Annotated in this window: 49 protein-coding genes and 3 pseudogenes (2 of these 52 cut by a window edge); 5 read left to right on the forward strand and 47 right to left on the reverse strand. The window is 36.9% G+C overall.

Annotated elements, in window-relative coordinates; all coding sequences use genetic code 11:
• A protein-coding gene (locus AC3WOM_RS00295; RefSeq protein WP_427538617.1) for a Cof-type HAD-IIB family hydrolase crosses the window boundary here: on the forward strand, positions 1 to 155 show its end. Its footprint begins 655 nt before the window's first position; 155 of the gene's 810 nt are visible here — the last part of the coding sequence; its start codon lies beyond the left edge, outside the window; its stop codon occupies positions 153 to 155.
• A 135-nt stretch (positions 156 to 290) separates the two neighbouring features.
• On the forward strand, positions 291 to 1,148 hold the full coding sequence (locus AC3WOM_RS00300; protein WP_492444427.1) for a DegV family protein: 858 nt from the start codon (positions 291 to 293) through the stop codon (positions 1,146 to 1,148).
• Between the two features lie 50 nt (positions 1,149 to 1,198).
• Here the strand turns inward: AC3WOM_RS00300 and AC3WOM_RS00305 are convergent, their stop codons facing one another.
• The 11 genes and pseudogenes from AC3WOM_RS00305 to AC3WOM_RS00355 all read right to left on the reverse strand — a co-directional run bounded on the left by AC3WOM_RS00305 (position 1,199) and on the right by AC3WOM_RS00355 (position 17,305).
• Complete coding sequence (locus tag AC3WOM_RS00305) at positions 1,199 to 2,671, reverse strand: alpha-amylase family glycosyl hydrolase (protein WP_492444429.1); 1,473 nt, start codon at positions 2,669 to 2,671, stop codon at positions 1,199 to 1,201.
• Between the two features lie 370 nt (positions 2,672 to 3,041).
• Positions 3,042 to 3,407, reverse strand: a complete 366-nt coding sequence (locus AC3WOM_RS00310) for a YisL family protein (RefSeq protein ID WP_427538623.1) — start codon at positions 3,405 to 3,407, stop codon at positions 3,042 to 3,044.
• Positions 3,408 to 3,543: 136 nt separating this feature from the next.
• Entirely contained in the window at positions 3,544 to 4,446 is a 903-nt protein-coding gene (locus AC3WOM_RS00315) for a fumarylacetoacetate hydrolase family protein (RefSeq protein WP_427538626.1), read from the reverse strand.
• A 125-nt stretch (positions 4,447 to 4,571) separates the two neighbouring features.
• On the reverse strand, positions 4,572 to 5,738 hold the full coding sequence (locus AC3WOM_RS00320) for a DUF418 domain-containing protein (protein ID WP_427538629.1): 1,167 nt from the start codon (positions 5,736 to 5,738) through the stop codon (positions 4,572 to 4,574).
• A gap of 85 nt (positions 5,739 to 5,823) precedes the next feature.
• Positions 5,824 to 8,283, reverse strand: a pseudogene (gene addA, locus AC3WOM_RS00325) (helicase-exonuclease AddAB subunit AddA); the annotation flags it as partial.
• A gap of 100 nt (positions 8,284 to 8,383) precedes the next feature.
• A pseudogene (locus AC3WOM_RS00330) lies at positions 8,384 to 9,892 on the reverse strand (reverse transcriptase domain-containing protein).
• Positions 9,893 to 10,675: 783 nt separating this feature from the next.
• A pseudogene (locus AC3WOM_RS00335) lies at positions 10,676 to 11,938 on the reverse strand (UvrD-helicase domain-containing protein); the annotation flags it as partial.
• 1 nt (position 11,939) lies between these two features.
• Positions 11,940 to 15,449, reverse strand: coding sequence for a helicase-exonuclease AddAB subunit AddB (addB, locus tag AC3WOM_RS00340; RefSeq protein WP_492444226.1), 3,510 nt, complete (start codon positions 15,447 to 15,449; stop codon positions 11,940 to 11,942).
• Positions 15,450 to 15,507: 58 nt separating this feature from the next.
• Positions 15,508 to 15,816 carry a hypothetical protein gene (locus AC3WOM_RS00345; RefSeq protein WP_492444228.1) on the reverse strand — a complete coding sequence of 103 codons (309 nt, stop codon included), beginning with the start codon at positions 15,814 to 15,816 and terminating at the stop codon, positions 15,508 to 15,510.
• A 302-nt stretch (positions 15,817 to 16,118) separates the two neighbouring features.
• Entirely contained in the window at positions 16,119 to 16,742 is a 624-nt protein-coding gene (locus AC3WOM_RS00350; RefSeq protein ID WP_427538641.1) for a TVP38/TMEM64 family protein, read from the reverse strand.
• An 11-nt stretch (positions 16,743 to 16,753) separates the two neighbouring features.
• Entirely contained in the window at positions 16,754 to 17,305 is a 552-nt protein-coding gene (locus AC3WOM_RS00355; RefSeq protein ID WP_492444230.1) for a helix-turn-helix domain-containing protein, read from the reverse strand.
• A gap of 124 nt (positions 17,306 to 17,429) precedes the next feature.
• Between AC3WOM_RS00355 and AC3WOM_RS00360 the strand changes: the two genes are divergently transcribed.
• Positions 17,430 to 18,161, forward strand: a complete 732-nt coding sequence (locus tag AC3WOM_RS00360; protein WP_427538647.1) for an AzlC family ABC transporter permease — start codon at positions 17,430 to 17,432, stop codon at positions 18,159 to 18,161.
• Positions 18,158 to 18,484, forward strand: a complete 327-nt coding sequence (locus tag AC3WOM_RS00365) for an AzlD domain-containing protein (protein WP_427538650.1) — start codon at positions 18,158 to 18,160, stop codon at positions 18,482 to 18,484. The genes AC3WOM_RS00360 and AC3WOM_RS00365 overlap by 4 nt, the downstream gene beginning before the upstream one ends.
• A 55-nt stretch (positions 18,485 to 18,539) precedes the next feature.
• Here AC3WOM_RS00365 and AC3WOM_RS00370 read toward each other — a convergent pair whose 3' ends face one another.
• The 12 genes from AC3WOM_RS00370 to AC3WOM_RS00425 all read right to left on the reverse strand — a co-directional run bounded on the left by AC3WOM_RS00370 (position 18,540) and on the right by AC3WOM_RS00425 (position 33,758).
• Positions 18,540 to 18,776 (reverse strand): DUF2198 family protein, encoded by a 237-nt coding sequence (locus AC3WOM_RS00370; protein WP_427538653.1) that lies wholly within the window; start codon positions 18,774 to 18,776, stop codon positions 18,540 to 18,542.
• The gene (locus AC3WOM_RS00375) at positions 18,776 to 19,957 is read right to left on the reverse strand and encodes a PDZ domain-containing protein (RefSeq protein WP_492444234.1); all 1,182 of its coding nucleotides are present in this window, start codon (positions 19,955 to 19,957) and stop codon (positions 18,776 to 18,778) included. The genes AC3WOM_RS00370 and AC3WOM_RS00375 overlap by 1 nt, the downstream gene beginning before the upstream one ends.
• Positions 19,958 to 20,099: 142 nt before the next feature.
• On the reverse strand, positions 20,100 to 21,551 hold the full coding sequence (locus AC3WOM_RS00380) for a S41 family peptidase (protein ID WP_492444236.1): 1,452 nt from the start codon (positions 21,549 to 21,551) through the stop codon (positions 20,100 to 20,102).
• A 307-nt stretch (positions 21,552 to 21,858) separates the two neighbouring features.
• Entirely contained in the window at positions 21,859 to 22,449 is a 591-nt protein-coding gene (locus AC3WOM_RS00385) for a redoxin domain-containing protein (RefSeq protein ID WP_492444237.1), read from the reverse strand.
• A gap of 26 nt (positions 22,450 to 22,475) precedes the next feature.
• Positions 22,476 to 23,114 carry a hypothetical protein gene (locus tag AC3WOM_RS00390; protein WP_492444238.1) on the reverse strand — a complete coding sequence of 213 codons (639 nt, stop codon included), beginning with the start codon at positions 23,112 to 23,114 and terminating at the stop codon, positions 22,476 to 22,478.
• A gap of 260 nt (positions 23,115 to 23,374) precedes the next feature.
• Positions 23,375 to 24,676, reverse strand: a complete 1,302-nt coding sequence (locus tag AC3WOM_RS00395; RefSeq protein WP_492444240.1) for a murein hydrolase activator EnvC family protein — start codon at positions 24,674 to 24,676, stop codon at positions 23,375 to 23,377.
• 82 nt (positions 24,677 to 24,758) lie between these two features.
• On the reverse strand, positions 24,759 to 25,643 hold the full coding sequence (gene ftsX, locus AC3WOM_RS00400) for a permease-like cell division protein FtsX (RefSeq protein WP_427538670.1): 885 nt from the start codon (positions 25,641 to 25,643) through the stop codon (positions 24,759 to 24,761).
• Positions 25,633 to 26,319 (reverse strand): cell division ATP-binding protein FtsE, encoded by a 687-nt coding sequence (gene ftsE / locus AC3WOM_RS00405; protein WP_427538673.1) that lies wholly within the window; start codon positions 26,317 to 26,319, stop codon positions 25,633 to 25,635. The genes ftsX and ftsE overlap by 11 nt, the downstream gene beginning before the upstream one ends.
• A 260-nt stretch (positions 26,320 to 26,579) precedes the next feature.
• Complete coding sequence (locus AC3WOM_RS00410; protein WP_427538676.1) at positions 26,580 to 27,767, reverse strand: DUF4097 family beta strand repeat-containing protein; 1,188 nt, start codon at positions 27,765 to 27,767, stop codon at positions 26,580 to 26,582.
• A 400-nt stretch (positions 27,768 to 28,167) separates the two neighbouring features.
• Positions 28,168 to 31,032 (reverse strand): excinuclease ABC subunit UvrA, encoded by a 2,865-nt coding sequence (uvrA, locus tag AC3WOM_RS00415; RefSeq protein ID WP_492444242.1) that lies wholly within the window; start codon positions 31,030 to 31,032, stop codon positions 28,168 to 28,170.
• A 7-nt stretch (positions 31,033 to 31,039) separates the two neighbouring features.
• A complete protein-coding gene (uvrB, locus tag AC3WOM_RS00420; RefSeq protein WP_427538682.1) occupies positions 31,040 to 33,019 on the reverse strand; it encodes an excinuclease ABC subunit UvrB in 1,980 nt (659 codons plus the stop codon).
• Positions 33,020 to 33,515: 496 nt separating this feature from the next.
• On the reverse strand, positions 33,516 to 33,758 hold the full coding sequence (locus AC3WOM_RS00425) for an IDEAL domain-containing protein (protein WP_427538685.1): 243 nt from the start codon (positions 33,756 to 33,758) through the stop codon (positions 33,516 to 33,518).
• Positions 33,759 to 33,985: 227 nt separating this feature from the next.
• Between AC3WOM_RS00425 and AC3WOM_RS00430 the strand changes: the two genes are divergently transcribed.
• On the forward strand, positions 33,986 to 34,495 hold the full coding sequence (locus AC3WOM_RS00430; protein WP_427538688.1) for a competence protein ComK: 510 nt from the start codon (positions 33,986 to 33,988) through the stop codon (positions 34,493 to 34,495).
• Positions 34,496 to 34,558: 63 nt separating this feature from the next.
• On the opposite strand, the gene prfB is transcribed toward AC3WOM_RS00430, so the two are convergent.
• The 24 genes from prfB to AC3WOM_RS00550 all read right to left on the reverse strand — a co-directional run.
• Positions 34,559 to 35,663 (reverse strand): peptide chain release factor 2 gene (gene prfB / locus AC3WOM_RS00435; protein ID WP_427538691.1). Its coding sequence is split into 2 segments (ribosomal slippage): positions 34,559 to 35,587 and positions 35,589 to 35,663, totalling 1,104 coding nucleotides; the frame shifts between segments, so codons are not numbered across the junction.
• A 147-nt stretch (positions 35,664 to 35,810) separates the two neighbouring features.
• Positions 35,811 to 36,359, reverse strand: a complete 549-nt coding sequence (locus AC3WOM_RS00440) for a competence protein ComK (RefSeq protein ID WP_427538694.1) — start codon at positions 36,357 to 36,359, stop codon at positions 35,811 to 35,813.
• Between the two features lie 463 nt (positions 36,360 to 36,822).
• Positions 36,823 to 39,333 carry a preprotein translocase subunit SecA gene (secA, locus tag AC3WOM_RS00445; protein WP_492444246.1) on the reverse strand — a complete coding sequence of 837 codons (2,511 nt, stop codon included), beginning with the start codon at positions 39,331 to 39,333 and terminating at the stop codon, positions 36,823 to 36,825.
• A gap of 150 nt (positions 39,334 to 39,483) precedes the next feature.
• Positions 39,484 to 40,035 carry a ribosome hibernation-promoting factor, HPF/YfiA family gene (hpf, locus tag AC3WOM_RS00450; protein ID WP_054770145.1) on the reverse strand — a complete coding sequence of 184 codons (552 nt, stop codon included), beginning with the start codon at positions 40,033 to 40,035 and terminating at the stop codon, positions 39,484 to 39,486.
• Between the two features lie 89 nt (positions 40,036 to 40,124).
• Positions 40,125 to 40,505, reverse strand: coding sequence for a PilZ domain-containing protein (locus AC3WOM_RS00455; protein WP_427538701.1), 381 nt, complete (start codon positions 40,503 to 40,505; stop codon positions 40,125 to 40,127).
• Positions 40,506 to 40,718: 213 nt separating this feature from the next.
• The gene (fliS, locus tag AC3WOM_RS00460) at positions 40,719 to 41,129 is read right to left on the reverse strand and encodes a flagellar export chaperone FliS (protein WP_492444249.1); all 411 of its coding nucleotides are present in this window, start codon (positions 41,127 to 41,129) and stop codon (positions 40,719 to 40,721) included.
• A 76-nt stretch (positions 41,130 to 41,205) separates the two neighbouring features.
• Positions 41,206 to 41,565, reverse strand: a complete 360-nt coding sequence (fliT, locus tag AC3WOM_RS00465) for a flagellar protein FliT (RefSeq protein ID WP_492444250.1) — start codon at positions 41,563 to 41,565, stop codon at positions 41,206 to 41,208.
• A 19-nt stretch (positions 41,566 to 41,584) separates the two neighbouring features.
• The gene (gene fliD / locus AC3WOM_RS00470) at positions 41,585 to 43,939 is read right to left on the reverse strand and encodes a flagellar filament capping protein FliD (RefSeq protein WP_492444253.1); all 2,355 of its coding nucleotides are present in this window, start codon (positions 43,937 to 43,939) and stop codon (positions 41,585 to 41,587) included.
• Between the two features lie 22 nt (positions 43,940 to 43,961).
• Positions 43,962 to 44,348, reverse strand: coding sequence for a flagellar protein FlaG (locus AC3WOM_RS00475; protein ID WP_492444256.1), 387 nt, complete (start codon positions 44,346 to 44,348; stop codon positions 43,962 to 43,964).
• Between the two features lie 169 nt (positions 44,349 to 44,517).
• The gene (gene pseC, locus AC3WOM_RS00480) at positions 44,518 to 45,660 is read right to left on the reverse strand and encodes a UDP-4-amino-4,6-dideoxy-N-acetyl-beta-L-altrosamine transaminase (RefSeq protein ID WP_492444258.1); all 1,143 of its coding nucleotides are present in this window, start codon (positions 45,658 to 45,660) and stop codon (positions 44,518 to 44,520) included.
• Between the two features lie 2 nt (positions 45,661 to 45,662).
• A complete protein-coding gene (locus tag AC3WOM_RS00485) occupies positions 45,663 to 46,469 on the reverse strand; it encodes a formyltransferase family protein (protein WP_492444259.1) in 807 nt (268 codons plus the stop codon).
• A 2-nt stretch (positions 46,470 to 46,471) separates the two neighbouring features.
• Positions 46,472 to 47,812 carry a DUF4910 domain-containing protein gene (locus AC3WOM_RS00490; protein WP_492444261.1) on the reverse strand — a complete coding sequence of 447 codons (1,341 nt, stop codon included), beginning with the start codon at positions 47,810 to 47,812 and terminating at the stop codon, positions 46,472 to 46,474.
• Positions 47,809 to 49,482, reverse strand: a complete 1,674-nt coding sequence (locus tag AC3WOM_RS00495) for an aminoglycoside phosphotransferase family protein (RefSeq protein WP_492444263.1) — start codon at positions 49,480 to 49,482, stop codon at positions 47,809 to 47,811. The genes AC3WOM_RS00490 and AC3WOM_RS00495 overlap by 4 nt, the downstream gene beginning before the upstream one ends.
• On the reverse strand, positions 49,482 to 50,192 hold the full coding sequence (locus AC3WOM_RS00500; RefSeq protein WP_492444264.1) for a glycosyltransferase family protein: 711 nt from the start codon (positions 50,190 to 50,192) through the stop codon (positions 49,482 to 49,484). The genes AC3WOM_RS00495 and AC3WOM_RS00500 overlap by 1 nt, the downstream gene beginning before the upstream one ends.
• Positions 50,189 to 50,584, reverse strand: coding sequence for an HAD family hydrolase (locus AC3WOM_RS00505; RefSeq protein ID WP_492444266.1), 396 nt, complete (start codon positions 50,582 to 50,584; stop codon positions 50,189 to 50,191). The genes AC3WOM_RS00500 and AC3WOM_RS00505 overlap by 4 nt, the downstream gene beginning before the upstream one ends.
• Position 50,585: 1 nt before the next feature.
• Positions 50,586 to 51,791 (reverse strand): glycosyltransferase family protein, encoded by a 1,206-nt coding sequence (locus AC3WOM_RS00510; protein ID WP_492444269.1) that lies wholly within the window; start codon positions 51,789 to 51,791, stop codon positions 50,586 to 50,588.
• A 21-nt stretch (positions 51,792 to 51,812) separates the two neighbouring features.
• On the reverse strand, positions 51,813 to 52,859 hold the full coding sequence (gene pseI / locus AC3WOM_RS00515; protein WP_492444271.1) for a pseudaminic acid synthase: 1,047 nt from the start codon (positions 52,857 to 52,859) through the stop codon (positions 51,813 to 51,815).
• On the reverse strand, positions 52,856 to 53,812 hold the full coding sequence (pseG, locus tag AC3WOM_RS00520; RefSeq protein WP_492444273.1) for a UDP-2,4-diacetamido-2,4,6-trideoxy-beta-L-altropyranose hydrolase: 957 nt from the start codon (positions 53,810 to 53,812) through the stop codon (positions 52,856 to 52,858). The genes pseI and pseG overlap by 4 nt, the downstream gene beginning before the upstream one ends.
• Complete coding sequence (locus AC3WOM_RS00525; protein ID WP_492444275.1) at positions 53,813 to 54,535, reverse strand: cytidylyltransferase domain-containing protein; 723 nt, start codon at positions 54,533 to 54,535, stop codon at positions 53,813 to 53,815.
• A 39-nt stretch (positions 54,536 to 54,574) separates the two neighbouring features.
• Positions 54,575 to 55,300: an SDR family NAD(P)-dependent oxidoreductase gene (locus tag AC3WOM_RS00530; protein WP_492444276.1), complete on the reverse strand. Its 726-nt coding sequence runs from the start codon at positions 55,298 to 55,300 to the stop codon at positions 54,575 to 54,577.
• Positions 55,297 to 56,538 carry an AMP-binding protein gene (locus AC3WOM_RS00535; RefSeq protein WP_492444277.1) on the reverse strand — a complete coding sequence of 414 codons (1,242 nt, stop codon included), beginning with the start codon at positions 56,536 to 56,538 and terminating at the stop codon, positions 55,297 to 55,299. Before AC3WOM_RS00535 ends, AC3WOM_RS00530 begins: the two co-directional genes overlap by 4 nt.
• 2 nt (positions 56,539 to 56,540) lie before the next feature.
• Positions 56,541 to 56,765, reverse strand: a complete 225-nt coding sequence (locus tag AC3WOM_RS00540) for a phosphopantetheine-binding protein (RefSeq protein WP_492444278.1) — start codon at positions 56,763 to 56,765, stop codon at positions 56,541 to 56,543.
• Positions 56,766 to 56,787: 22 nt separating this feature from the next.
• On the reverse strand, positions 56,788 to 57,324 hold the full coding sequence (gene pseH, locus AC3WOM_RS00545) for a UDP-4-amino-4,6-dideoxy-N-acetyl-beta-L-altrosamine N-acetyltransferase (RefSeq protein ID WP_492444280.1): 537 nt from the start codon (positions 57,322 to 57,324) through the stop codon (positions 56,788 to 56,790).
• Positions 57,325 to 57,560: 236 nt separating this feature from the next.
• Positions 57,561 to 57,671, reverse strand: the 3' portion of a protein-coding gene (locus AC3WOM_RS00550) for a glycosyltransferase (RefSeq protein ID WP_492444282.1). 1,041 nt of this gene lie beyond the right edge of the window; 111 of the gene's 1,152 nt are visible here — the last part of the coding sequence; the start codon falls outside the window, past its right edge; the stop codon is at positions 57,561 to 57,563.

Below are 57,671 nucleotides of genomic sequence, written 5' to 3' on the forward strand. Positions count from 1 at the left end.
AAGATAATGATCTAGAAATGATTGAGTATGCTGGGCTTGGTGTAGCAATGGGTAATGGGATTGCGACTTTAAAAAATATTGCCAATGAAATTACAACATCCAATAATGATGACGGTATTGCTAAAATACTCATTGAACGCTTAAAATTATCATAGTTAGTAAGTTTTAAATTTTTTTCAGGGAATTTTTCACACAAACATGTACTCTATAGACCTCAATGTTAGTCTATTTATTAAAATACTAGGGTAACTCAAATTAAAGTGAAAAAATGAATGTAGGGGGACAAAATGATGAAGATATTTACTGATAGCGGATGTGATCTGCCAAAGTCTTACTACGAAGAGAATGAAATCGTTCTTTTGCCATTACGAGTGCATTTGAACAACAATGAATATGATGATGTCGTGTCAATTGATTCAAAAGAGATTTACAATGCTATTCGTCAAGGCGCCCGCCCAAAAACATCACAAGTATCACCAGAGCTTTTTCTTAAGCACTTTGAAAGTCTAGCAAAAAATGAGGAGTCAGGAATTTATATCGCCTTTTCATCAGAATTATCTGGCACCTATAGTACTGCTGTCATGATTCGCAATCAAGTACAAGAGCAATATCCATCACTTAAATTGGCGATCATTGACTCTAAATGTGCTTCATTAGGTCATGGGCTAGTAGTCGAAGAAGCGGTTCGTCTTCGAAACTTAGGAGCTTCATTAGAGGACACCGAAGCTAGAATTACTGCCCTAGCCCCTCAAATGGAGCACCTTTTTACAGTAGAGGATTTAGATTATCTTGCCAAAGGTGGGCGTGTATCCAAGGCAAGTGCGTTTTTAGGTGGGCTTCTTAGTATTAAGCCAATTTTAAATGTAGAAGATGGCAAGCTTGTACCCATTGAAAAAACGCGCGGACGCAAAAAAGCAATTGCTCGCATGTTAGAATTAATGCAAGAGCGCGGTGAAAATTTCTCTGAGAAAGTTGTTGGTATCAGCCATAGTGATGATGAAGCTTTTGCAAGCGACGTAAAAGCCGCCATTCAAGAAAGATTTTCTCCTAAAGACATACAAGTAACAATGATTGGTTCAGCTATCGGCTCACACGTAGGACCAGGTACAATTGCCATCTTCTTTACGAATAAAAGCTATCATGCTTAAGACAAAAACCCCTTTACACAGACAAACTGTGTAGAGGGGTTTACAATTTTTTATTGAACTTCCTGCTCCTGACGTCGTACTTTACCACGTTTAATAATTACAAAGACAAACCCTATAAATATTACCCACACTAATCCAAGTGCTATCATATAAGGTATATTGAATCCTTCATCATTTTTAACCTGATAAATCTCCACCATTTCACGATCTAAAATAACTGGATAAACATCCTTTTCATTAATACGGACTTTCTCTTCATGTAAAATACCATTTAGCATTTTACCTTCGCCTAGCTGGGCTGGTGTTAAATCCACACGCTGTGTTTTACCCGTATTGTTGACCATAATGACCCACTTCTCTTCATCAGATGTACGTGTAAACACTAGTAAACCATTTTCATTAGTGATGATTTCAAAATCACCTTTACGTAATGTAGCTGATTTATTGCGTAATGATTGGACATTTTTAATATAATCGATGAGTTCTTCATCTGTTTTAAAATTGAAGATTTGATGTGTATCTGGCTTCGCTTCACCGTTCATTGCAATTTCTGTACCATATTGCACAACTGGAATCCCTGGTAGCATAAATAAAGCACCCATTGCCATTTTTAATCGAGTCGGTGGGAACATATTTTCATTTGCAGAATCGAAAGTAAAACGGTGCGTTTCTAACGAATCCACCATAATTTGTGTAGGTTTCTCACCTGTAATAGGCTCCATTAGTTTGGACGAATCCATATCAACATTTTTAAAAATATTACGGTAAATATCAGCAGTTGATGGTGAAAAGCTTGCATCAAAATTGGCATCACTTGCTTCATTTGAAATGACATAGAGAGACTTTTTCGCATCTTTTAATGCAGCTATTACATCATTGATAAATGCTGTATCAGCGTCTGCAATATTTGTTAGACGGATTCCGCCAATATCATATGTAGAGACAAAGTCTGTTGCTGATTTAATAAGCGCGTCCTGCACCTCTTTGTTCGTTAAGTCCCACTGTACTTGACCATTATTTGTAGAAGCAATCCAATCTTGTTTCGCAGAATCTTTTGCCCATTCATGATTTGGACTTACATTATTGAGTGGAAAATCAACCATGATAGCCATATTTTTTGCTTTATAGGCCTCTATAACACTTTGAAATTCTTCTGATATCCCAAAATGACGCTCGATTGTCGAATAGCTTGTTGGCATTGATCCATCGTATTTCTCTGTAGAAAAAATAGGACCAATAGAAACAATCGTATAGCCCATTTCGCCAATGAAATTCAGCTTATCTTGTAGACCTGTAAAATCACCACCTGCAAACTTTGAAGGGTCTTGCGTATTTGTATCAAAATCGTTAGTGCTCGAACTATTAAAGAAACGGTCAACGAGTAAATCATAGATGCTTTCTTCTGCAATCGTTCTTGTCGACATTTCATCAGCATGTGCTATTGGTGCTGCACTTATTAATGAAGTTGCTAGTAAAAGCGTTGCAGCTGTTGCACTTATCCACTTCTTGAATTTCACTTTCATTCCCTCTCTTTCAAACCAATCCATCGTCATTTTACCAAATAAAACAGTCACGTCGCTATCATTTCAAAATATTTTCCGAAAATGCAAAATGAATTACGGCAAAAAGGTGTCAACTTTTCCTTTTGATGCCCGTTATTGGGGAAGCTGAGCAGTTCTACAGTCTACCCGAGCGGTTCTTCGGTAAACCTGAGCAATGTCTCGCTCTACCCGAGCAATTCTTCGGTAAACCTGAGCAGTTCGTCATTCTACCTGAGCGGTTCTTCGATATACCTGAGCAATTCTACACTCTACCCGAGCAGCCACGAAGCTCTATAACCATTCTACAAAAAATAAAAGCCGGGAAGCGAAAACTTCACGACTTTTACAAGGATTATGCTAAGAAATCTTGACCCATTGGCAGCTTAAAGCCTAGGAACAATGTGATGAATAGGAATATAGCAAATAAGATCCAGAACATAACTGTTGATTTATTTTTCTTTTGGCGAACTAATACCATTTCCATCATACCAATTACTAAAATACCACCAAGGAATTTAAAGCCATAAAGCATACCCATGCCAAAACTTCTTCCCTCATTAAATAGTATGAGTCCAGTAATGATAATTAAAATGTAGAATAAACGTAATGTCATATGTAAGCCCTTTGACTTATTGCCCATAAATGAAGCAATTAAAAAAATGACAATAGCAACCACCCAAGTTGTAATATGCAAATCTGTTCTTATTAAAAAACTCATTTTCTTTCACCTCATATTCTTTTTTCTATCAAATTCTATCCTATCATGTGATGGAAAGGGTTTCAAACATTACAATAGTGTTCACATAATATACTTAAAAATCCGCGGAGCAAAAACTCACGCGGATTCGAATAAATTATTCAAAATGATTTACTAATGTACCAATGCCTTGAATCGATACTTTTACAGTATCTCCTGCCTTTAAAAATTGTGGCGGATTCATGCCTTTACCAACACCAGCTGGCGTACCTGTTAAAATAACATCACCTGGCTCTAATGTTACATGTTGAGATAAAATGGATACGAGCGCTTCTACAGAGAACATCATATCCTTTGTTGAGCCATTTTGACGCACTTCATCATTCACTTTTGTGACAACTGTTAAATCTTGTGGATTTGGAATCTCATCTTTCGTCACAAGGTATGGTCCAAGTGGGCAAGTTCCATCTAAGCTTTTTCCTAAGAAAAATTGCTTATGTTTTTCTTGTAAATCACGAGCTGTAATATCGTTAGCAATTGTGTAGCCAAATACATAATCATATGCTAAGTTTTTCGGTATATTTTTACCACGTTTACCAATAACAATAGCAAGCTCACCTTCATAATCTAGTTTCGAAGAAAGATCTGCGTGAATCGAAATTGTTTGACCATCAGCCGCAATTGCCGTTGGAGATTTTGTAAATATCATTAAATCTGTTGGTGCTGCCTCTGCACCCATTTCTTTTGCATGCTCATCATAGTTTTTACCAACACACATAATATTTTTTGGTGTACGTGGAATTGGTGATAACCATTCTATCACTGTAAATTCACGTTTAAAGCTTTCTGCACGGTCTGATTTTTCAGCCGCTTCTACTAATTTACGAATCTGTTCAACGAAATCAAAGCCTAACGCAATGCCATCCACAATCGAACTGGAAAAAGAAGGGAGAACTTGAAGTTCATTTTGAATAGCGAGCACATCCCATACCGCTTCTTCTTTTTTTACTTTCGGTCCAAAACTAACATGTCCACCTAATTTAAACGATAAAATTTTCATGATTTAAAGAGCTCCTTCTTTTTTCTACATAATACAACAATATGATAGAAATTGCCTTACTTTTGCGATAACAATTTTTATTGTTGTTAATTCTTCATACTTTATGCTATCGAAGCAGAAAATACTTAACCTTCATTCAATTTTATTTTATATGTTAATTTACGCCAAATCGCTTCTAAAGGACCTTGTCTCCATTTCGTTAGCCAAATTTCTGCTAGTATCATTTCCACAATAATTATGCCTAGTGCAATTAACACTCCCGTTGCTACACTTACTTTCCCATACCAGCCAAATCCAAATTGATAAAATAAAATCGTTCCAATAACCGATTGAAGTATGTACATTGTTAACGATATTCGTCCAATTTTTGCAAAGGGGCTTAATAGCTTTGGAACAACAGGAAGTAAGCAAAGTAATACAATAAGCCCTATATAACCGATAGATAAAATCGGACCTCCTATGTAAACCTTTAAGTAATCAAAAAGATACGTACGCGTAAACATAACAGGCAAACTTTTCACAAATATACCAATTGCCAACCCACTTACCGCTAAAGTCAGCCATAGCCACTTCAGTTCTCTTGCTCTCTCCACTAAACGCCATTTGGACGCTGCAGCACCTAATAGCATATACGGTAAAATTGTAAATAAAGAGACAAACCACATTCCGATACCTGCTTGAATCGATAAATCAGTTAAACGCTGCATAAAGGCATCAATCCAATTACCAGTACCATAAGCCGTTATTGCTTTCTCAACGGATGTAATATTTAAATACTCATCGACCTTTGTATCAAGATGAATAAATCCTACAACAAATAACATAAAGGCTTGGAAAACACCATTAATAATCACACTAATTGTCACTAACCAGACTGACTGAAGACGTAGTAATAATAATAAAAACACGCCACAAAAAGCATACATCATTAAAATATCGCCCCACCAGAGTAACAAAGCATGCAGCAGTCCAAATAAAAATAAGACCGAAAGTCGTCGCAGCCCTATCGTATAAAAGTTTTGCTGACGGCTCTGTGCTTTTCTCCATTGCATAGCGAGTCCATAGCCAAATAACATTGCAAATAGGGGATAAAAGCTGCTCTGTACATAAATATCTAAATTTTGCTGCCAAACGATATCTGATGGTGTTGTAAACCATGATGCTAGGTCAATATAGGGCATCGGTAAATAAAAAGCAAACATATTAACGAGTAAAATCCCTAACAAACTAATACCACGTAAAATATCTAATGTTGCAATACGCTCCTGCAACATTGTCGGTTTGAAATCCACAACATAACCTCCTCTTTCTTTTTACACTGTAGTGAGACAGAGCCTCTCCCTGTTAGAAAAGCTCTGTTCACTGCAATGGTCTTGTCTACGCATGTATGGATCGTTCAATGTCAAATAAGTACAATACTTTTTCACTAATTTGAATCTGAAGGATCGATTCAATCGCTTCACTATAAACTTTTAGCTGAACACCATATCGTCCTAATAATTCCTTCGATAACGCTGGCTCCTCCGCAAAATGAGATTGAATACGGTCTGTCTTATAATCTAGCAACACCCAATTACCATTTTCATCTTCAAATAAGCAATCAATTATACCTTGTACAATTTGAGCATCACCATCCTCATCTACTCTACTAATGGTAAACGGCATTTCTCTTCTGAGTTGTCGTGCTTTTTTTAAGCGCTGTCCAATCTCTGTTGTAAAGAAATTAAATATTTTCTCTTCAGAAACCATTTGTCCCTCAGTCTCTGTCAGCAGCTGCCTTGTCACTAAATTAGCAACAAACTCCTGTACCTCTTGGAGATTCAGAAAACCATTTTGAGGTATATGCTGCATAACCGTATGAATGGCTGTTCCTATTTCTGCACCTGTGAGCTGTTGTTGCTGTAAAAAGGTTGGTCTTGGTGCAATGGATGTCGCTTGCTGCTTAGTAGGTGAAGTAAAATAATATTCAGGCTCATTTTGCCGTTGCAAATTTTCCAAACGTTTAATTTCACTGACAGATGTTTTTGAACGCTTCTGTGTGGATTTTTGAAAAGGATACTGCGCTTGAAAGCGTGTCGTAATTGTTGTCAGCACGGCTTCATCCTCTGGCGTTTCAAATAATTGTTGCCCCTCATTTTTTATCGCATGTATATCGTACATATAATGACTAGTTTTAATCGGACGTATCCACCAATGTGAGACATCATCCAATGGTTGATATGATGTTGTAGCAATGGATACAAAATCATCATGTCTTGCAACGGCAGGACCTACCCAATCGAAGTAGCTATTTGCCCTTGCTCGTAAATACTCCTGTAGTGGAACATCCAAGGATAGACTTTGTGCATCCTGCCAATTGTCACGTGTTTTACTCCAATTTTTCACTGAGCCTATTAAGATTAATCGCTCCTTTGCACGTGTCATCGCTACGTATAATACACGCATTTCCTCCGCACGCATTTCCAGTTCTTTTTTCTCCTTCAATGCTAGAAATGGTAAGGATGTATACATAATACGGTTATCTGGATCAATTGCCTTTACAGCAAGACCAAAATCTTGATCGAATAAATAAGGTAGATGGAAATCCATTTTATTAAATGGTCTGCCCATCCCAGCAACGAATACTACTGGATACTCTAATCCCTTTGAAGAGTGAATCGTAACAAGACGCACAACATCATCTTTTTCTCCGATGGATTTGGCTGTTCCTAAGTCATCTCCACGTGTACGCATTCGATCAATAAAGCGTAAAAAACGAAATAGTCCTCTAAAAGCAGTTTGTTCATACATTAAAGCTCGATCATGTAAAATTCGTAGATTAGCCTGACGCTGTTTGCCATTCGGCATGGCACCAACCATCTCATAATAATGTGTATCTAAGTAAATTTTCCAAATTAAATCAGACAGCGAGCCACGGCGTGCTAAATCTCGCCAGTTCTCAAATGCCAGCATAAAACGTTGCAGCTTCTCAAATGTGACAGATTGTACACCATGCCCTTCACTGCGAATAAATTGCCTTAATGCATCATAAAATGGAGCCTTAGTATCCGCTAACCGAATTTTCGCCAGCTCATTTTCGGTTAAGCCAACAAAAGGAGCACGGAGTACAGAGGCTAATGGAATATCCTGATAGGGATTATCGATGACCTTCAGTACATTCAGCATAATCATAACCTCTAACGCATCAAAATAACCTTTAGAGGACTCTGCATAGAGTGGAATTCCAGCAAGCTTAAATTCTTCTACTAAGTCCGTTGACCAAGTCATTGAGCGCATTAAAATCACTATATCACTATATTTTAACGGACGTTCAGTCTTTGTTTTGGTATCGAAAACAGTCGTTCCATCCTCCATCATCTGCCGAATACGATCAATAATAAATCGAGCCTCATACTGTGAATTTTTTAATTCTTCTAGCTCTGAGGCTTCTTCTGTTGTTATATCCTCTGATTCTTCTTCCAGCTCCTCTTCCAAAGGGGGATGCATAATAACAAGCTCTACAGGCACCTCCCTATCATCATAAGGAGCCGCTGGTTTTAATGAGGCCTTTTCATCATACAAAATTTCCCCAACACGCTCACCCATAATCTGTGCAAAAATATAGTTTGTAGCGTTTAATACCTCTTTCCGACTTCGGAAGTTTGCATTTAAATCAATGCGCATACCAGTCGTATCAGGCGTCTCCATAAATTCCCCATATTTGCGCATAAAGAGCTTTGGTTCTGCTAAACGGAAGCGATAGATACTTTGTTTGACGTCTCCCACCATAAAGAGATTTCCATCTAGCTCTTCACCTGTTTTCACAAGCTGTAAAATTGTTTCTTGGAGCATATTTGATATGGATAGGTAAGCCTTTGAGGTCATCTCCAGCTTTTCCCCCCATTCACACCGTACGTGAGAGTTTCCTCTCATACGGCGTTCCATCAATTATGAATCTTTAAACTAATACTTTATTTCCAGCTTTAACACGAAGTTTATTTACTTTGTCCAAACTTTGTTTTGTTAACTCTAACATTTGAAGGTATTTATTAATTATGTCTTCTGTTGTGGCATGAATCAGTTTATGGGCTTCTTTCGTTATAAAAACTAAGTTGTCATACTTATCGTTTCCACCTTTTGCCTTCGGAACGATGTGATGTAATTCCATATTTTTCAGGATGAGTGCTTCTCCTGTGATCAAGCAAACCCCTTTTTGAGCAATGTATTTAGAAATACGATGTCGTTGTATTCAATACTACGATTGATTACAGGATTTTTCATGAGATACTTTACAACTTCTTCTGATACTGATTTTTGCTTTTTATGAATCAGACTTCTACCTTCAACTGTATAATTATTGATTTCTTGCGTAAAGTTTGTTGGACTTTTGTGTTTGATTCCATCGATAGGGAATATCGCTACTTTCGCAACGAATATCTTTTTCTTGCCAAGATAATCTTTGAAATGTTTCTTGTAGTACGTACTTGGCTCACCTTTATCCGATGAAACTTTCTTCAAGCTGTTATATAAGGTTCGTTTGACTGAAAATGCAATTTCACTAAAATCTTTCGTTACCATCGTTGCTTGCTGATAGAAGTTATGAAGCCCTAGAATTGTTGCATTGAGTTTGGGCACTTCTGAAGCAAATGAACATTTCTTTCAAGCTTGTGGCTCTTTTTAAGGTACTATATTTCACTGACCTATCAAGTCTAACCTTGCCACCAATAATTCTTTTACGCTCATAGTTTTTCTGTGTTTCAAACGTTTCCCACTGATTACTTATCCACCAATCTAATTCGTTTAGCACAATATTAGATAGTAGCGGTGATAAAATACCACCTTGAGGAGTCCCTTTATTAGGTGTTCCTACTCCTACAATTTCTGCTTTCAGTAGTTTACTTATGATTGAGAGAACTTTTTTATCCTGGATACCCATTGACCACATTTGTTTAAGAAGTTTGCCATGATTGACGTTATCGAAGAAACCTTTGATGTCAATATCAACCACATAGTGCAGTTTGTTGATGTTTGCTAATGTTACTGCTCTAGAATATGCATGTAAAGTTCCTCTGTTCGGTCGAAAACCGTAACTGTGATTATGGAATTTCGCTTCGCATATTGGCTCTAGAATTTGTTTAATACATTGTTGAATGATTCGGTCTTCGATTGTCGGAATGCCGAGTGGTCGAATCCCTCCATTAGCTTTTGGTATTTCTTTTCTTCTTATTTTGTGTGGTATGAAGTTTTCAAGTCTTTTTCTGACATAATCAATTAATGCGTTCGGGTCTTTTTCTCCGATAGTAACGATTGTCGATTCATTAATACCTTTGGTGAAAGAACCCTTGTTTTTCTCGATATTTCGATATGCCAGTAAAATATTTTCTCTATTAATAATCAATTCATACAGATTTTTAAAGCGTTTGTTCATTTGACTTGCTTTGTAAAGGTCATCTAAGGTTTGTTGCATATCGTAATATTCATTGTTTCGTAAGGACTGTCGTTTTAAAACTTTCTTGTTTGCTGTTTCAGTCAATACTCTCACCACTTTATTACTTCTTTTGGCGATTGCATTTCTTTTAGTCATACGAGAACCTGATAGTATAAAGTAATGTTTTAGTTATTCATAAATTGACTAATGGCTATCCCTCCACCGCTTATTATCACGGCTTCACTGGTACTGTGCCATCACTTTCACTGTGCTTAAAATGAGGTTATACTATAGACGTTTTCCCTCATACCGCTTCAACGAGTGCAATCTCTCCACGTAGCCAGCTTACCACGTTCCAAGAAATCATATCTGTACATCTAATACCTTTAAGTCATTCCTCTAACCCTGTTAGCTGGATAGTGCCTGTAACACTATAAGGTGTTTCATAAAGACAAATCTTACTCCACCTCACTAACCCAACAATAAGTTGGTGTACCCTTTCGAATACCTATACCTCTAGAGCCGTACATTCGGAATTTCGTCAGTAGGAAGTGTTGTTCCCTACATTCTAACCATGAGTATTTTTATAGAACCCCAGTCTATCTACCACACAAAGTGCCTCCACTCCGCTTTCCTGTAATTAGGGTGATATTCAACTGACTTCACCGAGCTTATAACACCTTCATAATTGCCTATGCTGATGCTATTCGGAGGATTAGGTCGAGCCTTTCAGAGCGTTACCTCATCATTCGACTCATCTGATTTCTTAGTTCTCCTAGCAAATATGCTAGTGGCTAATCTTTTCAATTAGCAACGTGTCGCACTATCCTGATATTCATCCACAAGTACTTCTTTAAAGCGCTTTTTTAGATCCAATGCAACTGGTGATGGCTGTAAATCTCCACTTACTTCCTCTGTTAAAATTCGAAGTGCAAAATGCTCTAAATCTGAGAAATCTATAATTCCACGCTCTAATTTTGCTAGACGAAACTGTTCACTAAACAAATTTGTCAGTCCAACTAATGTGCCAATTGTTGGAGCCATTAGACGAATTTCCTCTAGCAGGCGGGCAGGCGTTCTAACAAAATAGGTTTCTTTTATTTTATTAACAATTTTTTTAGCAGTTTCTCGCTTTTTCTTTGCAAGCTCCTGTAACTCCACATCTACTAAAGCATCCTTGGACACTCGCTTTAACGTTGACCATTTAACAGTGGCAAAATACTCAAAGAGCTCCTCCCATTTTCCCTCACGGCTAATACGAATTCCTTCCTGAATCATCGCAAAATCAATTTCTGCCGTTTCAGCATAGGCAGCTGGTCCTGTTGGCTGTAATGTTATTGCTCGCAATTCAGAAATTAACACGAATGCTTCTTCAAGACTATGCTTTACAGTTAATTTCACATATTTCGACAACTCTAAATCATCAATGGTCACATCCTCCGCTAACTCATATGTTTTAGGAAGACTATCCAACCATTTTTTCGGCTCTGCATGAACACGAGATGTATCATAAAGCTTGCTAATTAACGTTTCGATGGCTTGATCATCACGATCCGATGTAAAACTATCAACTAAACGAAAGATTGCTTGAACTTGTACCTCATCCTCAGAATCGTAAGCAGCTTCAAGTACATCTGCTAAAATATCATCCCTTAACAAGGCAACCTCTGCCTCATTAGCAATACGAAAGCCTGGATCGATGTCTAATAGATAGGCATACTGTTTTACAATGGCTAGGCAGAACGAATGTAATGTTGAAATTTGCGCTTTATTAACTAGGCTTAGCTGACGTCTTAAATGATTGGAAGTAGGGTTTTCTGCAATTGCTTTTTCAAGCGCCTCAGCCATTCGATGACGCATCTCTGCTGCAGAGGCATTAGTAAAGGTTACAACTAGCAGCTCATCTACGTTAATTGGATTCTCTATGGCTATGACCTTTTCAATCATACGGTTAATTAGTACAGCTGTTTTCCCAGAACCCGCAGCTGCAGACACAAGTGTATCCTGGCCACTTGCATAGATAGCCTTCCATTGGTCGTCAGTCCATGTAACATTCGTTGGTTTTTCAGGTATTGCTTGTACCAAGTTACTTCATCTCCTTCCGTATTTTTTCAACGATTTCATTTGGCTTTTCTTGCATTAATTGTCGATAACTTTGCTTGCCATCAGTGGGATCAAACTGACAAACAGCAGAAAATTGACAATAATCACAGGCTGTTTTTGATTTTAATTTATACGGACTAATAGAAGTATCTCCAGATAAAATACCATTGCCAGCCTCTTGATGCTTTCGACGCACAAAATGCTGCAAATTTTTCATATCGTTAACAGGTACTATTCTTGACTGAGATTCGGAAGGTGTACCATCTTTTTTCATATACACAGGAATGATTTTCGAATGCCCACTTGATTCTTCCAATTGCTCATCCATCGATAATATTGCCTCTGCATTCTCTGATAGTAGTCCCTTCATCTTATATTGCTTTAAACGATCCTCTTCAATTTCACTATCACTTAAATCCTTGTCAAGCTTTAGCATTGGATTATGAACATGTACATATAGTACCCCTGCCGGCTCTGTTTCGCCCGGTAGCCAATAAGAGCTATTTTCCATTGCCACATCTAAATAAGTAAGGACCTGTAAAGAAAGTCCATAGTAGACTTCATTTAAATCTAAATCACGAGCTGAAGATTTATAATCTACGATACGTAAATAAGAGCGATCATCAATAGACGCGCTATCCACTCGATCAATACGACCTCGCATAAACATTTTCTTTCCACCAGTTAAATTGATTTCAAGAGGCGGGAGCTGTTCATGTTGGTCTGGTCCAAACGATGCCTCAATAGCAATTGGCTTAAAGTGGGAAACATTGGCATGCTGGGTCAATGCCGTCATTGTCCGTTCAACAATACGGATAAGCTTACGTTGAATATAACGATAGCGCGCACTGGATAGTAAGATTTGATGAGAAAAGACTGGCACAATTTGCTCCACAGCTTGTCGTGCCAATTGTTTAATTTGCTGTTTTGTTAAACGTACCCATGACAGCTGTTGGCGATGCGTTTCCTCTGTAATCCATTTCAGTGCTTCATGGAATAAGTCACCCATTGCAAAGGTTTCTAATCTATATTCTGCACGTTCTTCTAAACGGAGACCATATGTTGTAAAATGCGAAAACGGACATCTAAAATATTTCTCAATCCGAGAAACACTGGATGTTAGTTTCTGACCGTATAACTCCTGCGTAATATATGTTTCAAGTGGTTGTGCTTCATTTTTATGTGTAATAGGTTGGAGGACCCGTTCAAAAATCAGTGCCCAATAAGGATCCTGTTCATAAAATTTTTGTAATGCCAGCCATTCTGGCGCAAGTTCACGGCTATGCTCAGCTTGGCGTAGCTGCATCATAAGATGAGCTAGAGCTGTACGTGGATGGCGTAAATATGGTAGTGGATTATCTTCTAATAATTCAATTGGATCCATCACAACCCGCTCAACAGCTACTCCACTTAATAGACCTGACGTATTTTCATTACCTATTATTTTCTTTATATAAAGTGATGATAATAACGCTTTTCCTTCTTCATCTGCTGTAGGATATGACAGGTACAATTTATCAGACGGCGTCGTTAAAGCTCGATATACTAAGAAATTTTCTTGAAGTAAACGATTTTTAGATGTCGGTGCAAGCTCGTACCCAATTTGGTTAAACCATTCCCGTTCAACATCTGATAATAATCCCTCATACTCCATTCGTGTTGGATAGACTCCATCATTGATTCCTAAAACGAAAGCGACTTTTATATTTGATAATCGAGCTAAATCAACCGTTGCTACCATAACTTCATCTAAGGTAGGTGGAATGCGGGAAAATTCTAAAGTATCAAAGCCCTCATCTAGAATCTTTGCTGCTTCCTCTACAGTCATTTGCTGTTCCCCAAACATATACACAAACTGATCGAGCACAGCGATCCATTCTTTCCATGCTTGATCATGCTCGCTAGCTGCTAAGGCATCACCTCGATCCAGTTCATGGTCTTTCATAGCTTGCAACTTATCAAAGACCTTTAATTCCTCAATCATCTCAAATAATGCAGTCGCTACATCTCTACCTGTTGTCGCGAAATCTAGCTTGTCTTGTAACGATTTTAGTGGTTGTCGAATTTCATCTCTAATAGCTTCGATTTCCGCTTGCATAGCCCGTTCCTCATCTGTTTGCACCTTTGAATGGAATTCAAGACCACGATATTTTTTGAAAAACCATCGAGATTCCTCAAACCAACGCTCACCATATATACCCTGTGCTAAGCAATAGTTCTCTAAACGATCTGCACGCTCACGCCAAACATTTTGCTCAGCGTGTAATGGGAAAAATAAATCCGTTTTGACACTACGGAAAATTGGCTCATACTTCCAATTTGAAGTGATCACTTCTAAAACAGAACGACTAAGCTCTATTAATGGGTGATGGAGCATAGTCTTTTTGGAATTTGTAAAAATAGGAATTTCATATTGCTGAAAAATTGTTGAAATAAGTGGATCATAAACATCTGCTTGTCTATAAAGAAGTACAATATCTTGATAACGATATCCATCCTCCTTTGTCAGCTTTGTTATTTCCCGGGCAATGGCATGAATCTCAGCACGTCGATTGGATGCTTCAAATACCTTAACATCACCAGAAGTTTCTATTGATTGGGGTAACATATTCGAAAATTTTTCTTCCACATGCTGTAAATCTTTTGTTTGAAAACGATACGTATTGTAAAAATGTAATGGTGCATCAACATCAATGCCCTCTTCATTTGCAATATCGTGTAAACGTTGATTTGTTAACGCACCTTCATGAAATAAAGACTGCTCATCATAAGCTTCATCCATATGATCAAAGGGCAGAACAACTGTAACTTGTTTCGTTACCTTTAATAGCTCTTTGACTAACTCCAACTCTCGCACAGTAAAAGCTGTAAATCCATCTATATAAATAGTTGCTTGCTTCATCGTCTCTGAGTCTTTCAAATGCTCAGTTAAGATTGGATAATAGCCCTCACTATCGACATATGTTGTCCCAAGTCGAGTTTCCAAAGCTTGTAAAACTACTTGTAAGTCATTGGTTTTAGCTTGTAATGTATGTGGAGCATCAATGACTTTTAATGATGCTGTTACTTCTGCAAGCACTGAGCTATTGACACTATAGCGACTAAACTCGCGTAAGAGTGTCTCAATTTCCTCCGTAAAGCCTCTTTTTCCAGCAGCTTGGCGAAATAATGAAAATTCATCTTTTTGTTCCTCTAACAGTTTACGAATAAGCATTCGATAGCCATAACCATTTACTTCTTTTCGTGCAATACCACCAGTTTCCTGTAATACAAGCCATGCTAATCGTTTAAATGTCATAACCTGTGCACGAATTAAGCCTTGTAAGCCATGCTTATTCGTTAATTCATACTCTGTTGAATAAGACATTTGGTCAGGTACAATCACAAAAATCGGATGACCTAATGGCTCTGATTTTAATTGCTCAACAATCTCTTGATGGATAAATGTTGATTTACCAGTTCCTGATCGTCCTGAAACAATACGTAATGTCATATACGGTTCCCCTCCTGTATCTATAATTTTTTATTGATAAACCTGTATTTTGAACGTTTCATGTCAGATAAGCATGAGCGTTTTCAGCTTGGATCGGAGCACTTTTCTCTTCAACCCGATCACTTCTCACATGGATCGGAGCGCTTTTCTCTTCGACCTGAGCACTTTCCACTTGGATCGGAGCGCTTTTCTCTTCGACCCGAGCACTTCTCACATGAATCGGAGCGCTTTCCTCTTCAACCCGAGCAATTCTCACATGGATCGGAGCACTTTTCTCTTCGACCCGAGCACTTCTCACATGGATCGGGGCACTTTTCTCTTCGACCCGAGCAACTTCCACATGGATCAGAGCACTTTCCTCTTCCACCTGAACACTTCTCACATGAATCGGAGCGCTTTTCTCTTCAACCCGAGCACTTCTCACATGGATCGGAGCGCTTTTCTCTTCGACCCGAGCACTTCTCACATGGATCGGAGCAGATTTCTCTTCAACTCGAGCACTTCTCACATGGATCGGAGCACTTTTCCATTCTATCTGAGCACTTTCAGCTTGTACCAGAGCACTTTTCATTCTATCTGAGCATTAACTCTCTTTCCTAATAAGATAAAAACCCCTTCTCTCATTTTACATGATACAAGGGGCTAGATGTGTATATTCAACTTCCATACTTAATGATGTTTCGTCAATTTTCGCGCTTGCTTTAGATCTCTCTCCACACGTGCGTTTAATCGCTTCTCTATAAGCTTGCCGATCCACCAAAGTAAGACAATGGCAATTGCTGCAATAATTAGTCTTACAGGGCTTGTCAGTAACGATTTTAAATCATAGCCAAGCACGCTCATTCCTAAAATCATGACAAACTTACCTGCTAACAACACCACTAAATAAAATTTTTTATGAATATGGGAGAGCCCGGCTACTATGTTGACAATTACAGAAGGTGTAAATGGAAAACAAAGTAACACAAACAGTGGGCTAATACCATTCATATCTACCCATTTAATTAGCTTCTTGACCTTACTACTCCCTGTGACAAATCGCAGCTTCGGGTGCTTGCCAAAATGTCGAACTAGTAAAAACACTGCATATGACCCAGCTACAGAGCCTAGCCATGATAGCAAGAAACCAAACCATAATCCAAAAGCGCTGGCATTGGCCACAACGAAGACAACCAAAGGTAAAAACGGTAAAAATGCTTCTATAAAAGGTAATAGCAATCCAATGACTGGACCAAGCGTTCGATATTGTGCTGCTACATGTTCAATATTTTCTACAGTAAACCATTCATTCAAAATCGACACCTCTATTTATACTGCAAAATTAAATGTAAAATCGTTAATGCTTCCGAAGTATTTTTATATTCATGGGGCTGATGACCTGAGAATACCAATGTATCCCCTTCCTTAATCAATTCATGCATATCGCCAGCAGAAATAACAGCTTGTCCTTGTATAACAATTACAGTTTCTTCTACCCCTTCCGTATGTGCTTCACTCCTACTAAAGGCACCTGGCTCCATTTCGATCTTGTAAAACTCCCAGCCACGCTCCGGATTATAAGGAATAATCGAATATACGCGATAGCGCCCCTCATCTTCATCTACATGTGGTGCATCATCACTGCTATATTTCATGAAATGAGCTGTTGGTGGCTGTAATAAAGAGGAAAAAGAAATGCGCATCCCTGCAGCAATTTTCCAAATGGTTGATACAGTTGGATTCGCTTCTCCCTTTTCAATCTGTGCAAGTTGCGCCTTACTTACACCTGTAGCTTTAGAAACATCATCTAAGCTTAAATGGCGCTGCTGTCGTATTTTTTTTAATTGAAATGCTAAATTTCGACTCATCTGTTCCATTATTATTCACCATTTTCTATTGTTTATTTTATCAGACATATGTATACTTTAATAAACATCAAGAACTATCAAACTATTCCATCATTAGTATACATGGAAATTTTTCAGAAGGGATGACCTATTTATGACAAGTACAACAGAGCTTCGAAATGAAGCAACTAACTCATCAAATGACAGCTTTATACAAGGCGTAAAAGATTGTATCCCCACACTACTCGGTTATATTAGTATAGGACTTGCTTTCGGTGTTGTAGGTTCCGCTTCTGGCTTATCAGTACTCGAAATTGCACTTTTAACTATTTTGATTTATGCAGGCTCTGCACAATTTATCTTTTGTGCACTCCTTTTAACAAATAGCCCTGCTTCTGCTATCATTGTAACCATTTTTGTCGTAAATTTACGTCATTTATTAATGAGTTTAACAATAGCTCCACATTTTACGCGCTATTCCATGCTTAGAAATGTTGGTTTTGGTACATTGCTAACAGATGAAACTTTTGGTGTAGCTGTAACAAAGCAAATGCAAACAGGAAAATTGCATGGAAAATGGATGGATGGGTTAAACATCACTGCCTATTTGTTCTGGATTCTCTCCTGTGTTGCTGGCGCATTTTTAGGCCAATGGGTGGCAAATCCGGAGAAATGGGGTTTAGATTTTGCCTTAATAGCTATGTTTGTTGCCTTGCTTGTCCTTCAGCTTAGCAGTGTTAGGAAAAATAAAATTATGCATTATCTCATGTTAATTGGCTATATGATTGTCATCATGTACGGTCTTTCTTATCTTGTCCCTTCACATGTGGCTGTTCTTCTTGCAACAGTTATAGTAGCGACAATTGGGGTGGTGACAGATAAATGACAACAACTGCTTATATGGTATGGCTAATCATTGGCTGCGCACTTGTAACTTGGTTACCACGTGTTATTCCATTTATTTTTGTTCGCAATGTAAAGCTCCCAGAAGTTGTCCTAAAATGGCTAAGTTTTATTCCAGTTTGCATTTTGAGTGCTCTTGTTATTGAAAATTTATTGGATACTGACAGTGGGAAATTTGTTACCCTCGATTGGCCAGTATTTCTTACATTTGTACCTACTTTAATCATTGCACTTCTTACAAAAAGCTTATCTATTACAGTTGTAGCAGGCGTCATTATTATGGCAGCCGTACGATATTTCATGTAAAAAGGTCAGTCCAAAGCGATACATACTTTGGACTGACCTTTTATGGAATTAAGGTTTAAATGGATTCTTTTTTATGCTTCATTTTACTGGCTAACCAAAAACCCACTGTTAACGAAAATGCATCAATCACAAAGATAAGAGGTGGAGAAGTATACCCTGCATAGACAGATGCCGCAATAAGTGCAATCGCCAAAATCAAAGCAACATAGCGATTAAACGTAATTCTAGTAAACAATAATACAAGTAATGCAGGTACAAATAACGCTAACATCATTTTCCCGAAAACATCCATTAAATATCCCTCTGCTCAGCTAGCAATAAACCAATTCGGTAATGGTCATTGCTATAGATTACATGCTGTGTTAGGCGTATCTCGTTATTAAGGTCTAATACCTCTAAACGACAGTGTGCTGCGTTTAATTGCAATGCTTCATATAATTCAGCCTCAGTAAAAATGGGGCGTCCATTTACTTTACGAATACACTCTCCTACAAGCAGACCCATTTTTTCAGCAGGCGAATCCGGTAGTACTGCAGCAATAATAGCCCCTTTCGTACTTTGCGCAACTGCATAAATATCAGTTTTATCTTGAATCGCATAATAACAGGAAATAATGACACGAATCACTACACCTACTGCTAAGGTTATAAAACCGATTAATGGCTCAAAGTACGCTGCAAGTCCACCAATTAAAATAAGTTGTCCTAGTATAAGCACTGATTTCCCTATTTTAGGTAGCTTCAAAACTGGTAATTCTTTTCTTGCAAGCTTAGAAAATCCTATGACTATAGGAAATAGGACAAGTGCAAAATGATTGTCACCTAATGTGAATTGTGGCCAATAAGGCAATGCTAATGGAATAATATCTCCAGGCATTACAAAGAAAATTGGTAATATCCAAACATTTCTTGAACGATATACAATAGCCTGCATACCACGCTTCGTTTTTTCCACACAAGGCGTTGTTACCTTTATAGCTGTTCGACGAATTAACACACCCTCAGCAATTACACATAGACCTGCTAAAATAGTAATGGTTACGATAGAACCGTCTAATAAATTTACACCTTCCACTGAAATCTTCCACCATGAAAAAGTCCATTGGTAATGAAACATTCCCCATATCGCGAAAACAGCTAGCCCCATCGTATAAATAGGAGAAAGTGCGTTTATGAAAAACAGGATTAGTGCCAAAGTTGAAATAGCTATCAGTAATAATAAAAACTCTTTAGGTACTGTTAAACCTGCACCAACACTTAATAGTGAAATAATAAGGGCATAAAGCCAACCATGCTTCCATTGCCCAACTAGTTCTGTCCATCCCCAAATAATGCGTCTATTAAAAAATTTACGTTCCTGCTTTACGCGACGATACCCTAAAAAAATTGCAAAAATAATAGCAATATAAAGTAATGGGTTGAGTAAAAAGCGGCCAATCGCTGTTACAATTTCTATTAATATATTACTAACCATACGAACACCCGCCGTTTCTGTCTTAAATACTATGAATTTATTGTATCAAACGACTACACACTTGCGTAGTACAAACTAAAGATATTGTCATTACTTAACTATATTCAGCGGATGTCATTTTTACAAATCAAATTTCTATTATCTACTGTTCTATATTGTGCAATAAAAAGCTTGTCGCCATTTGGAACTGTAGATCATTTTGACGATCCATTTTATACTGCTTCAATGTGTCATTTAGGCTATTAAAGAATGTAGAATCTAGATAAATATTTTCTTCTGCCTGCTTTAATTTTTTCTCATCACGGTACTGCATAACTGCCTCCTCTGTCTTTTCATCCAGATAACCGTCCAAGCGATCAATTTTATACCCTAGCTTTTTCAAAGCATTTTGCGTATACGAAATCTCCTCACTCATATCCCCAACCTTAAACTTGCCAGACAATGGATGCATTTGGAAGGCAAATAATTCATTTTGCTCGATCACTAAATTCGCTTCTATTCCTTGCCCATGAATCCATTCGCGCTTAGGTGTCAGCCATTTATTTGTAGACAGTTTTAGTTCTCCACCATTTGATAGAGCCCAGGATTCTTGTACAGTTCCTTTACCAAAGCTCTTCACTCCAACGATGGATGCACGCCCCCATCCTTTTAAAGCACCACTAAGAACCTCACTAGCCGATGCACTACCTGCATTTTGTAAAATTACAATCGGAATTTTGTACATCGTTTGTAAATATTTCTCGTCAAAGCTTTTTGCTTCTGTTTTTAATGGTTCCATAGCACCTTCAGCATTTTGCATATATGCAAACACTTTGCCATTTTCTAATACTGTGCTCAGTAGCGCTGCGACGCTATGTAAATAACCACCTGGATTATCCCGTACATCAATAACAAGTCCCTCAATGTCATTTCTCAGTAATTTACTCGTTTCAGCAACCCATTCATTTGCTGTTTTTTCTCCAAAGATAGAGATTTCCACATAGCCAATTGAAGTGTTTTCTACCTTGATTACTTCACTAGATACCGTTTTATTCGATATTGCAGCTCGTTCCATTGTCATTTTTATATGTTTATCTTCACTAGGACGATAAACAACAATGGTAACTTTCGTGCCCTTTTCCCCTTGGATTAATTGCATTAACTCACTCATCTTTTTCCCATCTACTCTAACTCCATCAACTTGTACAATTTCGTCGAGTGAGCGCATGCCAGCCTTCTCCGCTGGGGATGAACGAACAGGAGATACAACAATAAACTTTCCGTTATTCTCAGTTAACTCAATACCAATACCCACTCTTTCTTCAGCTAACATTTGTCGATGCTGCTTTGCCTCTTCCTTCGAATAATAGGTGCTATATGGGTCCTTTATTGCATCTGCCATACCACGCAGTGCTCCCTCCACCAACGATTCCTTTTTTGTATTGTATACAGATTTTTCCTCAATCAAGTTCATGGCTTCATTGATTGATTCAACCTCTGTGACGACTGGCTCTTTTTTATCCCCTGTCCCTAAATTAAACCAGTCAAAATAAAATCCACTACCTAGCAATAAGCTACTAGCCAGTACTCCGACACCAGCCATTATTTTGCGCAATTCTTCCCTCCTCCGTCTCTTTACTGTATGACTTTTAATTTTCAAACATACAAGATTACGATTCAAAATAATTTATTAAATGATAGATAGCGTTTTTCCAATGGTTTCCACCAATTACGTCCCAGTGTCATTCATCGGATTTTTTTGAGCCCGCTGTATAGGAAAATAACTTCATTCATCTCGCCACTTATAGAGATGCAAGTGTTCTGTTCCTGACGCTTCGCTTTCGGTACAGTAAAGATCTGCTAAATCAAGATAAAAAAACTGCTACGCTTCTAAATAGAAACGAGCAGATTTATTCGTGAATTTAGTCTAATGCATCCACATAAGTTTTTAACATATCAGCATCCATTGGGCCTCTTATAGCTCGTTGAATATAGCCTTTAGAATCAATAAAATATGTTGTAGGTATTGGTATTATTTGATAATCTGAGCCAACTGAATTCTCTGGGTCAAGAACAATGGGAAAGGTTAATTCAAAGCTATCTCTAAAGGTCATTACCGTATCAATTTTAGCGTCAGCCGTCACATCACGTTCAGCCGAGGTTAAATTGACAGCTACAATTTCTACATTATCGTCTTTGGCATATTGTTCATAATAGCTTTGCATATGTGGCATTTCAGCCCTACATGGTGGACACCAAGTTGCCCAAAAATTTAATACAACCTTTTTCCCACGAAGACTACTCAATGTTAGATCTTCTCCATCTAGACTTGTGAGTGTAAAATCTGGTGGTGTGTCTCCATTTTTCAAGCCAATATTTCGCTCCTCCATCTCCTTTCCTAGTGAAGCTGTTTCAATTTCTCGCTCCTTATCAATTTGCTGTCTAACATATGTACCAACCATCGCAACTACTAACAATACGACAATTAGTAGCCCAATATTTTTCTTCTTCATTATTAACCTCCAATGATCTTTGTTTTTTAACAGCAGTCTTTCGTTTCAGATTTTTTTACAAAACGCTGCAACCGTAAACCCATTATAAGAAATATAACGCTAATCCCTACAGCCGGTTGCCATAACCCAAGCGGCTGAAAAATAGCTACAATAATTAATCCACTTGTATAGATAAGCAATGCATAATTGATAGCAGATATTTTCCATAATATGAGGATTGTTAGTGCACTTAGCACAGTTAAAGTAATAATTTCGCTATTAGTCGGATTATCATTTAGTAATACGACTAGCCATTGATAAATCGATTGTGTTAAGATAATTGCCCAGCTATAGGCACTTGCTCCTGTTACATCAAACTGTATTTTTTGTTTCTTCCAAAGAAGCTGAAATGATACTACTATAACAGCTAAAAAGACACCTATTGTACCTCCATTGAAATAAAGCAATGCAAACGGTTGAGCCATCACAGTTTTAGTATCAGTGACAATGACACTAAACTTCCAAACAAGTATAAAGGTCAAAATGGCATCTCCATATACCCCAGACCATTTCTTTGGGAATTGCATTCGTAAAACTAGCCATACAATGATAAAAGCCATTAGAAGAGCAACAGCGGTTGCTGGCAATGTTAATGTCCGAATAGAGAACCATTCCGTATTAATCACCCAAAATCCTCCACAAAAAAAGATATTTTTAGCATAGCATATATTATTAATGTGAACCGTTATTTCACACTGTTTTCAGAAAATCTTCAGAAAGCATTTAGAAAATGCATTTTCATTATGCTCACATACCCCTGTAGGTATATGTAAATTGTAACATTAAATAACCGATTTGTATAATATCTAGCAAGCATTCATCCGCTTTATTTGAACATCAAAAAAGCTATACACTAGACTATGCTAATGTATAGCTTCACTATTTTTTATAGTGGAATGTATTTCAATGGATTGACACTACCAACTGCTTGTCCACGCCAAGCACCAATATGCACCTCAAAATGTAAATGTGGCCCTGTTACGCGACCAGTGCTACCCATCGTCGCAATTTGCTGACCTTGAGAGACCTCTGTACCCACACTTACATTGAAGGAATTTAAGTGTGCATATACTGTCGTATAAATTTGACCGTCGATAGAGTGTGTAATAATGACTACATTGCCATATGTGCTAAGTGGTGCCGCATAGGAGACAACACCATCAGCTGCTGCCCATATTGGTGTTCCCGTCTTATTGGCAAGATCCACACCATAGTGGAATTCTGGACCTGCACCAATATTACGCCAGCCATATGGTGATGTTAAACGACCATTTGTAGGTGTAATCCATGTACCATCAGATTGTGGTGCATTGACAGTAGATGAACCACCCCCATGATTACCTGCATTCGCTGCTGCAGCAGCAGCGGCTGCCTTGCGTTTTGCTTCCTGCTGACGAGCAATTTCCGCTAAACGATTTTGTTCATCAATAATTTTTTGTTGTAACTCTTCACTAATTTCAAGTGCTTCTGAATACTCTTTTTCTAGTAATACTTTTTCAGATTTGAGTTTTTCCTGCTCTTTTTCTAATTGATCTACTAATTTATTTTTCTCTGTCTTTTGTCCATCTAAGGATGCTTTTAAACGTTCAAGTTCAGCTTGTTTTTCTTCAAGCTTTTGGCGTTTATTTTCTAGCACCTTCTTTTGTTCCTCTAAAGTTTGCTTATCCTCTTTCTGATCACGGATAATTTGACGATCCGCATCCATTAAAGCATTTACAGCAGAGAATCGATCGATAAAATCTACGAAGCTATTAGAACCTAGCAGTACGTCTAAATAGCTAACAGAGCCACCTGCTTGGATTGCACGAGCACGGTCCTGCAACAATAAATCACGCTCTTCAATTTTGCGCAAAAGTTCTGCTATCGAATCCTCTAACGCTTTTATTTCTTCATTGGCAGTGTGCACTTCTGCAAGAACATTTTTGATATTACTATTGGTTTTGTCGATTTCAGCGTTCAACGTTTGAATTTGATCTAATAGTTTTTGTTGCTTGTCTTCATTTGCAGTGATTGCATTTGTCTTATTTTTAATGGATGAATTTAATTCATTTTTCTTTGTTTCGACTTGTTTTTTTTCATCTTTTAAATCCGATAAACTAGTTGCATACGCTGATGGAGTTTGGATAAAAAGAAATAGTGCAGATACTACCGCAAGTGTTTTCATTGAGTTTTTTGCCTTACTTTTCACCGACTGAACTCCCCTTCGACTATTTTTTTGTAATGTAGATTGATGTCGTTTGAGCTATAAAAGCAGCTTTACAAACATCTAGTTAAATTTTTAAAAACTTACGCACTGACATGAAACTTCCCCAAATACCGATTAGTACACCTATTAGTAATAGTAGACCGCTTACTTGGTACACTAGAGGTGAAAAATCAAGTACTTGCACTAGTTCTCCCTTTAATCGAGGCGCTATAATTTTATATACATTGTGATAAAGGGTTGCGACAACCGCAATCGGAATAATAGAGCCTAAAATTCCGAGCCACATTCCTTCCAGTAAAAATGGGATACGAACGAATGAATTCGTTGCACCTACTAGCTTCATAATTTCTATTTCATCACGACGTGCTATAATCGTAATACGAATCGTATTAGAAATTAAGAAAATAGCTGTAAATAATAATCCTAAGATCAGCACTAGTCCAACATTACGGCTAATATTTAAGAAGTTGAAAAGCTTTTCTACCTTGCCCTCTCCATACATAACATCATATGTATACTCAAATTTATCAATCTTCTTTGCAACAGTAGCTGTTTGCTGAGGATTTGAAGCTTTCACATAAACAACATTTCGTAAAGGATTGCTTTGCTCAAATAGTTTAAAATCGTCCCCAAAATCCTTTACTAATTTGGTTAACTCTTCTTCCTTTGTGGAATAGGTCATTTCAGCAATATCTGGCAATTTTTTAATTTTTTCTATTAGCGCCTTTTCAGCAGCCTCATCTGCCGTTTCATCAATCAATACTTTAATTTCAACATCATTCTCTAAATCAGATGCGACTTTATTTAAATTCATCATAATAAGCGCAAAAACGCCTACTAAAATTAATGTAACTGTTACTGCACTCACTGAGGCAATGGTCATCCAGCTATTACGGCCAAGCGACTTAATACTTTCTCTAAAATGACGTTTTACCGTATTAAATTTCATAACCGTAATCACCTCCGTGCTCATCACGGACAATCATGCCGCCTTCAATCGCTATCACTCGACGTCTAATCGTATTCACGATTTCACGGTTATGGGTTGCCATTACAATTGTCGTACCTCGCGCATTAATTTCCTCAAATAAATTCATAATCTCCCATGATGTTTCAGGATCAAGATTCCCAGTAGGCTCATCTGCAATCACAACCTTCGGAACATTGACAATTGAGCGTGCAATTGAAACACGTTGCTGCTCGCCCCCTGATAGTTCATTTGGAAACATTCTTGCCTTATGTTTTAGCCCGACAAGTTCCAATACTTCCATCACTCGACGGCGAATTTCTACTGGCTCTTCTTCAATTACCTCCAAAGCAAACGCAACGTTTTCATAAACATTTAATCGAGGTAGAAGCTTGAAATCTTGGAAAACAACACCAAGTTGACGACGTAAAAAAGGTACCTTCTTATTTTTCAAACTCGCTAAATCTATACCATTCACTGTGATTTCACCGGAAGTTGCCTTTTCTTCACGATACATTAATTTAATAAATGTTGATTTACCAGCACCACTTGGCCCAACAACATATACAAATTCTCCTTGCTTTATGTTAACGGAAATCCCATTTGTCGCAACAACGCCGTTTGGGTACTTCTTTGTCACATTCTTCATTTCTATCATATTTAAACCACCTAAATCTCTTACCTATGTAAGATGTATTCTCATACTATTATAGCACTCTATTCCTGTTTTTTTATTACAGTTTCATTTCATTCCGTGCCAGTTCCTACTATTTCGTTCTTTCATTACCATTGTTATCTCGTAATTATTATAAAACTCGACATCAAAGAAAACAGTAAATCGACCTTCAATTATCAGAAAATAGAACAAAAAAAAGCATTCAAGCCTACGTTTATGATGACTTGAATGCTTTTTTGAGCTTAAATCTGCTGCTCGTCAGTTGTTGTATAACGAACTAAAACCGAACCTGTTTTAGATTCTCCTTCGATAAAGAGACGATTCGCATTCTCTACTTCTTTATCAAATCGTACGACTTTTGATAAGAATTGATCCTGTGATTCAATCTTTGATGCATCTTGAATGCCTACATCTACTTTCCCAAAATTTGTGACAATTTTGCCGCTTAATGAAATGGTACGTGGTATATACAATTCAACCGAACCTGCAACTGTTTGTGCTTTGATTTTCGATGAGTTTGTAGAGCAAGTTGTTACAACTACATGTCCATTGACCGATTTTGCTTCAATCTCATCCAATGCCCCATCTAAATAGACACGACCATTTAATGTTTCAGCCTCTAAATCTTTACCACGAACATTTGTTAATTCAATCGATCCATTCGAAGAATCTACCTTAGCTTTCTCAAAATTAAACTTAGAGCCCTTAATGGCACCGTTTAATGTTTTCACTTTTAAATGTTCGAAGCCTATATCTTGTAAAGATACACTACCGTTCATTAAACGAACTGATAATTTTTCCAGCTGCTCCTTCGGTACAAGGACTTTAACATTCACTTGAACAAGCTTTAATTGACTTAAAATTCTTAACGAACCTTCATCTTCTTTTACTACGAATTGCTCTAAGAAATGGTTACGCGTTTCTTCTTCACTATCATTAATAAGTGGTGCCTTCACCTTACAAATGACTTGGAAGCTGTCCCCTTCAGTAGATTCCAAAGAAAAATTGCCATTTGGTAATTCAGCAATTACACTGTCCACATGCTCAGCTGTCACTTCTTCCGTATGCGTAAATTCTATTTTATCGCCAAACGGGGAAGAAACATCAAATTCCTTTACTTTTTTTACAGCTGTATTCATCATATCCATAAAGAGTGAGCCTATCTGCGTCAAATCTTTACGGAAATCCTGCATCTCATCTTGGAAATATTTCATAAAATCAGTATCTTTTTTCTGTTGTTCTTTAGTCTGTTCATTGAAAAGTGACTCTTTTTCTGTTGAGGATTGCTCCCCCTCTTTTGACACATCATTCATAACATTTTGAGTAGACTTGCTAGGTTGCTCCAATGCTTCTAATAATGTAATCGCCTCTTGCGCTGAAATTGTTCCTTTTTCCACAAGTTCTAAAATTCTTTGACGTTCATTTTGCATAAATAAAATAGCCTCCCTCAGTTCGTTATATTATTTATACGATTCATTTTGTGAAAAGTTTCACCATAGAAATGAAAAAATTGGGGATATATCTTATTTTAGGCTCATCACCATAACGTGTGGTTGATTTCCGTTCCGGCTGGGCGCTTTCCTGGAGGCGCCCAGCCTCCACTCCAATCAACTTATTCACATGACATACGTTTGAATAGAATGTCATCCAACTTTTAAAGTTTATCGATAAACTTTTACTTTTTATCACCCAACTTTTGAAGTTTATCGACTAACTTTCACGTTTTATCACCCAACTTTTAATTTTTATCGACATCCGCCTTCGCAGTATGCCCTTTATCTTAAAAAAGTTCGCAAATCTCCTTAGGAAATTTGCGAACTTTTTGGGACTTTATTGAGAAGCTTTGGCTAAAACAGCTTCCATACGTAGACGATCTCTTGTTAATATTGGCTTTAAATATTTACCTGTATACGAGCCACTGACTTCAGCGACTTCTTCTGGTGTACCTGTCGCCACAATCGTACCGCCTTTGTCTCCACCTTCAGGCCCTAGATCGATAATGTAGTCTGCTGTTTTGATGACATCTAAATTATGTTCGATGACTAGCACTGAATCGCCATTTTCTACAAGGCGCTGTAAAACAACAAGTAAACGTGCAATATCATGCGCATGTAAGCCCGTTGTCGGCTCGTCTAAAATGTAGAACGATTTTCCTGTAGAACGACGATGCAATTCAGAGGCTAATTTCACACGCTGTGCCTCACCGCCAGACAAGGTAGTAGCAGGCTGTCCTAATTTCATATAGCCTAATCCAACATCCACAATTGTTTGTAGCTTACGTTGGATCTTTGGAATATTTTCAAAGAATACTACTGCATTTTCAATGGTCATATCTAAAATATCTGCAATACTTTTATCTTTATACTTCACTTCCAATGTTTCACGATTGTAGCGTTTACCGTGACAGATCTCACAAGGTACGTAAACATCTGGTAGGAAATGCATTTCTATTTTAATAATCCCGTCACCGCGACATGCCTCACAGCGGCCACCTTTAACATTAAAGCTAAAACGTCCTTTTTTATAACCACGTACCTTTGCCTCATTTGTTGTAGCAAAAACATCACGAATATCATCAAAAACTCCTGTATAAGTTGCAGGGTTAGAACGAGGTGTACGACCGATTGGAGATTGGTCAATATCAATAACTTTTTCAAGCTCCTCCATCCCTGTCACTTCTTTATGCTCTCCAGGCTTAACCTTTGATCGATTTAGCTTTTGGGCCAATGATTTATATAAAATTTCGTTTATTAGCGTAGATTTTCCTGAGCCTGAAACCCCTGTCACTGCTACAAATAGACCAAGAGGTATATCAATTTTCACATTACGTAGATTATTTTCCTTGGCACCTTTAATGGATAGTTTCCGACCATTTGGCTGACGTCGCTCAATTGGCAAAGGAATGAACTTTTTGCCACTTAAGTATTGCCCTGTCAAAGATTTCTCATTACCCATGACTTCCTGTGGCGTTCCTGCCGCCACAATTTGACCTCCATGAACTCCCGCACCAGGCCCAACATCAATAAGGTAGTCTGCTGCTAGCATTGTGTCCTCATCATGTTCGACTACAATAAGCGTGTTACCAATATCACGCATGTTTTGCAATGTACTAATAAGACGATCATTGTCTCGTTGATGCAAGCCGATGGATGGTTCATCTAAAATATAGAGAACACCTGTTAAGCGCGAGCCAATTTGCGTTGCAAGGCGAATACGTTGAGCTTCTCCTCCTGAAAGTGTACCTGCTGCTCGGCTTAATGTTAAATAATCTAAACCGACGTTTACAAGAAAGCCGAGACGTTCTCCAATTTCACGTAAGACAAGTCGAGCAATTTTCATATCCTTTTCTGATAAATCCAGCTCTTTGAAAAATGCATCTGCCTCCTGAATGGAATACTGCGTCACTTCTCCAATATGCTGATCAGCAATTTTCACAGCTAATGTTTCTGGTTTTAAGCGATAGCCTTTACAAGAAGGACAAGCCTGCTGAGCCATATATTTCTCCATCTGCTCACGGACATAATCAGACGTTGTCTCTTTAAAGCGACGTTCCACATTGCGTACAACGCCCTCGAATTCAATCATTTGATCTCTGACATTACCAAACTCATTTTCATAATGAAAATGAATTTTATCTTTACCAGAACCGTATAAAAGTTTATCCATTTTTTCTTTTGGAATATCCTTTACAGGAACATCCATCGGTATTTCATAGTGATCACATACTGCCTTTAGTAGCTGTGGATAATATTGGGAGCTTGTTGGTTCCCACGGAGCTATAGCATTTCCTAATAATGTACGATCCCAATCTGGTACTACTAAATCTAAATCGACTTCTTGTGTTGAACCTAGTCCATCACAGCTTGGACAGGCACCAAAAGGACTATTAAATGAAAACATGCGTGGCTCTAGCTCCCCAATAGAAAATCCACATAATGGGCAGGCATGATGCTCACTAAATAATAGCTCCTCATGCTCCATGACATCGACAAGAACACGTCCATCTGCTAAGCGTAACGCTGTTTCTAAGGAATCACTAAGACGAGCTGCAATACCTTCCTTCATCACAACACGATCGACTACGACTTCAATGGAGTGCTTCTTGTTTTTATCAAGTTCAATGGCATCATCTAAATCTCGTAATTCGCCATCAATACGGACACGCACAAAGCCTTGCTTTTTTAAATCTTCCAATAGCTTTACATGTGTCCCTTTACGTCCAGATACCATTGGCGCGAGAAGCTGCATCTTTGTTCGTTCTGGATACGTTAATAAGCGATCGACCATTTGCTCAATCGTTTGGGAAGTAATTTCAATGCCATGATTTGGACAAATAGGCTTGCCAATACGTGCATACAGTAAACGTAAATAATCATAGATTTCTGTTACCGTACCCACTGTTGAACGCGGGTTACGGCTCGTTGTTTTTTGATCAATCGAAATAGCAGGGGATAAGCCCTCTATCGCATCAACATCAGGTTTGTCCATTTGACCGAGAAATTGACGAGCATAGGCAGAAAGAGACTCTACATAACGACGTTGCCCCTCAGCATAAATCGTATCAAATGCTAATGACGATTTCCCTGAGCCTGATAAACCTGTTAATACAACTAATTGATCTCGTGGAATTGTCACATTAATATTTTTTAAATTATGTGCTCGTGCGCCTTGCACGACGATTTCAGTATTTTTCACAAGTCATTCACCCTTCTGCCTTCAATTCAAATATTGTATCGCGAAGCTCAGCAGCACGCTCGAAATCCAGTGCTTTTGCCGCTTCCTTCATTTCTACTTCTAGTGAAGCTAATAATTGCTCCTTCTCCACCTTTGTCAGCTTTTTGCCTTTTGTTGCCTTTGTTACATAGGATTCCTCTTCCTCAGCAACCTGTGACGCACGTATCACATCAGGGATTTTCTTAACAATCGTTTTTGGTGTAATACCATGTTCTTCGTTATACGCCATTTGTAATAAACGACGACGTTTCGTTTCCTCAATGGCCTTTTTCATGGAATCCGTTCTATTGTCTGCATACATAATGACATGACCATTGGCATTACGTGCAGCACGTCCAATAGTTTGAATTAATGAGCGTTCCGAGCGTAAAAACCCTTCCTTGTCAGCATCTAGAATTGCCACAAGTGACACCTCAGGAATATCTAGCCCCTCTCTCAAAAGGTTAATGCCAATTAACACATCATAAGTCCCTTTACGAAGCTCACGAATAATTTCAATACGTTCGAGTGTTTTAATCTCAGAATGCAGATATTCCACCTTTAAGCCCATTTCTTTCAAATAAGCTGATAAATCCTCTGACATTTTTTTCGTCAACGTTGTAACGAGCACTCGTTCATCACGAGCAATACGCCCCTGAATCTCATCGATTAAATCATCAATTTGCCCTTCAATAGGACGTACGTCAATTTGTGGATCAAGCAGCCCAGTTGGACGAATAATTTGCTGCACCATTTCCGGCGTATGCTCAAGCTCATATGGACCAGGTGTTGCCGATACATAAATAGCCTGATGTATATGTTTCTCATATTCTTCAAAACGTAAAGGGCGGTTATCAAGAGCTGACGGTAAACGGAAACCATGGTCGACTAGTACACCTTTACGTGCCTGGTCACCATTGAACATTCCTCGAACTTGCGGCAGTGAAACGTGACTTTCATCAACTACCAGTAAAAAGTCATCAGGGAAATAATCAAGCAAAGTATAAGGAGTCGCTCCCGCTTCACGTAATGTTAAATGACGCGAATAGTTTTCAATCCCTGAGCAAAAGCCCATCTCACGCATCATTTCTAAATCATAGCGAGTGCGTTGCTCTAAACGCTGAGCCTCTAATAATTTATCCTCAGCACGTAAAAGAGCAAGTCGTTCCTCCAACTCTTTTTCAATATTTTCAATGGCTTTTCGCATTTTTTCTTCTCGTGTAACGAAGTGGGATGCTGGGAAAATAGCGACATGATCTCGATCTGATAAAATCTCACCTGTTAACGCATCTACTTCTCGAATGCGGTCTATTTCATCTCCGAAAAACTCTATGCGAATACAATGTTCATCTCGGGATGCTGGGAATATTTCCACCACATCCCCACGTACTCGGAACGTTCCGCGAGTAAAGCTGACATCATTGCGCTCATACTGAACATCTACCAGTTTTCGTAGCAGCTGATTACGTTCAATTTCCATTCCTGTACGAATTGATACAACCATTTCACGATATTCCTCTGGAGAACCTAAACCATAAATACAGGATACAGAAGCAATAATAATAACATCATCACGCTCAAATAATGCAGATGTGGCAGAGTGACGTAATTTATCGATTTCATCATTTATGCTTGAATCTTTTTCAATATAAGTATCTGTCTGTGGTACATAGGCCTCTGGCTGAAAGTAATCATAGTAGCTGACAAAGTATTCCACAGCATTATTCGGGAAAAACTCTTTAAATTCACTATACAATTGACCAGCTAGTGTTTTATTGTGTGCCATAATCAGTGTTGGTTTTTTGATCTGTTGGATAACGTTAGAGATGGTAAACGTTTTTCCTGTTCCTGTTGCACCAAGTAATGTTTGATGACGTTTACCTGCACGTACACCCTCCACTAATTCTGCAATTGCCTGTGGTTGATCCCCATTAGGCTGATATGGCGCTTGTAAATCAAATGCTTGCACACACGCCCCCGTCCTTTCCTTCCAATTTGTACATTTATTTTAGCATAGCAGCACTAAAATTTCGAACATTTAACGAACGAATGTTTGTAAATTGTTTTCTCTTTCGCTAATATGACGGTATAATTATTGATCATTCAAGTATATTGTGGAGCACCTTTCTACTCCTATAATAGCCGCTTCATCCAGTTTTCAAGCTCTTCAGCTGAACGGATTCCTTTTAATGCCTAGTTTTTCTTAAATATTGAGCAGAGAACATGTTTCTTAGTGGTTCCTCCCCGTTGTTGAGTAGTATTTACGCTTTTGAGCAACTCTTCTCACTCTACTCTTTTTGAGTGACTCCCATCAATTAAGGAGATTCCACTCTTATTGAGCGATTCCCGTCACTAATCGATCAAATCCCCCCCTTTTTCCGAGCAACTTTACCAGTTAATTCTTTTACTAATTTGTACACAAAAAAATCCCGCCCTCCAATTTTCGGGAGAGCGGGCTCGTCATATTATTCACTTGCTGCTTGGCGTAATACTGTTAGTTCATGTGCGTATAGATGAAATGCCTTTTCATCTTTTTCATCGAGTGCTCTATCTACCAGAACCATGAGCTGCTCTTCACGATGCATACGCTGGATTTGATTTAAAAATAAATCTAAATAAATCTCGTTCAATAATTTCTCTGCCTCATCAACTTTCTTTGACTGACCAACGGCTTTTAGAAAATCTGTATACGAATAATATTTATCCAACGATCTCACCTCGATCCTTTTCTAAATTATATGAAAATTGAAATTAAAAAGCAATGCTTAAGAACTGAAAATAACTTGGATTAGCCACTAATCTCTGTTCATTTAAAGTAAACTCTCTACACGTTTTCTTCATTTATCAATAGGTTTCACGATTAATCTATATTGTCAATAATTTATTTTATCCTCTACACTACAGCTATCAATAGAAAAAAGGAGGAACTCCATTTATGCAAACAAACTATGTCAATGGATATTTAATGTCTTTCAACACCTATTTACTTGAACCTGTCCAACATGGGTCAAAAATCTTCACACGGGTTATTGACAAACATAATGAGCTAATCGTTACTCGTAAACCTATGCACGTACTACGAAAAACTTGTATCTCACTTGGAACAACCTATGAAGCTGCGAAATATTCCGCTAAACGCTTTTTTGGCAATCAGCATAAACTACCAATCGTAGTAGCTTTTGATTATGGTTTCCCATGTATCTTTTTACCAACTTATTCTCCGAACTCCATTCATAATATTTGGATTGGACTTCACGCCATTTCGAATATTATACCGAGTAAATTAGGCTGTATTATCACGCTAAAAAACGATAAGCAAATAGAATTACCTATTCAATATGCATCTATCAGTAAACAATTTGTCAATGCATCAATGCTCTATAAGTATTACATGAATGAACGAAAGAGCATTAGTCATGATGCCCCCTATCATCCACCTTTCTAAAAAAGGTGAATAAAAAAATTCCCTTCAGGTGCACAAAGTTTCTGTGCCCTTGAAGGGATCTTATTAGCCAATTTTTGAACGTAAGTATGCATTAATGAATGGATCTAAATCGCCATCCATCACTGCTCCTACATTACCTGTTTCTTCATTTGTACGATGATCCTTCACCATTGAATATGGATGGAATACATATGAGCGAATTTGTGAGCCCCAGCCGATTTCTTTCTGCTCACCACGAATTTCATTTAACTGTGACTGTTGTTTATCCAGCTCTAATTGATATAATTTACCTTTCAACATTGTCATCGCTTTTTCACGGTTTTTAATTTGTGAGCGTTCAGCCTGACATTGTACAATGGTACCGGTCGGGATGTGAGTAATGCGGACAGCTGAGTCTGTTGTATTAATATGCTGACCACCTGCACCTGTTGCACGATACGTATCAATCTTTAAATCCTCTGTACGAATATCAATTTCGATATTGTCATCGAATTCAGGCATGACATCGCAAGATACAAAAGATGTATGGCGACGACCTGAAGAATCAAATGGAGAGATACGCACTAGACGATGAACTCCTTTTTCAGCCTGTAAATATCCGTAAGCATTGTGACCTTTAATGGACAATGTTACTGATTTAATGCCTGCCTCATCACCTGGTAAATAATCCACTGTTTCAACTTTAAAACCACGTTTTTCTGCCCAGCGTGTATACATACGAAGAAGCATAGATCCCCAGTCTTGAGACTCTGTACCACCTGCTCCTGGATGAAGCTCCAAAATTGCATTATTTTGGTCATATGGGCCACTTAATAACAGTTGTAGCTCAAAATCACTTATTTTTTGCTGAAATTCTACTAGTTCTTTCCCTAGTTCCTCTTGCAATTCTTCGTCCGGCTCTTCACGTAAAAGCTCTAGTGTCATATCTAAATTCTCATGCGTTTCTATTAAATCTTTATATTCATTGACAATTGCTTTTAGGCCATTTCCTTCATTAATGACAACTTGCGCAGCTTGTTGGTCATCCCAGAAGCCTGGCTCTAGCATCATTTCATCTAATTCCTGAATACGCGCCTCTTTATTTTCTAAGTCAAAGAGACCCCCTGAAATCCGCCAGTTTTTTGGCTGAAGTGTCTAATGCATTACGTACATCTGCTAATTCAATCATTGTTAAATCCTCCGGACATAATTAATGAGGCTATCCTTGAAAAATGTATTTAGAAATACCAATAGCTTTAGCCCCGTATTTTATTATTATAACGTTTTTACGTCAGAAAACATACTTTTTTAAAATATCAGCATGATGCCTAACAGTTTATTCAAATTGAACTTCATTCTCATACAAGGTATTGAATGTTGGCATACGTTGAAAGACTTTTACTCGATCATATTGAACATGTAGGTGCTTAGTACGATTCTCCAGTTTATATTTTAATAAAAAGGCTCTTTGAATTCGATATTCAAATACATTCACACTAATATCTACATCGAATTCATTACCATCCATAAAAAATACTTTTGTGTTCTTTTTATCTATAGCTTGATAATCCTCTATATGATGTACAGCAAACCACATACATTCTGGTCGTCGATATGATCTACTTGGAAACCAAACATTATTACTTTGCTCATGAACAATTATAGGATTCTTATTGAGCTTGCCAAGTATCATTTTGGAGCCATCAAAAGCTCCCCTTAAACTAGAGCCAAAATAACGTAAATTAAAGTCCATCAATTTTGTTGGCGGTAATTTCGATATAAATTGATTATCCCTTTCTATTACACGTGTACACAAGTTTCCAAAGGCATCATACACAGGCATATACAGCATCGTTTCACTTCTCATAATGTTCTCTTTATGCATCGATATTCCCCCTTATGAAATTTATGTTTATATTCAGCAGTAAAAGGGAATATACTAAATATATATTGGTATACCCCAATGTATATCCTCGAGACGGTCCCCCAGACTGTTTACTCGAGGATTTTTTTATCCACACATACACCACCCCCTTTTCTTCAAAGAAAGCTTGTTCAAACTAATCAATGACGAGGGAATAAGTTTCCTCTGTTAATATTCCTGCTAGCACTTAAAACATCTATTTTATTATCCAAACAGTTACTTTTACTTATAAAATATAGAATTAGGAGATAAAAAGTATTTTTTTGTTGAACTAAATCCCTATTGATTTACAGCTATTGTATACTCATATATTTCAATTGTCTATAAATTCTGACTTTTTTCTACTTATTTTCCTTCATTAGCTATTTTTAAATATAGAAAAAGATCATTTTAACACGAGGCTAAAATGATCTTTTTTCAGTTATTATTGAGCTGCACCATGGCAGTTTTTAAATTTCTTACCACTTCCGCATGGACATAAATCATTACGTCCAATATTTTCAGCCTTACGCACCGGTTGCTTTTTAGAAGCAGAACCGCCATCCTCTTTCGGATTAACAGCTTGACCTTTGGCAACTTCTTCACGCTCTAAATTATTGTGGATTTCTGCCTTCATCGCATATTTTGCTACATCTTCTCGGATCGAAGCAACCATATCCTCAAACATAGCAAAGCCTTCTTGTTGATACTCACGAAGGGGGTCGTTTTGACCATATGCGCGAAGATGAATACCTTGGCGCAGCTGATCCATTGCATCAATATGATCAATCCACTTTGTATCAATTGAACGTAATAAAATAACTTTTTCAAATTCACGCATTCGCTCTGGTGTAAGATTTGTCTCTTTTTCATCATAACGCACATGTACTGCATCTGAAATCATCTGATTAATATCCTCTGCAGCTTTACCTTGAAAATCTTCCACCTTAAGCCCGCCTTCATCAAGCAGGTTCGCAGCAACAAAATCTTCAATAGCTTTTAAATTCCAATCTTTTTGCTCGCCTTGCGTAAACATGCCCACCACATTGTCAATTGTCTCTTGAATCATAGACTCAACAAGCACACGCATATTTTCTGTTTCGAGTACATCATAACGCTCTTTATAAATAATCTCACGCTGTTGGCGTAATACATCATCATATTGTAATAAACGTTTACGTGCATCAAAGTTATTGCCTTCTACACGTTTTTGAGCTGATTCGACCGCTTTCGACACAACCTTGGATTGCAACGGCTGTGAATCATCCATACCAAGTCGCATCATCATGGATTTCATATTATCAGAGCCGAAACGACGCATCAGTTCATCTTCTAGTGACAGATAAAATTGTGTAACCCCTGGATTCCCTTGACGCCCAGAACGACCACGTAGCTGATTATCAATACGACGAGATTCATGACGCTCTGTACCTATAACGGCTAAACCACCAAGCTCCATTACGCCTTCCCCTGGTTTAATATCCGTACCACGACCAGCCATATTCGTTGCGATTGTCACCGCACCCTTAGTACCAGCATTCGCAATAATTTCTGCTTCACGTTCATGGTTTTTCGCATTCAAGACATTATGAGGAATTTTATGTTTATCTAATAAATTTGAAATAATTTCAGATGTTTCAATCGCAACTGTACCAACTAGAACAGGTTGTCCAGCTCTATGACGCTCTGCAATATCTGCAGCTACCGCTTTATATTTCCCTTCCATTGAAGCAAAAATTAAGTCTGGACGGTCATCACGAGCAATTGGCTTATTCGTAGGAATAGCTATAACACTCATATTGTAAATATTACGGAATTCCTCTTCCTCTGTTTTCGCTGTACCAGTCATCCCAGCAAGCTTTTGGTACATACGGAAGTAGTTTTGGAAGGTGATTGTCGCCATTGTCATTGACTCATTTTGAATTTCTACGCCTTCTTTGGCCTCAATGGCTTGGTGTAGTCCATCTGAATAGCGACGACCTTTCATTAAACGACCTGTAAAGCCATCAACAATGATAATTTCGCCTTCCTGTACAACATAGTCCACATCATTATGCATACTTACATGTGCCTTTAACGATTGATTAATAGCATGGTTTAAGCGAACATGTGTTAAATCAAATAAATTGTCAACACCAAATGCTTTCTCTGCTTTTTCTACACCAGCATCTGTTAACGTAACGCCTTTTGTCGATTCCTCATATGTGTAATCTGTTTCCGAATTTAACATACGAACAAACGCATTAGACTGTTTATAAAGCTGTGCTGATTTCCCAGCCTGACCCGAAATAATCAATGGTGTACGCGCCTCATCGATTAAAATCGAGTCTACCTCATCGATAACTGCATAATGAAGCGGACGCTGTACACGTTCCTCTTTATAAAGCACCATATTATCACGTAAATAGTCAAAGCCCAGCTCATTGTTCGTACTATACGTAATATCCGCTTCATAGGCCGCACGTTTCTCTTCTTTTGATAGGCTGTTTAAGTTTAAACCAACCGTTAAGCCTAAGAAGTTATAAAGCTCTCCCATTTCTGCAGCATCACGACTTGCTAAATATTCATTGACTGTGACAACATGTACACCTTTACCGGTAAGGGCATTCAAATAAACAGCCATTGTAGCCGTTAATGTTTTCCCCTCACCTGTTTTCATTTCCCCAATATTCCCTTCATCGAGCGCAGAAGCACCCATAATTTGAACGCGGAATGGATACATCTCTAATACACGCTTCGACGCTTCGCGACAAACGGCAAAAGCTTCCGCTCGAATCGAATCTAAATTCTCTCCGTCGGCAAAGCGTTTTTTAAATTCTTCTGTTTTTGCTTGTAATTGATCATCTGAAAGCTGCTCCATTTGAGAAGCAAAGCTCTCTACCTGGTCAGCGATTTTTTCTAATTTTTTTAACTCACGTTTATTAAAATCAAATAATTTATTTAATAGGTTTGCCATGAATTTTTTCACTTCCTATATAGTCTCAAATTTCATTTTACCATTGCGTAACAGTTTCATGCAAACAGTCTCCCTAGTCAGTAAGGCTGTTATTGGAATTATAGACTAAAAAAAGCTCCCGCTATAGCGAGAGCCTCTATGCCTGTGAAGTTAAGTTGTTTCGATTAAGCCGTATTTACCATCCTTGCGTTTATAGACAATATTCGTACCATTGGATTCAGCATCTGTAAAGACATAGAAATCATGACCTAGCATATTCATTTGTAGTACAGCTTCTTCTTGATCCATTGGTTTTAAATCAAATTGCTTTGTACGAACAATTGAGTATTCTTCTTCCTCTGGTACTGCATCTACAGTTGCTTGTGAAGTAGCAAAATAAAGGCCTGCACCCTCGCGCTCACGGAATTTACGGTTTACCTTTGTTTTATGCTTACGAATCTGACGCTCTAATTTATCAACGATTAAATCAACCGCAGCATACATATCATTATGACGCTCTTCTGCACGAAGAGTTAAATTTTTCATTGGAATAGTAACTTCCACTTTAGTCTGTTTGTCATTATAAACCTTTAAATTTACGTTAGCGTTGGCGTTAACATCTTCGTTAAAATAACGTTCAACTTTGTCGATTTTGTTCTCTACATACTCTCGAATAGCTGGAGTTACCTCAATATTTTCACCACGAATGTTAAAGTTTAACATGTAAACTCCTCCTTTATAACTGCTATACTATCTAATTCTACACAAGTGTGTGGAATTCCTCTAAATTAATTCTTTTTTTCACAAAAAATTTACGAATTATTTTTAATTTTTGCCTCAGCCGCTTCTTTTTTTCGACGCAATTTTAATTCTTCGACAATCAAATCCTCAACTGCCCCTTGATTATTGAAAAACACACCATATTGCTTGCCGTTTCCAAAAGGACGACTCCAAATGATTTCTCCATAAGCCCGTACCTCTCTTGTGTCAAGCACAAAACGGAGATCCAATGGAGGAGGATTGACGCCCAAATCCACCTCAGTAAACATTTTTAAACCACGCGGGCTAATATCAAGCAACTCTGCCATGGCTGTTTGCTCTTGATTGACCCTGCCATCCTCATATATAGCAAAAGTCATTGTAATCGGTTCTTCGAATTTAAAGCGAAAACCTTCTTGACGCTTAAATATCATATTCCCACCCCAATATTATTCAAAACATATATTTAGCTTGATTATGACACGATGCATGTTTTACATCTAGAGGGAATAAGTAACATATTTTACCGCTTTAAGCCCTAATTTATGACTATTGAAACAGTTTTCCCTAGAAGTGCATGAAACCTTCGTGTCCTGTCTTCTCACAAAGAAAAGAGACCATCATCATACGATGGCCTCTAAATTTGTCTAAATTTGTCCGCTGTTTCCCTGACCAAATTGCTGCTGTCGATTAATGCGGATAACTTCCTTCCACGTATCACGGAATTCCGTCACTAAACCCTCAACCTCTTCAATAATCGCCACATCGTTTTGAATGTTTGCTTCGACTAAGCGATGATTCATATACTCGTAAAGAGGGAGCATTTGCTTTGAAATGTCAATGTCCATATTTAATGTAGACATCAGCTCCGCAATAATTGCCTGCGATCTTTGAAGATTATTATTTTTTTCTTGAATATTCTTTTCTTGAATCGCAAGCTTAGCCTTACCTAAAAACTTCAAGCATCCATTATAAAGCATTAACGTCAGCTCACCAGGGGAAGCAGTGGTCACACTATTTTGTTTGTATGCATTTTGCGCTGTTAAATTTGCTGCCAATAAAGGACAACTCCTTTTAAAGGTTACTTAATTACTAGTTTAAACCATTTTCCGAAGAAAAGCTAATAGGTAAATGTTAATTCTTTTTGTCATAATACATCCCATCCATCACACGAACACTCGAATATGGATTGAAGTATTGCTGTTCACTTTTTTTCGTTTTCTGTAGGTTTGCCATATCTTGTTTTACAGCGTCCATCACAGCAGCCAAACGCTCTTTAATCCCATTATCTAATTCAAGCAATGTCCGATGAACGCGATTTTGTTCATCAAAATTAAAGCCTTCCTGAATTAAATCTTGAATAATCGTGCCACGTTTGTCCAATAGGCTGTTAATTGCCTCAATGTATTCGTCTCGCTCTTCACCTTTTGGAATGTCACCTAAATGCTTAAATAAATTTGCTGATACTTGCAAAAGTTGGTCTGTTTGTTGCATAAAATTCTCCTACTCTAGTCTATTGTGGCATAAACATACTAGATTGTTGATTTGCTCTATTAATTGCTTGCTCCATGGCTGTAAATTGTCTCCAATAGCGTGTCTCGATATCTTTTAATTTTGCTTGCAACTTCGTGATTTGATTGTCCGTGTCAACAATGTTTTTACCAATATTATATGATTGCTCTGTTGAGCCTTCTCTTCCTGCTTTTTTTTCAATACTCTTAGTCAGATTTAAAATTTCATCACGTAAACGTTTGGTAATCCCACGCGAATCCTCCGTTACATTACGCTTTTTATCTGCATCATAGGTCGTGGAAACTGTTCCAGTTTTTGTGAATATTTCAACAACTTGTTGTGGGTCCTTCTCTAAAGCTTTGTCTAATTTATCGTCATCAATAACAAGCTTGCCGCCTTCTGATAATTTATTTGATGTAGTAATCCCAATTTCCGCTAATGCATCCATTGTTTTATCACCAAGACCATTTACTGGACTCATAAATTGTGTACGCATTTTGGATAATCCTTCTCGAATAAGTGAATCACTGCGTAAAAGCCCACTTTTTGACTTTTCATCCCAGAGCTTCTGCTCATTTTCTGACATATCTTCACGTTGCTCTTTTGTCAGTGGTGGGAAGTCTCTGTATTTTTTCTCTTTCAATAAACCATTTAATGTATCGAGCATCTCATTATAGCTTGTGACAAATTCTTTAATGCGATCTTTAATAGCACTTGTATCAGCAGTTGAATTTAAGCTTACAGCAGCTACGGATGACGATGTGTCTACTGGTGTATTCGCAACAGCATCCTCCGCATTTTTAAAAGATTTTTCTGCTTCAGCTAACCGTTTTTCACCAGCAACTACAGCATTCTTAGCAGTTGTAAGTGCAGTTTGATTATCTTGGTTTTGTTTGTCAATGGTATAAAATGATTGGAATTTCTCTAGGTTTCCTTCATCAGCCAAATCAGCTAATTTACCTAAATCAACTCGATCTAAACCACCAAATTTCTTTCTAATATCTTCAGTTGTACCCACAAATGCTGCATCAATCTCTGCACTATCTTTACCCTTGATAGAAGCTAAAAAATTAATATCATCTGTGGATAATTCAGATAAAAACTTTTTATCAAGTGATTTATAGACATTTTCAAAGTCAACTTGTTTTGCTCTTTCTAGTAACGCTTCTCCATCTGAACTGTTTAATGCTTCTAAATCCTTGCCTGATAAGGATAATAGTTTCGCTCTTTGATCTTCTGATAGACTGTTTGTATCATTACCAATAATTGCTTTTACATTTGCTTCACTTGAGAAATCTGTTATACCTAAGCCTCTAAGTGCTTGTAAATCAGTATCATCTAAACGTGCCACCTTCCCTACATTTGATAACCCATCAAATTTCGCTCGTTGATCTGGAGTCGTCAATCCATTAGTACCAAAAAGATTTTTATGGGCAACCTTGTAAGTACTATTATAGTAATCATTAAATGTTAATGAAGCAGTATCTCTAACATCCTTTAATCCACCTGTTCCATTCAAGGCCGTATTTGCATTATTTTTTTCTGCATCCGCTACTGTTAAACGTTCTCGTGCACCTGAATAAGCGTTAAACGTTTCTTTTAATGTAATTTCATAACCAGATATAGTTACTTTATTAGATGAACGTTCCATAGAAATACCATTCACTTGTAAAATAGCATTCTTTCCATCTCTTTTAGTAACCTCTGCATCATTCGCAAAGCCTAGAGCATCAAAAACGCCCTTGCCATTTCCAAAAACGATTTCGCCTGTTCCACTTTTTACACTACCTGTATTGTTGGCAGTTAAAGAAAGTTTCCCACTTTCAAACAAAGCTGTCACGCCTGCTTTACTTTCATTAATTTTTTTTACTAAATCATTCACCGTATCATTATTTGGATCAAAGCTAATCGTTGTAGGTTTTGCTGCTAAATCCCCATTTTTATCTATAGAACTTAAATCTAAGGATGTACCTGTGATACCCAGTTCGGATAATTTTGTATTACCAGTATATGCTGTTTGCTTCCCTATTAACTGAGTTGCAGTAGCTAACTGTGTGACACTTTCAATATTTAGAGAGCCAGTGGCACTATTAGTTGCGTTCACAGATACCAGCTTCTCATTTGAAGAAGTAGCTGTTTTTTTCATCATTTGACTTTGTAAAAATGTATTTTTGTATAAAAAATCATCTAGTTTTTTTAATGTTGTGTTAACATTACGAAACGCATCACGCTGCCATTCTAATGTTTGCTTTTTTTGAAAAGCTTTATTTAAAGGCATTCTCTCAGCCTTCATCAGCTTCTCAACAATACCATCAATGTCCATTCCTGAGACTAATCCACCCATTCTTGAAACCATCTTTAAATCCTCCTAATTATGTTTATATTTTTTCGTCTACAATCATTCCCACCATTTTTTGCATTTCATAGAATGCATCCAATAATCTTTTTGGTGGAATTTCCTTAACAACCTCATCTGTATCACGATTGACTATTGTGACATAATAGCGTTCTAATCCTTCATGATACATAAACTTCGAAGAGCTGTGATTTATTTCTAAAAATTCATTTACAACATCAACAGCCTTTTGTAGTTTCTCCTTTGTAACTTCTTGCTCTTCTCCAGCAGTAGTAGCTTTTTCCACTACCGGTTGAGAGTTCGTTATTGCTGAAACATTAGGCGTCATATTTTCCTGCACATTCATTGCTTTCGTATTTGTTGGTGCAGTAATCGTTTCCATTGTCTGCCCCTGCGATGCAATACGCATGTAACTCAACCCCCTAAACTTTTCATTTGCTTAACATTATTATCGGAAGCATTTTCTATAGTTTCACGTTTTTTGGTAAACAAATAGAATTGTTCCATTACATGTCGGTACAAAAAACACCTCGAACTCTAACTAAATATGTTTGAGTTCGAGGTAGCTAATGAAATTATTAGTAAAATTGATTTAGTAATTCCTTAATATTTGACACAATAATGGATAAATTTTCTGTTGTCATACTAGGGTGAATGGGTAGTGTTAAAGCCCTTTCATACCAATTTTCTGCATTTGGACATAATCCACGCTCATATCCTAGCTGTTGATAATACGGATGCCAATAAACCGGAATATAATGTACATGTACTCCTATATTTAAGGATCTCATTTGTTCAAAAATTTGCTTACGAGAAGCCCTTTCTAGCTGAATCATATACAAATGCCACCCTGAATTTGTTTCTTCTAGCTGTTTCGGAACGATAACTCCTTCAATGTCCTGAAATTCATCTGTATAAAATGCTGCAATTTCACGACGCTGCTGAATAAATGAATCGATTTTTGTCATTTGAGATAAGCCAAGTGCTGCTTGTAGATCTGTCATTCGATAATTATAGCCAAGGTCTGTCATTTCATAATACCAACCACCTTGTTCAACTGAGTACTCAGTTTGCTCGATGCCATGGCTGCGGAATAATTGCAATTTTCGATAATATTCCTCATTATTCGTTACGATGATCCCACCCTCAGCTGTGGTAATCGGTTTGACTGGATGAAAGCTGAACATAGTCATATCTGCTTGAGTACCAACTTTATCTCCCTTATATTCAGCTCCAAGTGAATGAGCACTATCTTCAATTACCACTAAGTTATGTTCAGATGCAATCTCCATAATAGTTTCCATATCTGCAGGTTGACCTGTAAAGTCAACTGGAATAATGGCCTTTGTGTTTGATGTTATCTTTCGTCTGACCTCAGAAGGATCAATATTATAAGTATTTGCATCAATATCAGCAAAAACAACAGTACCTCCCATATAACGTACACAATTAGCACTAGCTGCAAATGTAATAGGCGAAGTAATAACTTCATCACCCTCACCTATTCCAGCTGCATAACAAGCTGCATGAAGGGCTGCAGTCCCATTGCAAAAAGCAACTGCATATTGAGCACCAACATAATCTGCAATCGCCTGCTCAAACTCTTTTATTTTAGGTCCTTGTGTTAGGAAGGGTGAACGTAATGTTTCTATGACAATTTGAATATCCTTTTCATCAATAGATTGGTGACCATAGGAAAGAAATTCAGGCAGCTTTTTCATATCTATTCCTCTTTTCTTAAAGCAGAAATTATTGGTGGGTCCATTTTTGGTAATTTGCCATCTAAAAATTGATCAACAATATCATTGTTATACATACCATAAACAAAACGTAAATGCTGTGGTAGCCAATCTGTTCCGACCCACAGCTTACCATTTCCTTTTTGTGGAATATAATTAATTTTTACTAAAGGAGTATTCTGAATAATTTGCACTAAATCCTCTGTTACTTGCATGACAGCCTTACATGCTACATCATGAAGCCCATCACCATAATCCAATTGTGGAACAGACTGATGTACAATTTCCCCTGCATCTAAACGAGATGTGAGGCGATGTACTGTCATTCCCGCCCAATTAGGACGCAGCATGACAAACGGCCAAAATAGGGTTGTATTTCCCTTATACCAAGGAGATAGTCCACCGTGAATATTCCAAGAATGGGCTGGCATTACGTCTAATAACTCCTTACTTAACATATGTACACCATAGCTAATTGCTAAATCAAATGTTTGCTCACATACCCATTCAATCGTTTCAGTACTGTTCAAAGTAGTATGCGATACTTGTAATGTTGGTATCTCTGCCTTTACTTCCTCATTCCCAACAAAATGTCTTCTTTCAGCTTCATCGCGATCTACAAAATGGCGTATAAAATTATTACGGTCAATGTCTTCAAGATAGCCTGGTGGCTGAGGCATAAATTCTTCACGAACCTCCTTGACATGCGCTACTACTATACCGAGTTTAGCCAATTGATTGACGACATATAAATGTCTTGGATGTGAACCTGTTAACAATAATACTTTCATTTTCACAACTCCTGTTCTTCATAAAAAGGGCCACTTAGTAACCCATGCTCCTTTAAAGCTTCAATTGAAATTTCATAGTCTTCAAGCGAATAAGGTAACGTCTTTGCTAAATCTGATAAACGATGTTTACCATCAGAATAATTAAGTAACGTTAATACTTGATTGAGCTGCTGGCGATTATCAATTTTTTTTGTGCTAGATTTACCCCACGTCCCGGGTGCATTGATATCAGGATACAAATCATATTTTCCTAATTTCGGTTCGCCAAATGGTTTTTGATTGATATAATAGCCATTTAATTCTTGTAGCTTTAATAATTTTTCAATTTCATTAACACTATCTAGCAATGCTTCAATTGTCATATTTTCTTTTGTATCTAATGAATTATGATAGCCAGGATATGCGCCATAAACCATCTTCGAAAACTGTCCTACTGGTAAATTAAAACCTGGTGAGCAATATTGTCGCTCATCTGAACCGTGTAAAGGAGTAAATGGTCGAATTGGCATCTCGTACTGTTCACGACTGTTTAAATAAGTAATTAGTTCATCCATCGGTGTATGATTTAAACGTGGTTGTTTGAATGATAGACGGCGGTTTTTTCCACCTAAGCATGTTAACACCAGACCAGAATACAATTTTTCCTTTAACTCCTGTCCATATTTCCATAAATAAGATATAGAGCCGATTGTTTCTGGTAAATAAACAAAACGGTATGTGAATTCTCGATTATTCCATTGCTTTAAACGATTATATAAATAAGTAGCTACAAGTGGACCACTTAGCTCATTATTAGCCATTGAAGGGTGACATATATAAGTACTAATCATTACCTCTTTCTCTGACTTTCCAGGTAGCACAGCTTGAGCAAAATTCAATTGACCATCAATTTTTTCGCTGTCTATATAGACATGATATTTACCTTCTGCCAAACTATTTAATTGATTATGAGTCATACAGAAGCCCCAACGCTCTTTATAATATGAAATGACATAAGGCACAGCATCCGGTAATTGGGGTATCGTATGCACATGTTTCTTTAATTCCTCCAATGATACCCATAGATTAACTGGCTCACTATAATTCACAACATGTAAATTTAAGTCTTTTATGTCAATCACTTTATCGCCCTGCTCATCTTTGATCCATGCTTCACGTATTACCCATTCTTTCGGGATTTCCCAATCAAACACTTCTGTACCTGTTGAAATCCCCTCCATCTCAAGGGGAATGTACTGTTGTAAAATACGAATGGTTTCCCTAACCCCTTCCCCTGTAATGCTACGCATAATTGGAAAAAGCTTATCAAATAATTCATTCATTTCTTTTAATTCATTACTCATAACTTAACCTCGTAAATCTCTTCTTTTTTTAAAGAAAAATAATTATAAAAAAGTTTTATAAATTGATTATATTTTAGTATCCCTGTCACTAGCATTGCTTTTTGTCGAGTAATCGAATCTTTATGAAGAGGAATCATACTTAAAAACAACATACTCTCAATAAAATCAATATACAACTTTAAATACGGTTTATATAAAAATCGTTGTTCAAATAACTGCGCAATTTCCTGATGCCTCTCATTAGAGAAAAGCTCAAAAATAATATTCTCTTCATTCATTTCAAAATAAAATTGATCACGAATTATAAAATCATAAAATCCTCTTACTGAATGGCTTAATTTCGCTAAATCATATAGAGCATCTCCATAAACAGAACTATCTTCAAAAGATCCTCTAGGATCAATAATTCGTGTAATGCCATTATGAATGTCATACAAAATATTACTGAAACATAGATCTCCATGCATAACATTAAATTGCTGAGGAAGTTCACCTTTTACATGTTGATAAAGTTGATGATAAACCTTTGGCATAGAATCTAATATTTCGTCTAATGGTATAATTTCCTTCCCGTTAATTGTACGGATGATACTTACTTTTTTTAGTTCTTCTGGCCAATCATAGTCAGTCAAACGTTCCAATGTCTTTTTCACATACATATGATACCTTGATTGATCAATGTCTTTTGCTGATTGCTTAAATTGAGAAAAGTGTGTTAATAAATTTTCAATTCGTTTAAAAATTAATTGCCAATCTTCAATATTCAAATTATTTATAACGTATCGTTCTGATAATGAGCGGTAACTATAATACTCCATTTCAATAAATAAATCTTGTTCATCAAGAGAATAATTGAATATTCTTGGAATCGCATAGTGCAAATTCTTTGGCAAGTGTATATACCACAATATTTCATTTATGAATTTAGCTTTGTAAAGACTATTTTTCTTTAATACTCTCTTATTAAAATCTATTGCTATTTCATTAAATATACGAGTTTGCCCTGTTGCCTCCACTAATCTATCCAAGTGTCCTAGATCAATCCAATTTTGACGATTGATTTCTACTAATTCCAATGGATAGTTTTGATGATATAATTTTAATGCTACAAATAAAGCGTCTGTACCTTTTGCAGTATCAAGAACCTTTTGTAATACATATTTAAAATGCAACGGATACTGAATATTGATAATGCCCACAATAGCTAATTTCTCAACTGATATAGATGTTTTATCCATAAATAGTAATTCATCACTTTTATTTTCCACAATAGTCCAGCGCCATGAATCATCAACTTTGCAAACTAATAAGCTATTTGCTAAATAAGTGTCTACATTTTGAATAATTGTATCACCAAAGTGAATTGTTAATTGATCTACTTCCTCAAAATCAATTTGTTGAAGTAAGCTATATACTGTGTGACCTAGTGATTGTGGTTGGTCAATTTCAATTAATTCTCCACTGGAACGAGATTTTTTTACATATTGCTCTATCAATTGCTTCCCTTCATGTACCCCAATTAAAATTTTGGAGTTTCGATACACTTTACATAAATACTGTAAAATTGTTTCATTTTGATAGGTTAATAGCACAGGAGGAATATGACCAAATTCTTTTCTTAAATCAGGTGCAATAAACTTAGCAGAAGGAACAATTACATAATTAGTCATTATTTCAAATTCACCTCAGTAAATTCCTTATCAAATGCTAAAACTTCTAATGGTGTACCAAGAGGAATAACATACTGAGAAGGAATTTTTACGTCTTTTATTAATTTTCCATCACTTAGCATTGTTTCGTAGATAGGGGCAATATAGGTTTCAATAGCAGGGCATTTACTATAAGTTAAATCATAGTATTTTTTATAATCATTTGATGAGGAGAAATAATATAATCCTACTGTTGCCCATTCAGATATACGTTTTTTTTCAGCAATTTCCACTACTCTATTCTGATCATCTGTTTTTGTAAAACTCCAATGGTCTCCTGTAGCAGAAAAAACAGGAATTAATCCATCTATACCATCCTCTATCTCAATAGAAGATAAACCTTTTACATAAGTATCAATATTGTAAATAACAATCGGTTCATCTTTTAATGTTAAAGCCAATAAAGCTGTTTCTGCTTGACCAGATGTCAAATTGGCTAACTTTACACATGACCAGTTCTTTATGCCTAATTGGTTACATTGTTGATTTACAAAATCTTCATCTTCTCGTAAAATAAATACAAATTCAGCTGATGTAAACCAGTTTTCTAACGACTGAAGCGACCATGTAAACAATGTTTTACCATGGCAAAGTAATTGATATTTAGGTAAATTATAACCACTTTTTTTGAAACGACTACTTGCACCTGCCATTGTTATAATTACTTTCATATTTGTGCATCCTTTTTCAACAACATCATAATTTCTTCATACGACTTGTCAACAAATTCTTTTGGTCTTATAGCACGATCATCTATATAAAAGCCTTCATGACCACACCAAGGCTTCCCAACATGAATTTCATCAAATGGAATTTCAAATTTATTTAGCCATTCAAGTAAAGGGGGCAAAGTATAGATATTTATTTTTCCAACATTCCCATCAAACGTTCGCATTTGACGGCTTGTATAGAGCGTAATATGGAAACCTAATTTTTTATACGCCCGTAACTGTGACACAAACTGTTCGTTCGGTATAGCTGTACTATAATCTCCTGCAACTTCTAACTCTGTATAAAGAGTTCCATCAATATCTACAACAAGAACTTTACCTGTTTCAATCACGTTATATTTCCTCTATTCCATAAAGGTTTTCATTGATTTCAATAAATTCAATTAAAGATTTTGCTCGTTCTTCCCATGAATGTTGTTCAATTGCTAAAGTTTGTCCATTGCTTGCAATTTTATACAAAGCATCCTCATCATGAAGGTAATTATTTAATATTTCTGGTGCCTTTTGAAGCTCTGTCCATTTATATAGCAATATATTTTTGTTATTTGTAAAATTATCTTCATAATACGTACTAACATCTGAGAAAACAGCGGCACCATTTATCATAGCTGCAAATACACGCTCATGACCACCATTAACAAAACATGTATTCGTGTTTAATACAATTTTTGCCCTATTTAATAAATCTAGTGTTTGCTCAAATGTACCTTCCTCTTTGAAAATAAAAGACTTCCATTTTGTCTTAACAGAATCCCATCCTTGTCCATATATTGTTACAGGTAATTCAGCTTTAGCTAATGTATTTAAAATTGAAAATCTTCTCATTGCATGTAAATATACATTAACATGTGGCATTATTTGATGTAATTTATTTATTTGTTTTTTCGACAAAAACATTTTACGTGTTTCTAATACATAGCTTAGCCCCTCTTCAAAGCTCATTATATCTTGGGACAATATTACTTCAACTACCTCATCTAATAAATTGGAAAGACTTTTCGAGTAAGAATTCCATGGCTTTTCGGGCAGTCCTCTAAATGAACCTGTAAATAAAATTTGAATATCTCTTTTGGCAATAAACTCTTCTTGAGTATGTTTAATCATTGGATTACTTTCATTACGGTTCCCACCTGGTAACCATAACTTTGTTGCTTTAATATGGTTTTCTGGAAAATAATTATGAACAAACTTCAAGTGTCCTTCATCTAACATTGTCACATAATGATGTTCAATTTTATTCGCTAATCTTCCTAAATGCATATGCGGATGATCGACATATGCGGCAACGAACGGTACGTTTAAAATATTATAAAGACTCTTCCCTTCAATACTTAAATCAATCCCCATACCGTTAAAAGCAAAGAAAAAGGAGATTGGTTTATTTATATAGTTATCTAAATTTTCATATGCATTTGATGCTACTAAATCAATTACAACTGAGTCATAGCCTAAATTTTTAAAAGCAGTATGTAATTGGTCAATATGTAACCTTAGCGATCCGTAGTTAGACTGTCCCTTAAGCAAAATTATTCTAGACATATAACATTTCTCCTCATCAAATTATAATAATAGCTCCCAATTAAGTGGTGTACCTTTTTTGGCATTTTTCTTAATAGCCTTACCCAACACTAAATCGTAATACTTTGTCGGTAAACCCAAACCTGGTCGAACGTTTCGGAGATTGTCAACTGTTAAAATATCTCCTTTTTTTAAGTCTTGCCCGATATATAAGGAGCGGCGGAACTTTGTGGAATTCTTCTCTGCCTCTGTTGGACCATAGTTCACCTTTCCTAAGCTTTGCCACGCTCGCTCTGTTTCTTCCACAAGCATCTTGAGCTCATCTGGCTCCATTGAAAATGCTGCATCAACACCGCCTTCTGCACGTGATGTTGTAAAATGCTTTTCAATGACAGTCGCACCAAGTGTAACTGCAGCTACCGATACACCAACTCCCATTGTATGATCAGATAAACCAATTTCTGTTCCAAATAGCTCTCTCATATGCGGAATGGTTGTTAAATTTGAATTAGCTGGCGTAGCAGGGTAAGTACTAGTACACTTTAACAGGATAATTTGGTTATTTCCTTCAGCTTGTACAACCCTAACTGCCTCATCAAGCTCTGCAGCTGTTGCCATTCCTGTTGAAATAATTAGCGGTTTTCCGGTCTGTGCTACTTTGCGAATCAATGGAATATCTACGTTTTCAAATGACGCAATTTTATAGGCAGGCACATCAAGTGTCTCTAAAAAGTCTACAGCCGTTTCATCGAATGGAGAACTAAAAGCTAGTAATCCTAACTCTTTCGCCCTATTAAAAATCTCTTGATGCCATTCCCATGGTGTATATGCCTCTTTATATAAACTGTATAAAGAGTTGCCCTTCCAAATATTCACATCATCCTGAATAAAAAATTCTCCTGTATGTACATCTAATGTAATCGTATCTGGCGTGTAAGTTTGTAACTTTAATGCATCTACCCCCGCCTCTGCGGCAAGTTCAACTAAATGTAATGCACGTTCCAATGATTGATTATGATTTCCTGACATTTCTGCAATAATAAATGGTTTCGTATGGCGACCAATTTCTGTTTGTCCTATTTTTATCATTTCATCAACTCCATTATTTCATGCAACCAAGCATTTGGTTGCTTATTTGCGGTTAATGCAAGCCCCTTAGCTCCCATTTCATTTACTATTAAACTATTTAGCAAATCTTTATAAGTATTTGTGGTTACTTGCTCATGCCAACCCAAATTGATTACAACACTTAGCTCTTCCGCGTACACTGTGGTCTCTTTTTGATTATCTGCCACAACCGTTGCACTTGAGGGAAGCCCAACATAGCATCGTTCCCACATTGTTGCCCCTCCAGTACCAATAGCAAAATCAGCTTGTTGCATAAGAGTTGCCAGATAGTCAATTTGACAATGGAAATGATAGCCACACTTGTTACAAATCGCTTTAATTTGTTCTTTTAACAGATTGCCATCGCCAACAACAATATCAACATGCTCAAATTTAAACTGTTCAAGTGCCTGTAATACTTTCATTGTTTCATTTGTTGGATCGCTTCCTCCCATAAAGATAAGTAAACGATTGACAATACTCCCACGCTTTCTTGGCTGTTGTCGCGCGCTAATAAATTCATCTCTTATAATTAAATACTGTGGTCCTAATAATTTTTTACAATGTTCAGGTACAAGCCCGTCATAGCGTGTTGCATAATTGGGGACAATATTTTGATCTAATAAGACATCACATTCATGGGAGCGAGCTAAATCATCTATTACAATAATTTTTTGTGCATACTCTCGAATAGTTTGTTCCCATTCTTTATCAAGTACATAATGATCAATAATGTAAATATCTGCATAATCCATTTGTCTTATATTGTCGAAGCCTTCTTGTGCCACAACATCTATTAAATTACCAGGTAAGGGCTCCATCCAAAATGTCACTTGACAGCCTGCTTCACGAAACTTCTTAGCAATGGTTAGACAACGCATGACATGTCCGCTACCAATCTCGGTTGATGCATCTGCTCGTATGATGACTTTCACTTATTGCACCGGTTTCTGCTCAATATGAGCATTTAATTGGACTATTTCAGGATGGTTATTTAAAAATTGTATAACATCTACACTTGATACAAGAGGATTATTGAAATGCTGTGCTACCTTATAAATAACTTCATAATCTTCTTCTGTATCTAATGTAATCCTTAAATTTGATGCATTGCGATTGGTAGATGCTTTATAGGTCACTGACTCAAATTCATCTGAAAATTCATAGGCATAGTATGTTACATGCTCACGATGCCTCACTTCCTTACCCACTTCATTAATACGCAACAGTGCCTGGTAAGCAATTAATTCTACCGCAAGACCGCGTGGCAGTTCTCCATCAACTAGCAGAATTTCCTTTTTCTCATTTGCCATCAATTCTACTACTTCACTTGCCATTTCATAATCAACAAATGGACAATCAGACGTTACACGCATGACATAATCTGGATTGTACTCCTTTGCACACTCTACAAAGCGAGATAATACGTCATTTTCTGAACCTCGAAAGTATCGAATATTATTTTCTTTGCACCAAGTGGCAATCACATCATCTTGGGACAATGTGGTTGTTGCAACAATTACTTCTTGTACTCCGTTGATTTGTAAACAGCGACTTGTAACATAAGCCAGTACATTAGAATCTCCCACAGGTTTTAGTATCTTACCTTTAAGTCGTGTTGAGCCCATTCTAGCTTGAATAATAACAATTGTTTTCAATAAAATCACATCCTAAGTTCACATAGAAATCTAATTCATTTAAATTGTTCCATTATCGACGTGTACTACCGTTCCTGTAATGGACTTAGCTTGATTTGAGAGTAAAAATAACACTGTACTGGCTACACTCGAAATATCCGTTTCCTTTTTTAAAGAGGTTCTTTGATAAATGCGTGCTTTTTGATCATCTGTCAAAGTAGAACTCATTGATGTTTCCATAAAGCCTGGGACAACACAATTAGAACGGATGCCTTTGCTCCCCCATTCTCTAGCAGTATTTTTAGAAAATGCCTCTATTGCTCCCTTGGATGCTGCGTACATGCTCAAACCTTTATATCCTGTATGAGCACTGATTGAAGAAATATGCACAATGGAACCTTGTGTTTTATGTAATAACATATCTCTGATTGCATATTTCGATAGATGCATTGCTGAGAATACGTTTACTTGGAACATTGTCTGCAATTGTTGCACGTTTAAATTAGACACTATGTCGTCATAAGCCATTGCCGAATTATTAACAAGCCCATAAATTGGCCCTATTTTACGAATTTTTTCTATATATAATTGCTTTATACCCTCAACATCTGTTAAATCATAAGAAAGTGCTTTGAAACGATTTGGATATTTTACTTGCAGTTCAACTGCTGCTTCTTCGCTTGAACGACTAATACCGATTACACCAAAATCTGTTTCAGATAGGATTTGTTGAACAATCTCTCTTCCTACCCCTCTTGAATCACCCGTCACAATAATCCATTTCATTTTCTGACCTTCTTTCCAGTTCTTGTACTAGGGAGTTTATCTACAAACTTAATAATGCGTGGGATTTTCCACTCTTGTAAGTGGATTGAAGCAAATTTTTTAATTTCTTTTTTTAACTCTTTTTCATCCATCTGTTCATTCTTAATTACGTCTGCAATAAGGAGCTCACCTGTAACGCTATTTTTCTTAGATTTTACAAGAATATCGATAATACCTGGAACTTGCATTAATATATTTTCAACTTCAGATGGATTTACCTTGTAACCTCCAACATTAATCATTTCTGATTGACGTGATTGAAATTTAAAGTGCGTTTCGTCAATCATTTCAACAAGGTCTCCTGTATGAAACCATTCTTCCTCTAGTAAACGTGACTGTCCAATCAAAGAACGATGTAGACATAATTCCTGCTTTGCTGTAATCTTTACCAATTGTCGATACTCCGGCTTAATTTCAAAAATATCGCTATTTGCCGCAAATAAACTACCTGCCTCTGTAGATGCATATATATTTATCATCTTAGCATTTGGAAAAACACTCTTCATTTTATCTTCCAATAATAAATCAAACTTTTCCCCACCAAATGTCACTCTTTTCACTAGTGAATATTCCTTACCTTGTAAATAAGGGATAACATTTCTATAAAATGTTGCCGTTGCTGAAATATGAGTAATATGATATACCTCTATTAATTCTGGTACTCTTTTCATGGATTCACTAAAAATATGAATTAATGTATTTTTGTTAAGAAACGCTTGAAAAAACACTTGCAGTCCAGCCATATGAGTAGGATTATATGCAAATGCCCAAACATCACTTTCATACCTTGAATCTATCTTTACATTTCGAGTGAGGGTATGGAGAGAATGATTCATCTTCTTAGGACGCCCTGTTGTCCCTGACGTATAAAGTGTTAATTGCCAATTGTCAATCTCATATATTTGCTTCATGATTTGATCCATATTTAGAAAGATAGGATGTTCTTTTATTTCTACCGAGGTCGCTAATGCATTAAGATTAATATCTAATCTACTTAGTTCTTTTTCCGAAAAATCACCATCTAACATTTCAATCGGATAGTCAAAAAGAAGACTATGAATAATTGCTAAGAAAACTTCATAAGGATGGTTATCCTTCACATATAAATAAGGAGACCTTGTATGCTTGTTATTCAAATCTACTAGTAATTTTTCATATGTATAAACAGTCTCCTTATATACTAAAAAAACCTTCTCCATATTTATTCACCTTCTATTTTGCCAAGGATTTCACCAATTGTTTGTACAATACCGTCTTCAAAAATATCTACATCAAATTCATTTTCAATTCGAACTGTTAATTCAGCCAACATCAAAGAATCTAATGCAAGATCCTCTCTTAAATCCATAGATGCCTCTAAAGTTTTAATAGGTTCATTGCCCTCTTCTTCTCTCATTTCATTAATTATTATTAGTAATTTGTCCATTTTTCATTCTCCATTCCGGGTTTTACTCTTCAAATTCACATACATATCTTTGAAACTTATTCAACTTTAACCAATCTTCCCTCATAAGTTCCAATAAATTCAGATCTGAATAGGCATCATCTTTTAAAATGTGATCCTTATATATACCAACCATTCGATAGCCATGCATTAAATTTAATTTAATGACATTATTATTGCCCTCCATCACTTCCGCAGTTATTTTATGCAGGTCAAATTTCGAAAATACATAATTATAGAAGTATGGAGGGATTATACCTCCGTATAATCGGTATTTTTCTTCACCGATATAAAAGCCCCAGCTTGTTCTTTTATTCACATAGTCTATATTATTTAAAGAAATCACACCTACAATTTTTTCCTTTATTTCAATAATCCAATAAAGATCAGTTTTAGAATTTGATATTTTTTCATACCACTCTCTCTGTTTATACATGTTTTTTTCTATATCCGTATTCATGAATTTAGTGACATCTTCTTGTGTTCTCCATTCTAAAACTTGTTCAAGATGTTCTTCTCTAAGTTTAATAAAGCGAATCATATAGCCCTCCACTTAAGTATCCATTGCCTATAGCAATTATAGTTACTTTATCGGTCTAATATTCAATTTTTCCATACCTAGGATATCCCTAGTATAACAAAAAACGACTTTCATTTGATTATTGAAAGTCGTCTTTTTATAGTGAAGCATTAGCTCTAAGTAAAAGTTGTTCTTATATTTACAACTTGTCCTATAATAGAGCTTTTTTTAACGATTCAGGGCATTAAATACCTAATTTACGAATATCTTAATAAATTTTTACGTAATTCTCGTTTTGTAAAGCGATAATTACCAGTTCCATCTTTTACTTCTTGTAAGTTATCTGTCGCGTCTATATAGCCAGGGAA

The organism is Lysinibacillus sp. FW301-JW8 (genome assembly GCF_058788755.1).

Bases quoted from the DNA above. Each gene is read 5' to 3' on its own strand.
- AC3WOM_RS00455 (WP_427538701.1), bottom strand. From the start codon at position 40,505: ATGATATTTAAGCGTCAAGAAGGTTTTCGCTTTAAATTCGAAGAACCG.
- AC3WOM_RS00440 (WP_427538694.1), bottom strand. From the start codon at position 36,359: ATGCATAAAGAGAACATTATGAGAAGTGAAACGATGCTGTATATGCCT.
- AC3WOM_RS00490 (WP_492444261.1), bottom strand. From the start codon at position 47,812: ATGAGTAATGAATTAAAAGAAATGAATGAATTATTTGATAAGCTTTTT.
- pseC (WP_492444258.1), bottom strand. From the start codon at position 45,660: ATGAAAAAGCTGCCTGAATTTCTTTCCTATGGTCACCAATCTATTGAT.
- AC3WOM_RS00535 (WP_492444277.1), bottom strand. From the start codon at position 56,538: ATGGAGAAGGTTTTTTTAGTATATAAGGAGACTGTTTATACATATGAA.
- AC3WOM_RS00385 (WP_492444237.1), bottom strand. From the start codon at position 22,449: ATGAAGAAGAAAAATATTGGGCTACTAATTGTCGTATTGTTAGTAGTT.
- AC3WOM_RS00430 (WP_427538688.1), top strand. From the start codon at position 33,986: ATGCAAACAAACTATGTCAATGGATATTTAATGTCTTTCAACACCTAT.
- addB (WP_492444226.1), bottom strand. From the start codon at position 15,449: ATGACATTACGTATTGTTTCAGGACGATCAGGAACTGGTAAATCAACA.
- ftsX (WP_427538670.1), bottom strand. From the start codon at position 25,643: ATGAAATTTAATACGGTAAAACGTCATTTTAGAGAAAGTATTAAGTCG.
- AC3WOM_RS00355 (WP_492444230.1), bottom strand. From the start codon at position 17,305: ATGGAACAGATGAGTCGAAATTTAGCATTTCAATTAAAAAAAATACGA.
- ftsE (WP_427538673.1), bottom strand. From the start codon at position 26,319: ATGATAGAAATGAAGAATGTGACAAAGAAGTACCCAAACGGCGTTGTT.
- AC3WOM_RS00305 (WP_492444429.1), bottom strand. From the start codon at position 2,671: ATGAAAGTGAAATTCAAGAAGTGGATAAGTGCAACAGCTGCAACGCTT.
- AC3WOM_RS00475 (WP_492444256.1), bottom strand. From the start codon at position 44,348: ATGCGTATTGCATCGCAGGGGCAGACAATGGAAACGATTACTGCACCA.
- AC3WOM_RS00365 (WP_427538650.1), top strand. From the start codon at position 18,158: ATGACAACAACTGCTTATATGGTATGGCTAATCATTGGCTGCGCACTT.
- pseI (WP_492444271.1), bottom strand. From the start codon at position 52,859: ATGATAAAAATAGGACAAACAGAAATTGGTCGCCATACGAAACCATTT.
- AC3WOM_RS00530 (WP_492444276.1), bottom strand. From the start codon at position 55,300: ATGAAATGGATTATTGTGACGGGTGATTCAAGAGGGGTAGGAAGAGAG.
- fliT (WP_492444250.1), bottom strand. From the start codon at position 41,565: ATGCAACAAACAGACCAACTTTTGCAAGTATCAGCAAATTTATTTAAG.
- secA (WP_492444246.1), bottom strand. From the start codon at position 39,333: ATGGCAAACCTATTAAATAAATTATTTGATTTTAATAAACGTGAGTTA.
- AC3WOM_RS00410 (WP_427538676.1), bottom strand. From the start codon at position 27,767: ATGCAAAATGAACGTCAAAGAATTTTAGAACTTGTGGAAAAAGGAACA.
- AC3WOM_RS00375 (WP_492444234.1), bottom strand. From the start codon at position 19,957: ATGGTTAGTAATATATTAATAGAAATTGTAACAGCGATTGGCCGCTTT.
- AC3WOM_RS00300 (WP_492444427.1), top strand. From the start codon at position 291: ATGAAGATATTTACTGATAGCGGATGTGATCTGCCAAAGTCTTACTAC.
- AC3WOM_RS00310 (WP_427538623.1), bottom strand. From the start codon at position 3,407: ATGAGTTTTTTAATAAGAACAGATTTGCATATTACAACTTGGGTGGTT.
- AC3WOM_RS00370 (WP_427538653.1), bottom strand. From the start codon at position 18,776: ATGGATGTTTTCGGGAAAATGATGTTAGCGTTATTTGTACCTGCATTA.
- AC3WOM_RS00360 (WP_427538647.1), top strand. From the start codon at position 17,430: ATGACAAGTACAACAGAGCTTCGAAATGAAGCAACTAACTCATCAAAT.
- AC3WOM_RS00495 (WP_492444263.1), bottom strand. From the start codon at position 49,482: ATGACTAATTATGTAATTGTTCCTTCTGCTAAGTTTATTGCACCTGAT.
- AC3WOM_RS00500 (WP_492444264.1), bottom strand. From the start codon at position 50,192: ATGAAAGTAATTATAACAATGGCAGGTGCAAGTAGTCGTTTCAAAAAA.
- pseH (WP_492444280.1), bottom strand. From the start codon at position 57,324: ATGATTCGCTTTATTAAACTTAGAGAAGAACATCTTGAACAAGTTTTA.
- AC3WOM_RS00510 (WP_492444269.1), bottom strand. From the start codon at position 51,791: ATGTCTAGAATAATTTTGCTTAAGGGACAGTCTAACTACGGATCGCTA.
- fliD (WP_492444253.1), bottom strand. From the start codon at position 43,939: ATGGTTTCAAGAATGGGTGGATTAGTCTCAGGAATGGACATTGATGGT.
- AC3WOM_RS00540 (WP_492444278.1), bottom strand. From the start codon at position 56,765: ATGGACAAATTACTAATAATAATTAATGAAATGAGAGAAGAAGAGGGC.
- hpf (WP_054770145.1), bottom strand. From the start codon at position 40,035: ATGTTAAACTTTAACATTCGTGGTGAAAATATTGAGGTAACTCCAGCT.
- AC3WOM_RS00315 (WP_427538626.1), bottom strand. From the start codon at position 4,446: ATGAAAATTTTATCGTTTAAATTAGGTGGACATGTTAGTTTTGGACCG.
- AC3WOM_RS00485 (WP_492444259.1), bottom strand. From the start codon at position 46,469: ATGAAAGTATTATTGTTAACAGGTTCACATCCAAGACATTTATATGTC.